The sequence below is a fragment of the Dyella halodurans genome (assembly GCF_026283925.1).
Lineage (GTDB): Bacteria > Pseudomonadota > Gammaproteobacteria > Xanthomonadales > Rhodanobacteraceae > Dyella > Dyella halodurans.
The window spans coordinates 1-56,717 of the sequence record NZ_JAPDPF010000012.1 but is presented as its reverse complement, the minus strand read 5'-3'; the positions used below and the strand labels follow the sequence as shown (position 1 = coordinate 56,717).

The 56,717-nt window shown below is 65.3% G+C and carries 50 protein-coding genes; 18 read left to right on the top strand and 32 right to left on the bottom strand.

The genetic code is table 11. The features are described from left to right. Window position 1: 1 nt before the first annotated feature. The 4 genes from trpD to OUZ49_RS19330 form a co-directional block, all read right to left on the bottom strand. A complete protein-coding gene (trpD, locus tag OUZ49_RS19345) occupies window positions 2–1,078 on the bottom strand; it encodes an anthranilate phosphoribosyltransferase (RefSeq protein WP_266152254.1) in 1,077 nt (358 codons plus the stop codon). Next, a complete protein-coding gene (locus tag OUZ49_RS19340; RefSeq protein ID WP_266152253.1) occupies window positions 1,075–1,671 on the bottom strand; it encodes an anthranilate synthase component II in 597 nt (198 codons plus the stop codon). Before OUZ49_RS19340 ends, trpD begins: the two co-directional genes overlap by 4 nt. Window positions 1,672–1,829: 158 nt before the next feature. Then, a complete protein-coding gene (locus tag OUZ49_RS19335) occupies window positions 1,830–2,624 on the bottom strand; it encodes a L,D-transpeptidase family protein (RefSeq protein ID WP_380005173.1) in 795 nt (264 codons plus the stop codon). A gap of 79 nt (window positions 2,625–2,703) precedes the next feature. Next, window positions 2,704–4,110, bottom strand: a complete 1,407-nt coding sequence (locus tag OUZ49_RS19330) for a C40 family peptidase (RefSeq protein WP_266152252.1) — start codon at window positions 4,108–4,110, stop codon at window positions 2,704–2,706. Between the two features lie 171 nt (window positions 4,111–4,281). Between OUZ49_RS19330 and OUZ49_RS19325 the strand changes: the two genes are divergently transcribed. After that, window positions 4,282–5,013, top strand: coding sequence for a M15 family metallopeptidase (locus OUZ49_RS19325; protein WP_266152251.1), 732 nt, complete (start codon window positions 4,282–4,284; stop codon window positions 5,011–5,013). A 253-nt stretch (window positions 5,014–5,266) separates the two neighbouring features. On the opposite strand, the gene OUZ49_RS19320 is transcribed toward OUZ49_RS19325, so the two are convergent. The 3 genes from OUZ49_RS19320 to trpE form a co-directional block, all read right to left on the bottom strand. Beyond that, the gene (locus OUZ49_RS19320; RefSeq protein ID WP_266152250.1) at window positions 5,267–5,953 is read right to left on the bottom strand and encodes a hypothetical protein; all 687 of its coding nucleotides are present in this window, start codon (window positions 5,951–5,953) and stop codon (window positions 5,267–5,269) included. Between the two features lie 241 nt (window positions 5,954–6,194). Continuing rightward, window positions 6,195–6,896 (bottom strand): hypothetical protein, encoded by a 702-nt coding sequence (locus OUZ49_RS19315; RefSeq protein WP_266152249.1) that lies wholly within the window; start codon window positions 6,894–6,896, stop codon window positions 6,195–6,197. Window positions 6,897–6,898: 2 nt separating this feature from the next. Further along, on the bottom strand, window positions 6,899–8,374 hold the full coding sequence (gene trpE, locus OUZ49_RS19310) for an anthranilate synthase component I (protein ID WP_266152248.1): 1,476 nt from the start codon (window positions 8,372–8,374) through the stop codon (window positions 6,899–6,901). A gap of 147 nt (window positions 8,375–8,521) precedes the next feature. Here trpE and OUZ49_RS19305 point away from each other — a divergent pair, with 147 nt between their 5' ends. Further along, window positions 8,522–9,757: a hypothetical protein gene (locus OUZ49_RS19305; protein ID WP_266152247.1), complete on the top strand. Its 1,236-nt coding sequence runs from the start codon at window positions 8,522–8,524 to the stop codon at window positions 9,755–9,757. Between the two features lie 150 nt (window positions 9,758–9,907). Here the strand turns inward: OUZ49_RS19305 and OUZ49_RS19300 are convergent, their stop codons facing one another. The 6 genes from OUZ49_RS19300 to OUZ49_RS19275 form a co-directional block, all read right to left on the bottom strand. Continuing rightward, the gene (locus OUZ49_RS19300) at window positions 9,908–11,920 is read right to left on the bottom strand and encodes an ATP-binding protein (RefSeq protein ID WP_266152246.1); all 2,013 of its coding nucleotides are present in this window, start codon (window positions 11,918–11,920) and stop codon (window positions 9,908–9,910) included. Window positions 11,921–11,953: 33 nt separating this feature from the next. Continuing rightward, window positions 11,954–12,550: a hypothetical protein gene (locus OUZ49_RS19295; protein WP_266152245.1), complete on the bottom strand. Its 597-nt coding sequence runs from the start codon at window positions 12,548–12,550 to the stop codon at window positions 11,954–11,956. Next, the gene (gene pdsR / locus OUZ49_RS19290; RefSeq protein ID WP_283255943.1) at window positions 12,550–13,239 is read right to left on the bottom strand and encodes a proteobacterial dedicated sortase system response regulator; all 690 of its coding nucleotides are present in this window, start codon (window positions 13,237–13,239) and stop codon (window positions 12,550–12,552) included. The genes OUZ49_RS19295 and pdsR overlap by 1 nt, the downstream gene beginning before the upstream one ends. Before the next feature lie 765 nt (window positions 13,240–14,004). After that, entirely contained in the window at window positions 14,005–14,685 is a 681-nt protein-coding gene (rpe, locus tag OUZ49_RS19285) for a ribulose-phosphate 3-epimerase (protein WP_266152243.1), read from the bottom strand. Between the two features lie 113 nt (window positions 14,686–14,798). After that, the gene (djlA, locus tag OUZ49_RS19280; RefSeq protein WP_266152242.1) at window positions 14,799–15,605 is read right to left on the bottom strand and encodes a co-chaperone DjlA; all 807 of its coding nucleotides are present in this window, start codon (window positions 15,603–15,605) and stop codon (window positions 14,799–14,801) included. After that, a complete protein-coding gene (locus tag OUZ49_RS19275; protein ID WP_266152273.1) occupies window positions 15,602–15,916 on the bottom strand; it encodes a c-type cytochrome in 315 nt (104 codons plus the stop codon). The genes djlA and OUZ49_RS19275 overlap by 4 nt, the downstream gene beginning before the upstream one ends. A 269-nt stretch (window positions 15,917–16,185) precedes the next feature. On the opposite strand from OUZ49_RS19275, the gene OUZ49_RS19270 reads away from it, so the two are divergent. Genes OUZ49_RS19270 through OUZ49_RS19260 form a run of 3 tightly spaced genes read left to right on the top strand, consistent with a single transcriptional unit; the run spans window position 16,186 to window position 18,063 of the window. Continuing rightward, a complete protein-coding gene (locus OUZ49_RS19270; protein WP_266152241.1) occupies window positions 16,186–17,082 on the top strand; it encodes a phosphoribosylaminoimidazolesuccinocarboxamide synthase in 897 nt (298 codons plus the stop codon). A gap of 18 nt (window positions 17,083–17,100) precedes the next feature. Beyond that, the gene (locus OUZ49_RS19265) at window positions 17,101–17,592 is read left to right on the top strand and encodes an Mpo1 family 2-hydroxy fatty acid dioxygenase (protein WP_266152240.1); all 492 of its coding nucleotides are present in this window, start codon (window positions 17,101–17,103) and stop codon (window positions 17,590–17,592) included. Window positions 17,593–17,652: 60 nt separating this feature from the next. Continuing rightward, window positions 17,653–18,063 (top strand): hypothetical protein, encoded by a 411-nt coding sequence (locus OUZ49_RS19260; protein WP_266152239.1) that lies wholly within the window; start codon window positions 17,653–17,655, stop codon window positions 18,061–18,063. Between the two features lie 154 nt (window positions 18,064–18,217). Here the strand turns inward: OUZ49_RS19260 and OUZ49_RS19255 are convergent, their stop codons facing one another. Together OUZ49_RS19255 and OUZ49_RS19250 are read right to left on the bottom strand one after the other, a co-directional pair. Further along, the gene (locus OUZ49_RS19255; RefSeq protein ID WP_266152238.1) at window positions 18,218–20,398 is read right to left on the bottom strand and encodes a beta-agarase; all 2,181 of its coding nucleotides are present in this window, start codon (window positions 20,396–20,398) and stop codon (window positions 18,218–18,220) included. A 70-nt stretch (window positions 20,399–20,468) separates the two neighbouring features. Then, window positions 20,469–21,797: an APC family permease gene (locus tag OUZ49_RS19250; protein WP_266152237.1), complete on the bottom strand. Its 1,329-nt coding sequence runs from the start codon at window positions 21,795–21,797 to the stop codon at window positions 20,469–20,471. A 341-nt stretch (window positions 21,798–22,138) separates the two neighbouring features. Between OUZ49_RS19250 and OUZ49_RS19245 the strand changes: the two genes are divergently transcribed. From OUZ49_RS19245 to OUZ49_RS19220, 6 genes are all read left to right on the top strand, one after another. Beyond that, entirely contained in the window at window positions 22,139–23,464 is a 1,326-nt protein-coding gene (locus OUZ49_RS19245) for a peptidase MATCAP family protein (RefSeq protein ID WP_266152236.1), read from the top strand. A gap of 190 nt (window positions 23,465–23,654) precedes the next feature. Then, on the top strand, window positions 23,655–24,758 hold the full coding sequence (gene dinB, locus OUZ49_RS19240) for a DNA polymerase IV (protein WP_266152235.1): 1,104 nt from the start codon (window positions 23,655–23,657) through the stop codon (window positions 24,756–24,758). Between the two features lie 160 nt (window positions 24,759–24,918). After that, window positions 24,919–27,825: a TonB-dependent receptor plug domain-containing protein gene (locus OUZ49_RS19235; protein WP_266152234.1), complete on the top strand. Its 2,907-nt coding sequence runs from the start codon at window positions 24,919–24,921 to the stop codon at window positions 27,823–27,825. 61 nt (window positions 27,826–27,886) lie between these two features. Then, window positions 27,887–29,761, top strand: coding sequence for a tetratricopeptide repeat-containing sulfotransferase family protein (locus OUZ49_RS19230; protein ID WP_266152233.1), 1,875 nt, complete (start codon window positions 27,887–27,889; stop codon window positions 29,759–29,761). Between the two features lie 571 nt (window positions 29,762–30,332). Beyond that, window positions 30,333–31,382 carry a hypothetical protein gene (locus OUZ49_RS19225; RefSeq protein WP_266152232.1) on the top strand — a complete coding sequence of 350 codons (1,050 nt, stop codon included), beginning with the start codon at window positions 30,333–30,335 and terminating at the stop codon, window positions 31,380–31,382. 232 nt (window positions 31,383–31,614) lie between these two features. Continuing rightward, window positions 31,615–32,283, top strand: a complete 669-nt coding sequence (locus OUZ49_RS19220; protein WP_266152231.1) for a hypothetical protein — start codon at window positions 31,615–31,617, stop codon at window positions 32,281–32,283. Window positions 32,284–32,354: 71 nt separating this feature from the next. Here OUZ49_RS19220 and lpdA read toward each other — a convergent pair whose 3' ends face one another. From lpdA to OUZ49_RS19200, 4 genes are all read right to left on the bottom strand, one after another. Further along, a complete protein-coding gene (gene lpdA / locus OUZ49_RS19215; protein ID WP_266152230.1) occupies window positions 32,355–34,139 on the bottom strand; it encodes a dihydrolipoyl dehydrogenase in 1,785 nt (594 codons plus the stop codon). A 100-nt stretch (window positions 34,140–34,239) separates the two neighbouring features. Further along, entirely contained in the window at window positions 34,240–35,937 is a 1,698-nt protein-coding gene (gene aceF / locus OUZ49_RS19210) for a dihydrolipoyllysine-residue acetyltransferase (RefSeq protein ID WP_266152229.1), read from the bottom strand. A 234-nt stretch (window positions 35,938–36,171) separates the two neighbouring features. Next, window positions 36,172–37,005 carry a mechanosensitive ion channel family protein gene (locus tag OUZ49_RS19205; RefSeq protein ID WP_266152228.1) on the bottom strand — a complete coding sequence of 278 codons (834 nt, stop codon included), beginning with the start codon at window positions 37,003–37,005 and terminating at the stop codon, window positions 36,172–36,174. A gap of 80 nt (window positions 37,006–37,085) precedes the next feature. Beyond that, entirely contained in the window at window positions 37,086–37,904 is an 819-nt protein-coding gene (locus tag OUZ49_RS19200; protein ID WP_266152227.1) for a DUF2884 family protein, read from the bottom strand. Window positions 37,905–38,135: 231 nt separating this feature from the next. Here OUZ49_RS19200 and OUZ49_RS19195 point away from each other — a divergent pair, with 231 nt between their 5' ends. After that, a complete protein-coding gene (locus tag OUZ49_RS19195) occupies window positions 38,136–39,794 on the top strand; it encodes an FAD-binding dehydrogenase (protein ID WP_266152226.1) in 1,659 nt (552 codons plus the stop codon). Then, window positions 39,791–40,810, top strand: a complete 1,020-nt coding sequence (locus tag OUZ49_RS19190) for a 2-dehydropantoate 2-reductase (protein ID WP_266152225.1) — start codon at window positions 39,791–39,793, stop codon at window positions 40,808–40,810. The genes OUZ49_RS19195 and OUZ49_RS19190 overlap by 4 nt, the downstream gene beginning before the upstream one ends. On the opposite strand, the gene OUZ49_RS19185 is transcribed toward OUZ49_RS19190, so the two are convergent. From OUZ49_RS19185 to OUZ49_RS19145, 9 genes are all read right to left on the bottom strand, one after another. Next, a complete protein-coding gene (locus tag OUZ49_RS19185; protein WP_266152224.1) occupies window positions 40,804–42,024 on the bottom strand; it encodes a low temperature requirement protein A in 1,221 nt (406 codons plus the stop codon). The two genes, OUZ49_RS19190 and OUZ49_RS19185, sit on opposite strands and share 7 nt — an antisense overlap. 67 nt (window positions 42,025–42,091) lie before the next feature. Next, window positions 42,092–42,421 (bottom strand): DUF2845 domain-containing protein, encoded by a 330-nt coding sequence (locus OUZ49_RS19180; protein ID WP_266152223.1) that lies wholly within the window; start codon window positions 42,419–42,421, stop codon window positions 42,092–42,094. 269 nt (window positions 42,422–42,690) lie between these two features. Next, window positions 42,691–42,963 (bottom strand): DUF2845 domain-containing protein, encoded by a 273-nt coding sequence (locus OUZ49_RS19175; protein WP_266152222.1) that lies wholly within the window; start codon window positions 42,961–42,963, stop codon window positions 42,691–42,693. A gap of 30 nt (window positions 42,964–42,993) precedes the next feature. Next, window positions 42,994–43,569: a DUF924 family protein gene (locus tag OUZ49_RS19170; RefSeq protein ID WP_266152221.1), complete on the bottom strand. Its 576-nt coding sequence runs from the start codon at window positions 43,567–43,569 to the stop codon at window positions 42,994–42,996. Between the two features lie 26 nt (window positions 43,570–43,595). Beyond that, window positions 43,596–44,036 carry a PA2169 family four-helix-bundle protein gene (locus tag OUZ49_RS19165; RefSeq protein ID WP_266152220.1) on the bottom strand — a complete coding sequence of 147 codons (441 nt, stop codon included), beginning with the start codon at window positions 44,034–44,036 and terminating at the stop codon, window positions 43,596–43,598. Window positions 44,037–44,139: 103 nt separating this feature from the next. Beyond that, window positions 44,140–44,892 carry a DUF2884 family protein gene (locus tag OUZ49_RS19160; RefSeq protein WP_266152219.1) on the bottom strand — a complete coding sequence of 251 codons (753 nt, stop codon included), beginning with the start codon at window positions 44,890–44,892 and terminating at the stop codon, window positions 44,140–44,142. 61 nt (window positions 44,893–44,953) lie between these two features. Further along, window positions 44,954–45,496 (bottom strand): hypothetical protein, encoded by a 543-nt coding sequence (locus OUZ49_RS19155; protein WP_266152218.1) that lies wholly within the window; start codon window positions 45,494–45,496, stop codon window positions 44,954–44,956. 5 nt (window positions 45,497–45,501) lie between these two features. Further along, the gene (locus OUZ49_RS19150; RefSeq protein ID WP_266152217.1) at window positions 45,502–46,038 is read right to left on the bottom strand and encodes a peroxiredoxin; all 537 of its coding nucleotides are present in this window, start codon (window positions 46,036–46,038) and stop codon (window positions 45,502–45,504) included. A 96-nt stretch (window positions 46,039–46,134) separates the two neighbouring features. Further along, the gene (locus OUZ49_RS19145) at window positions 46,135–46,593 is read right to left on the bottom strand and encodes a hypothetical protein (RefSeq protein ID WP_266152216.1); all 459 of its coding nucleotides are present in this window, start codon (window positions 46,591–46,593) and stop codon (window positions 46,135–46,137) included. 315 nt (window positions 46,594–46,908) lie between these two features. Here OUZ49_RS19145 and OUZ49_RS19140 point away from each other — a divergent pair, with 315 nt between their 5' ends. Beyond that, window positions 46,909–47,325 (top strand): universal stress protein, encoded by a 417-nt coding sequence (locus OUZ49_RS19140; protein WP_266152215.1) that lies wholly within the window; start codon window positions 46,909–46,911, stop codon window positions 47,323–47,325. Between the two features lie 149 nt (window positions 47,326–47,474). Then, a complete protein-coding gene (locus OUZ49_RS19135; RefSeq protein ID WP_266152214.1) occupies window positions 47,475–48,296 on the top strand; it encodes a ferritin-like domain-containing protein in 822 nt (273 codons plus the stop codon). Window positions 48,297–48,440: 144 nt separating this feature from the next. Here the strand turns inward: OUZ49_RS19135 and OUZ49_RS19130 are convergent, their stop codons facing one another. The 3 genes from OUZ49_RS19130 to OUZ49_RS19120 all read right to left on the bottom strand — a co-directional run bounded on the left by OUZ49_RS19130 (window position 48,441) and on the right by OUZ49_RS19120 (window position 50,108). After that, a complete protein-coding gene (locus OUZ49_RS19130) occupies window positions 48,441–48,887 on the bottom strand; it encodes a DUF6491 family protein (protein ID WP_266152213.1) in 447 nt (148 codons plus the stop codon). A 60-nt stretch (window positions 48,888–48,947) separates the two neighbouring features. Continuing rightward, entirely contained in the window at window positions 48,948–49,673 is a 726-nt protein-coding gene (locus OUZ49_RS19125) for a hypothetical protein (protein ID WP_266152212.1), read from the bottom strand. Window positions 49,674–49,805: 132 nt separating this feature from the next. After that, window positions 49,806–50,108: a DUF3247 family protein gene (locus OUZ49_RS19120; protein ID WP_266152211.1), complete on the bottom strand. Its 303-nt coding sequence runs from the start codon at window positions 50,106–50,108 to the stop codon at window positions 49,806–49,808. Window positions 50,109–50,258: 150 nt separating this feature from the next. On the opposite strand from OUZ49_RS19120, the gene OUZ49_RS19115 reads away from it, so the two are divergent. From OUZ49_RS19115 to OUZ49_RS19105, 3 genes are all read left to right on the top strand, one after another. Continuing rightward, window positions 50,259–51,527, top strand: a complete 1,269-nt coding sequence (locus OUZ49_RS19115) for an MFS transporter (protein WP_266152210.1) — start codon at window positions 50,259–50,261, stop codon at window positions 51,525–51,527. Between the two features lie 159 nt (window positions 51,528–51,686). Next, on the top strand, window positions 51,687–52,880 hold the full coding sequence (ubiM, locus tag OUZ49_RS19110; protein ID WP_266152209.1) for a 5-demethoxyubiquinol-8 5-hydroxylase UbiM: 1,194 nt from the start codon (window positions 51,687–51,689) through the stop codon (window positions 52,878–52,880). Window positions 52,881–52,985: 105 nt separating this feature from the next. After that, window positions 52,986–53,306: a hypothetical protein gene (locus OUZ49_RS19105; protein ID WP_266152208.1), complete on the top strand. Its 321-nt coding sequence runs from the start codon at window positions 52,986–52,988 to the stop codon at window positions 53,304–53,306. 75 nt (window positions 53,307–53,381) lie between these two features. Here the strand turns inward: OUZ49_RS19105 and aceE are convergent, their stop codons facing one another. Continuing rightward, a complete protein-coding gene (aceE, locus tag OUZ49_RS19100; protein ID WP_266152207.1) occupies window positions 53,382–56,075 on the bottom strand; it encodes a pyruvate dehydrogenase (acetyl-transferring), homodimeric type in 2,694 nt (897 codons plus the stop codon). Between the last annotated feature and the right edge of the window lie 642 nt (window positions 56,076–56,717).

Genomic DNA, 56,717 nt, shown 5'->3' with positions numbered 1-56,717 from the left:
GTCAGTGCTGATCGGCAAGACGCCGTGTCGCAGCCACGAAGGCGTCCATTTTCGCACGAGCTGCGCCGCTGGCGATGGTTGCGCGCGCCAGCTCGATGCCGGCGGCGATCGAATCCACCACATTGGCTGCGTAGAGCGCCGCACCCGCATTGAGACAAACGATGTCGTGTGGCACGCCGCCGCGACCATCCAAAGCCTCCAGCAGCATAGCGCGCGATTCCTGCGCATTCTCCACCCGCAGGTTGCGGCTGGACGCCATGGCCAGGCCGAAATCCTCCGGCTCCACCTCATATTCACGCACTTCGCCGTCGCGCAGCTCGCCCACCAGGGTCGCTGCGCCCAGCGAGATCTCGTCCATGCCGTCGCGTCCCCATACAACCAGTGCATGTTTCGCGCCGAGCGCCTGCAGGACGCGCACCTGGATGCCCACCAGGTCGGGATGGAACACGCCCATGAGAATGTTGGGCGCACCCGCCGGATTGGTCAGCGGCCCAAGGATATTGAACAGCGTGCGCACGCCCATTTCCTTGCGCACCGGCGCCACCACCTTCATCGCGGGATGATGATTGGGTGCGAACATGAAGCCGATGCCGGTTTCATGCATGCATTGCGCCACCTGCGCCGGCGGCAGGTCGATCGCCGCGCCCAGCGCCTCGAGCACATCGGCGCTGCCCGACTTGGACGACACGCTGCGACCGCCATGCTTGGCGATGCGCGCGCCCGCTGCCGCGGCCACGAACATCGACGCGGTGGAAATATTGAAGCTGGACGCACCGTCACCGCCGGTACCGACGATGTCGATGAAATGTTCATGCGGCGGCAGCTCGACCTTGGCGGAAAGCTCACGCATCACGCGCGCCGCGCCGGTGATCTCGCCCACGGTTTCCTTCTTCACGCGCAGGCCGGTGATGATCGCTGCGGTCATCAGCGGGCTCACTTCTCCGCGCATGATCTGCCGCATCAGCTCGATCATCTCGTCATGGAAGATCTCGCGATGCTCGATCGTGCGCTGCAGCGCCTCCTGCGGCGTAATCGTCACGCGGCGGCCGACTGGCGGGATGCCGGACACGTCGTTCATGCAGCCAGCCGCAGCGGCAGGCCGAGGAAATTGCGCAGCAGGTCATGGCCGTGCTGGGTCAGGATCGACTCCGGATGGAACTGCACGCCCTCGACGTTCAAGGTCTTGTGGCGCAGCCCCATGATTTCGTCGATCGATCCATCCGGATTTTCCGTCCACGCGGTGACTTCAAGGCAATCGGGCAGCGAGTCCTGCTCCACCACCAGCGAGTGATAGCGCGTGGCCTCGAACGGATCGGGCAAGCCGGCAAACACGCCCTTGCCGCGATGGCGTACCGGCGAGGTCTTGCCATGCATGATCTGCTTGGCGCGAATCACCTTGCCACCGAAGACCTGGCCAATCGCCTGGTGCCCCAGGCATACGCCGAACACCGGGATTTCCCCGGCCAGTTCACGCAGCACGTCCAACGACACGCCCGAATCGTCCGGCGTACCTGGTCCCGGCGAGATCATGATGTGGGTGGGTCGCAGCGCGCGGATGCCAGCCACGTCCAGCGCGTCGTTGCGCACCACGTTCACCTCCTGTCCCAGCTCGCCCAGGTATTGCACGAGGTTGAAGGTGAAGCTGTCGTAGTTGTCGATCATCAGCAGCATAGAGAGGCCAACTTATTGATTAAAGGCAACAATTGAGCACGAAACGAGGCGCTATTGCCGCCCGATGGAGAACGCCCGGCCGCGGCTACGCGGTGGCAGAAGGTGCATTGTGCTCAAACTGGCGCCGCAGTGCAGCAAATAGCGGCTTCGGCACGCGCTCAGGGCTGCTGCCCCACTTCAGGCAAGTGCCAGGGCAACTGCAAACGGGCGTACTCGGTTTGCGGCAAAAGCACGAAGACCGGGTGATCCTCCGGCTTGAGCCACGCCAGCAGCTGGCGCATCACCGGTTCCGGCATGGCGGTGCAACCGGCGGTGGCGTCCGTGGGCGATTTCCATACATGGGCAAAGATGCAGCTGCCTGCCTTTTCGCGCCCTTGGGCGTTGTGCTCGATGACGAAGCCGACCTTGTAGAGCTGGTCGCCATGGAGATGCAGGTCGCGTCGCATCGGCTCGCTGGAACCGGCCACCGCCTGCTCGCCCACCTGGCGCGTATCGACGATGCGGTTGTAGTAAGGCGAACCGCTCACATCCATGCAGTAGTCGGATACCTGCAGTGCACGATATGGCAGTTGGGTATCCGTCTTCGACGCGTAGCCGAACGCCTCGCCAATGCGATACACGCCAGCGGCGCTGCGGCCATCGCCTTCCTGTTTCTGCGGGCCCTCTGCCTGTGCTGCGTTGAGGCCCAGACCCCAGGCAGCACCCGCGTGCCCGATGGTTACAGCTTGCGCGCCGGCGACCTGATGCCAGGTATCGCCTGTGCGTTGGTACGCGCGCAGCACGCCGTGATCGGTGTTCCAGTCGGGAATCACCACCAGCACCAGCTGGCGCGAATCGCGCCAGCCCGTCGCGCCCTCGCCAGCCAGGGCGATGGCGCTCGCGACGAGGGCCACGAGGGCGATGCCGCAAGCCAGGACTCGGCGGTACCCGGAACGACGATGGATGGGTGGCATGCGAAGTCGCGTCAGCAAGGATCGGAACCGGTGCGCCCAGCCTGCCTCAATGCGTCCGGGATGGGTAGACCCCGGTGGATCAGGGTCGGACACGCACGATGCCGGTCATGCTGTCCACATACGAGTGCTTGCTGTCGAGCATCAAGGGCAGCAGGGGCGTCACCGACACCGCATTGAGCTTGACCTCGCGCAGCGCCCCGCTGTCATCGCGATAGCTGATGCCGGTGGTGTCGTGGATGACGTACGGCTCTCCCCCACGCCGGCCAATCACCATCATCACGTGACCCGGTATGTAGACCAGGTCGCCCACCTGCAAGGCGTCGACTGCCTGCATGCGGGCATCGTGGCGGTCCTTGCTGGTGAACACCTGATGCGCCAACGCCGGACTGACCGCCTGCCTGCTGGTATCGCGCGGCATCTGCACGCCCATGCTGCGATAAACGTCCGCCACGAAACCGCTGCAATCGCGCCCGTCGTAGGCATGCCCCCAACCATAGCGCTCGCCCAGGAACTTGAACGCCTGGCGCAGAATATTCGCTTCGGTGAGCGGCAAGTGATCGGCGGCGGTATCCGCCTGCCGTTGGATCAACGCCGGCGAGAAGCCGAGCGTGCCGGCTGCCGTGCGTATCGGCAGTTCGATCACATGCGAGGTATAAGGCGATTCGCCATTGACGGGCTGGTCGGCGGGATGGTCGGCCAGCATGGGTACGCCAGCGCCCATATCCAGCTGCAGTTGCGACAGATCCGGCTGTTCGGGCGAGTAAACCGTCTCCACCCGCGGACCCGTCACCACGCGCCGCGGCTGCCTTTGCGCATAGCCGAAGACCTGTTCGGCCGAACCCTCGGCGACGTTGTCCTTGCGTGTCCATGCGGCATAACGCGGACTAAGCACGAACAACCATTGGCCATCGCGGCTTGCATGCGCAATCACCACCGGCGTGCCGGGGAACTCAGCCGTCTCCTGAAAGCGATCGATATCGCTGTCGTCCGCCGAGGTGAACACGCGCAAGTCGGTCGGGAAACTGCGCAAGGCGGCGCGACGCAGCACCAGGCCATAGCGGGTGGATTGCTCCATCGGCACGTTGTCGAGCGCGAGCCGATCGGTGATCTGCTGGAGCGTATCCGCGGGTACTCGTTCGCCTTTCGCGTCGTAAAGCGGCTGCTTCGGCAGCACGGAGATGTTCTTGATCCAGGCCAGCACTTGCTCCTGCACCAGCAGCGTCGGCAGGCTCCGAAGATCGCGCATGGACGGATCGAGCTGGAACAGCCGAAGATTCTGCGCCGAGATGGCGTCCGCGCCGAGCAGCACCCGATCAGGCTGGGCCAGCTGTTGAATCCAGAATTCGGGCGTGAGCATGGCTTCGTTGTCCACGCCGATAACGCCAGAAGGTGGCACCTGCCCCTGCCCGCCTCCATGGGACGCGTGCACGGGTACGGCAACCAGGGAGACGGCGAATAGCAGTGCTGCGGCAGGGAACAATCGCATGCTGATCCTTTACGTCGAAGCCAATGCGGGCGTCGCAAAGCGTCGAGCCCCGCGGCGAGGATATCGCCTCACGGCGCCTGATGCTGCTCCATGCCCGCTGCGCGGCGTGCACATGAACCACCTGCGCGCCGAGCCTGTACGATGCCCCACACCACGGCAAGAGGAGACGGCATGAACGTGTTCGGTGTCCCGGTCGGTGTCTTCGCGCTGGCCTTGGCCGGCTTGCTGCTGGCCAACCATGCGGCGGCGGACTCAACGCCGGCGCTGTCGACCGCCACCACCACCGCTCAGGCAGGCCTGGTCGATATTCGGCAACTGGTGCCGGACATCGCCGAGGACATCAAGTACGCCGGCAGCGACAACTTCGTTGGTGCGCCGGTGGATGGCTATCTCGCACCAAAATGCTTCCTGCTGAGACCCGCGGCCGAAGCACTCGCCCGCGTCGAACACGACTTGCGCCCACGCCATCTTCGCCTGCAGTTATTCGACTGCTACCGACCGGCACGCGCGGTAAAGCATTTTGTACGCTGGGCGTCGGACCTAGCCGACCAGCGAACCAAGGCCGCGCATTACCCCGATCTGGACAAGAGCCAACTGCTCGGTGACTACATCGCGCCCGTATCGGGGCATAGCCGTGGCGCTACCGCGGACCTGACCCTGCTCCAATGCGATGCCAGCGATGCACATTGCGCGCCACTGGACATGGGCACGGGCTTTGATTTCTTCGGCCCGTTGGCAAACACCGATTCGCCGCTGGCGACACCCGCCCAACGCACCAACCGCGCCCTGCTCCGCGACGCCATGGAGCGTGAAGGCTTCCGCAACTACCCGATGGAATGGTGGCACTACACGCTCACGCCGGGACCCGCGACGGACACGATTTATGACGTGCCGGTGCAGTGAGCGGTATCGCTCTGGTGCCTGGACACGGTGTATTCGATGGTGGTGACAGCCATGCGGGCTTGCTTTCCCATCGAGCTGAGCCAGCCGGTCAAATGACGAACCCGGAAGATCAGTCATCACCGCCTGATCGGAGTATCGGACCAGTCTGAAAATCCTTCGCCTCTTCACGCGAACAGCGCCCTTTGCTCCGCATCCTTACGGCGAGGGAAGCCAGCAAAAAGCGCGCGGCACTAGAGGCCGCGCGCTGGTTCGATCATGAAGCGGCCGGATGTAGGGCTACACAATGATCACCCTCGCATTCGATCTGCACCAGATCCGCACCCGGGCACTGCGCCTCAAACATGGCACGCGCGCCATCGACCATCAGCACCCGGATCGCGCGATCGCATTGCTTTGTCGAAGCGATGTTCTGGGCCGCATTGAACATGGGGCTGCTGATGCGGCGATCCAGGCTAGCCAGATTACTCGAGCTCGGCGAAGCGTTCGGAGCGCCCTGCGCTGCATACGATGAGCCATTCGCAACCGGCACCGTGGGGATTGACGCGTACGACGAAGGAAGCAGCACGCTCAATTTGTCCGGATAGTGATGTGCCGCACCATTGGAAAAATCGACGACGATACCGATCAAGCCGCCGAACAAAATGTTGCCCCAAACCATGCCGCGCACATTCGATTCATACGACTGTTGAGCAATCTGTTTGCCGTCCTTAGCGCAAGTGACATTGAGGCTCTGCGAAGAGCGGCGGACGACGGCCGTTCCGGGTACAGCCAGATGAACGCTTCCGCTACCGTTGCTCAGCGTGCAGTCGGCCGTGACGCTCTGGTCAGCGGCGCGTGCCTCCACGGAAACGTGTTGATAGCGACCGCCTACGATCGATGCGCAAGCCGTAAGGCTCATGGCACAGGCTATTACAACGACCTTCTTCGATAAATGCTGCATGTCGTTCCCCTGACAAAGAAATCCCGCGCGTTCACCAGTCATCCCTCCAGGAAGCCCGGACGGCGGGATACGAACAGGCGGCGATAGCGCGTATCCGCGACGGCCCGTGGAATGCGGGCGACCTGTCTGGCGACAGGCGGGATGCCTAGGCACGACCAGCCCCCCGGTGATCGTGCCCGTACATTCTTGCAGGAACATGGAAAGAAATACGAGTCCCCGAGGCAAGGAGAGGGCGCCTGCGCTATGGACTGCCGCCTGGGGTTACCGAAGGAAAGGCCAGCACGTTCGAGGTATAGCTCTCGATGACCAGACTGAAAGGGCGGTTTGCCTGGTCGTACAGCACCGCCCGGTGCTGCAGCACGAAGTGCGGGATCACCAGTGCGTCGGCCTGGGATGGCGGCAAGGAGGCACCGTTCTCCCAGCCCGGCGGCAGTGGTGACCACAACAGATCGGCGGTCAGCGTCTGCCGGCGAAAATGCAGTGGCTGCACCACCTTGCCGAACGGCGTATCGGTGGTATCGAGTTCGCGATTCATCGCGTCGGTCAGGCGACCGGGCACGTACCAGTTATCGGCTTCGGAAAGCACATGGCCGCCGCAAGCGAGCTGCACGCGACGGTAGCGCACGAATTCGTCCGCTCCGATGCCAAGCTGTTCGCGCGCGCCTTCCGGCAACGGCTTGTCCACGCCGTGGACGCGCTCGGCCACCACGGTGGCCTCGACTGCCAGATGATGCGAACCGCACCAGCGCTCCAGGGTCAAGGTGGCGCTTGGGTGACTCAAGAGATCGGCGTTGAGCGACTGCAACAGCGCCAGCACTTCCACGCGCGAGGTGAAGTCGCCACGCCAGACCGCGGGTGCGTCGGGCGCCCGTGCAGGCACCGAGGTGACGAGCAAGCTGCCGGTCAAGCCCAGGACACAGGGCAATACCGCGTGCCGACGCATGCTCACAACCCTTGCGCCGCCTGCGCCACGGCGCGGAACAGCGCGCGCCCCTTGTTCATGGTCTCCTCCCACTCGGAAGCAGGGTCGGAGTCATAAACGATGCCGGCACCGGCCTGCACATGCAGGCGGCCACCCTGGATCACGGCGGTGCGGATGGCGATGGCCGTATCCGCATCTCCCCACCAGCCGATCCAGCCGATCGCGCCGGCATAGATGTTGCGCTTGTACGGCTCCAGTTCCTGGATGATTTCCAGCGCGCGGATCTTCGGCGCGCCGCTAAGCGTGCCAGCCGGGAACGTCGCCTTGAGCACATCCATATAGCCGATGCCGGGACGCACGCTGCCTTGCACCTGCGAGACGATGTGCATCACGTGCGAATAGCGCTCGACCGCGAAGGATTCGCTGACTTCCACGCTGCCGGTCTCGCTGATGCGGCCGATATCGTTGCGCCCAAGATCAATCAGCATGACGTGCTCGGCACGCTCCTTCGGATCCGCCAGCAGCTCGGCTTCGAGCGCCTGGTCTTCTTCCTCGGTGGCGCCACGTTTGCGCGTGCCGGCGAGCGGACGCACCACGACCTTGCCGTCCTTCAGGCGCGCCAGGATTTCCGGCGATGAACCCACGATCTGCGTGGCGCCGAGATCGACGAAGTACATATAGGGCGACGGATTCAACGCACGCAGGGCGCGATAGACATCGACGGGCCGCGCATTGAAGCCCACGCTCAGGCGCTGCGACGGCACCACCTGGAAAATATCGCCCGCGCGAATGTATTCCTTCGCGCGCTCCACCATCGCCTCGAACTCCTCCTTGGTGAAGGAGGACTTGAAATCGCCCTCGTCCAGCGCGGTCGACTGGTTGAGCTGGGGATAGGACACGCCACTCTGGCGCAGGCGATAAACCAACGCGTCCAGGCGGCGCTGCGCTTCGGCATAGGCGTGGGGCTGCGACGGGTCGGCGTGCACGATCAGGTACAGGCGTCCCTTGAGGTTGTCGAAAACCGCCACTTCCTCGGCGAGCATCAGCAACACATCAGGCGTATCCAACTCATCGGCGCGGTCCCAGCGCGCCAGGCGCGGTTCGATATAGCCAATCGTCTCGAAACCGAAATAGCCGACCAGGCCGCCACTGAACGCCGGCAGTTGCGGCAGGCGCGGCACGTCGTATTGCTGGCGCAGCTTTTCGATCTCGCCAAGTGGGTCTTCCACCTGGCGACGCTCGGTCACTTCACCGGCATCCTCCACTTCCAGCTCGTGCCCGCGCAGCCGGTAAACGCGCTTCGCCGGCAGGCCGATGATGGAATAGCGTCCCCAGGTGGCGCCGCCCTCGACCGACTCGAACAGGAAGGTATACGGGCCATCGGCCAGTTTCAGATAAACCGACAGCGGCGTGTCGAGGTCGGAGAACACCTCTCGCACCAGCGGAATGCGGGTATGGCCCTGCGTTGCCAGTGCGTCGAATTCTTCTCGGGAGATCACGTGGGGGAGTCCGGATGGCCAAGCTTGAACGGCCATTGTAGGGGCAGCACCGCGCCGAACCGAAGCCTGCACGGTGGCTTGTCGGCCCGACGCCAGGCCCCTACCCTTGCCGGATCGGTGCACGTTGCGGCACTGCAGGGGAAATCGATGGATATGGATCACCGTTGCCTGGTGCTTTCCGGCCGCCTGCTCGACGGGCAGGACCCCGCCATCGTGCACGCGCGCCTGGCCGCCGCCTTCGGCTTGGAGATGAGTGGACTGCGCGAGCGCGTGTTCGAGCGCGCGCCGCTAATCATCCGCCGCGGCCTCGACCCCGCCGCCGCCGATGCCCAAGTGGCCCAGCTACGCGCCCTGGGCGTGGAGGCCGAGTCCCTGCCTGATAGCGAGGCGCTGGTCTGGTTGCGACGCGGGCAACAAGTGCGCGGCCCGATTCCCGAGGCCGCACTGACGCGTTATGCCCAGCCGGGCGACCAGTGGTGCCACGACGGTGGCCAGCAATGGTTTACCTGGCAGCCCGTCGCCATCGAGGCACCGCTGCCGCCTCCGCTGGCCGCAACCGTCACGGCGACGGACCAGTTCACCCAGGCAACGACAACAGAGAGCTCCCGCCAACTGCCTCCTCCTCTACCGGAGCTGGAGCAACAGCAGGATGAGTCATCGCCTCTGCCACCCTCGTCAGCGGATGAACCAGCCGCCGCCAAGGGCCCGCTCTCCCGCTTTGCGGTGGCGGCGGCCTTGCTCGGCCTGCTTGTGATGGTCTGGCGCTCCTTGGCTCCGTTAGCCACCTTGATCGCATTGGGCGCCCTGCTTTTCCTTTACCGCCGCCCCCTGTTGCGCGGGCGGGTGTATGCGGTGGCTGCGTTGATGCTGAGCGCAACGGCGCTATTCCTGTGGCTGGCACAACCCGCGCCGGTGGCCACTGCCGCGGCCCACCACTATGTCGCCAGGCCTTTGAAACCCTTGGCACCAAGTGAGCGCGCGGTGGCGGCGGAAGCACCCGTGCCGTGCAAGGCGCAGGCCGTCGCGCCGAAAAACGACGAGGACCGCTTCCTGCTCACCGGTCAGCGCGTGCTTACCGGGCGAGCGCAGCGCAAGGGCGACACCTATGTTGCCGAAGCCGCCGTCTCGGTGAATGGCCAGTGCCAGCCGGACGCGCTGCAGCTTTACGTATTCCGCAATGGCGTCTTCATCGGCACCGCGCTGGAAGCGGCGGCCAGTCCTGCCACGACCAAGCTTGCGGACTTCGACCTTGTCGACGACCAGCACCTGCGCATCACCCTGGCCCAATGCACGGACAAGCCGGGCGACTGTGCCGTCACCACGATCCGGCAGATTGCCGTGTTGCCTGGTGCAAGTGGGTGGACGCTGGGGGAGCTGAAGTGAAGTAACGCTATCGGAGCGCACGCCGTGCGCGACAAACCAGCAGGAATGCCGGTTTGCACAGCGTAAGCTGCCCGTAGGGCGAGGGCCAAGGATGGCCCGAGTGAAAAGCCTGCGCAGCGGCGATGCCGTCATCGCGCACTGGGTGCGCCCCTACAAGCGCTGCCGTGGCATGCCATGCAAGTGCAGGGTGAACGCTACGCCACTGCCATCGTCCAGATTGCGCGCCATCGCCACGCCACCGTGGCGCTCGGCGACCAGTCGCACGACGTAAAGCCCCAGGCCCAGATGCGGCGCATCGCCCGGCGTGGCCTTGTCGCGCAGGCTGACCAGTGAGTCGAACAGGCGGCCGTGCATCGCTGCCGGCAAGGGCTGCCCCTGGTTCGCCAGCTCGATCTCCGCGCCATCGCCCTGCGCGCGCAGGCTCAGGCGCAACCAGCCGCGCTCTGGCGTGAACGACAACGCGTTGTCGAACAACTTGTCCAAGGCCTGCGCGATCAGCTCCGGCGCGCAGTGGAGAGACAGCGGGCCCTCAGGAAGCACGCACTCGAGTCGCCGCGTACCCGCCAGCGGGCGGTAGGCTTCGCAGCAACCCCGCACGACTTCGACCAGGTCGACGTCCTCCGGCTCGGCGGCGGCAATCGCCCGCTCCATCCGGCTCGCCTCGCTCATGGCCCGCACCAGCGCGCCCAGCCGCGCCACGCCATCACGCGCACGCGCCAGGTAGGGCTGCGCGTCGGGAGGCATCGCCTGCTGCGCCTGCAAGGTGTGCTCGAGATTGTCGAGTGACGACTTCACGATCGCCAGCGGCGTGTTCAACTCATGCGACAGCTTGGACGCCAGCGTGCGCAGGTAGTCCGTATAACCGCCCACCACCTCGAACAAGCGCTCGAAGCTGCGGGCCAGGTCACCGATCTCGTCTTCGGAACCCGTCATCGGGAAGGGGCCTTCCAGACGTCCATCATTCAATTGCGCGCGCTCGGCCGCATCGCGCAGGCGACCCAGCCGAAGGCTCAGGCGGGTGGCGAAGACCAACAGAATCGCACCTGCCACCAGCAGCACGCCGAAGCTGGTCAACAGCAGGCCCAGCAGCGCACGGTTGGCCAGCAGCGGCACCGCGCGGCTGGATTGCTCCAGCAGCAGCACGCCGCGCACCTGGTCGTCACGCACGATCGGCACCGCCGCCGCCAGGACGACGCTGCCGCGCGCCTCGCCCTGTCGCCATACCGTGGCGGGCGTACCCTTGCTGGCTTTCTGCACCTCGGAAGCATCGAGTCGCGGCACGTCCTGCGTCCACGGCTCGGCGTCGCCCACCTGGTCAGCCAACAGCGAGCGATACACCAGGGCGGCGAACCAGCCCGGCTGATCGCCCGGCGCCGCAATCGGCGTGGTGAGATGCCCGGTCTGCGCCAGCAGCCAACCTTGCGGCGCCAGCACGCGCGCCTGCACGCCATCGAGCGCGAGCTGCGCAAGCTCCTTGGAGAGCGCCGGCGCATAAGCCACCAACGGCCGGCTCTGCACTGCCTGCGGATCGCCACCCGTGGCCGCGTCGTAAACGGACAGTCCCAGCTGGTCAAGCGCAAGGCTGCGCGGCAGGCGCAACTCCACGCGGTAACCGCTGCCGTCTTCCTGCCACTGCGCTGTGATCAGCTCCGGCAGGCCGGCCACAGCGGGATCGAGCGGCCGCGCCGTCAACTGCCCCGGCGCCGCGCTCGCCAGCAGGTAGCGGCGCGACTGCTCGCCCTTGCCGAGGCTCAACACCAGGTGATCGGCCGTCAGGGCATTGGGATCGCCCGCGTCGGCGCGCGTGCGGTGCGTACTACGCACGTCGGCGTACAGATAGAGCCAGTCCGCGTCTTCGGCCAGCAGCACCTTGCCGCGCTTGTCGAGCGGCTGGCTCCATGGCGTCAGCGGGGCCCAATCATCGCCATAGCCATCCACGGTGATCGGATTGACCGCCTGTTGCACGTACCAGCCGGGTTCGGCGGGCGGTAACGGGGCATCGGTAACGACCAGACTGCGCGCCATCGCGCGCGCCGACGCGGTAAGCGCCTGTGCCTGGCCTTCGCGCAACAACGTTTCCATCTGCCGCACGTACAACCAGCCTGCCACCGGCAGGGCCAGCGTGCACAGGGCGACAAGCAGCAGTTTGCGGCGCAGGGTCATGGCGCGACGATACCGAAAGCGGAGCGCACCGGCTTAATGCCGTGCAGCCTTGTCTTTGGTATCCAGCGCCGGCGGATAAGCTGTGTAGTGCGACTGTTCCACCACGCGCTTGAACAACGCGAGCAGGTCCTGCCGACTCGCATCGTCGTGCGCCAAGGTCATCGACCAGCTCAGCCGGACGCCGCTGGCCTTGCCCGGATCGCAGAACACCACGGCGTCGTCCTTGTGATCGTTGCCCTGGTAGAGCACGCCCTGGCAGGGCATGCCGACATTGGCCAGGGGAAACGCGCTGACCTTGCCGGCCGGATCAAGCTGCAGGTAATGCTTGCGGTCCTCCTGCACTTCGGCATCGAGCGTGGCCAGTTTGGCCGGCCATACGTTCAGCACCACCACGCGATCCGGCTCGCCCGTCCAGTCGCCCTTGTACAACACCAGGTTCACGCCGATGGCTTTCGCATACACGCAGCAATCCTGCGTCCAGCCGTCAGGCAGCTCGGTATGGATGGACCAACCCGGCGCCACGCCATCCAACTGGCCATGCACCAACACCGACTTCTCGCTGGCGGCACCGGCGGCATGCGCGGCCCCTGCCCACAGCAACACACTCATCAAACCCAACAAATACTTCATTACGGCTTCCATCGGTAACCCACGCCATGCACGGTCTCGATCGCGTCGAACTCCGGCGCCACGGCGATGAACTTCTTGCGGATGCGCTTGATATGCGAGGTGATGGTGGCGTCGTCCACCACCAGTTCGGCTTCGCGCATCAGCTGGTCGCGATTCTTCACGTGGCCGGGGAAGCGTACCAGCGTATGCACCATCCAGAACTCGGTGACGGTGAGTGGAATCTCCTCGCCGTTCCAGGTGATGCGCATGCGCTCCGATTCCAGCTTGAGCGGGCCGTGTTCGATCACCGTCTCGCTGGAGGTCGGCACCTTCAGCGACTCGATGCGACGGAACAGCGCTGCGATGCGGGCCGCCAGCTGGTGCAGGCTGGTGTCCTTGCTGAGGTAGTCGTCGGCACCCAGGCGCAGGCCGGAGATCACGTCGAAGTCCGAATCACGCGCGGTGAGGAAGATGATCGGCAGCGTCGACGATTTCGCGCGCAGCTCGCGGCACAGGTCGAAGCCGCCCTCCGGCTCGTCGCCCAGTCCGATGTCGATGATGACCAGCTCGGGCAGGCGCATCCCGAACGCACTGGAGGCCTCCTGCCGCGAACCGTAGCCACGCGTCTCGTAGCCAAAGCGATTCAAGGCTTCGACGTAGTTCGCGCGGATCAACGGCTCGTCTTCGACGATGGCGATGCTGCGGCCCATGGCTTGCTCCCACATGACGATGGCGCGCAGCGTGAAGGCTGCGAGGCGGGCACGCAAGCCGGCAACGCCATCTGCCAGCAATTCGCCATCTGTGGTCGGCGCACGGCCATGTTGCAGCCGAGGCGCCAGGCACAGCCCAAGCCGCCGTCAGGTCACGGCCCGATCTTGCCCGCATCCTGCCACTTCAGGGCCTCCCGGCCTGCTCGGGCCGGTAGCCGAATGGAGCCATCTACGCAGGAGTCCTGACACATGCGCCCTACCGGCCAGCCACCCGTCGATCCCAACGCCGAATTACAGGGTTTCGAGCCGCTGCGCGTGGTGCTGGCGCTGGGCGCGCTCCTGCTCGGCCTGGTCATGAGCCTGCATTGAGCAGGGCAGGCATGCAGGCTGACGACCTGAACGATTGATCCGATCCGTAGCCGTGGAAGGCATGCAGGCGGCTGGTGCGCAGGGAAGCGCCCGCCGCCGGGGGCCGATGCAGCGGATCCTGGCTTACAGCGTCAAGTGTTTCGTCCAACCCCTGGGCTACGTTCCTCCCCCGCCCTGGCGGGGGCTTTTTTAAAGGCCAGTCCAGCGAAATTGCCGGCAAGGGGAACCAAATCGGACAAACCCGGTCAGACCTTGCGGTGGTCACGAATTCTTGCCGTGGATTCGCGTCCCATCGTGTGGTCTCCTCAAACGTCGTTCCGACGATACTTATCCCGGCGCGGTCTGCGCCGGGATTTTTCTTGTCTCGAAGAACCCGGGCTGGCCAGGCGCGGCCCGTTACGGGCGAACGGCTGCCAGTTGCTGGCGCATCGTCTCGATCACGCTGCGATAGTCAGGCGCATTGAAGATGGCCGAACCGGCCACGAAGGTATCCGCGCCAGCCGCCGCAATCTCGCCAATATTCGCTGCCGTCACGCCGCCGTCGATTTCCAGCCGGATGGGGCGACCACTCTCGTCGATGCGGCGACGCACCTCACGCAGCTTGTCCAGCGCCGTGGGAATGAATTTCTGCCCACCAAAGCCGGGATTGACCGACATCAGCAGGATCAGGTCGAGCTTGTCCATCACATAGTCCAGCCAAGCCAGCGGCGTGGCCGGGTTGAATACCAGGCCCGCCTGGCAACCGGAATCCTTGATCAGGCCGAGGGTGCGATCGATATGCTCGCTCGCCTCCGGATGAAAGCTGATCAGGCTGGCGCCAGCCTTGGCGAAGTCCGGCACGATGCGGTCCACCGGCTTCACCATCAGGTGCACGTCGATCGGCGCCGTGATGCCGTAGTCGCGCAGCGCCTTGAGCACCATCGGGCCCATGGTGAGGTTGGGCACGTAATGGTTATCCATCACGTCGAAATGGACCCAGTCCGCCCCGGCGGCCAGCGCCTTGGCGGTGTCCTCGCCGAGCCGGGCGAAATCGGCGGAAAGGATGGAAGGGGCGATGACGTTCGCTTGCTTGCTCATGGCGGTTATTCCTGTAGGAGCGCACCCTGTGCGCGACCCCGGGGTTACGTGATGGCTGCGGTCGCGCACAGGGTGCGCTCCTACACGTCATCGCTGAGTTTATTGGAACCGGCCTATTTGAACCCGCGCTCAGCCTTGATCCGCTCATAGGCTGCGTTGATTTCACTGGCGCGCGACTCGGCGCGCTTGCGCATTTCTTCGGGCAGGTCGCCGAGACGATCCGGGTGATGCTCGGAGATCAGCTTGCGGTAGGCGCGCTTGACCCCGCGATCATCCACGCTGCGCGCGATGCCCAGCACGGTATAGGGATCGGGGCCCTGGGTCGTGCGCTGGGGCGGCACATAGCCACCGCCACCGTGGTTTCCGTAGCCACGTGAACCGCCGGTGGCATTCCAGGCAAAACCCTTCATCGCCATCAGCGCCATCAGCTCCATGTCGCTGATGCGCAGCGCGAACGCCAACTGGCGCAGGATCGCCATCTGCTCGGGCGGCGGGTTGCCTTCGGCCAGCACGGTTTCGATCACCACATCCAGCACCGGGAAGGCGTGGTCGCGACGCAAGCCGACCCAGCGCCGCAGCTCCTCGATGGCCGGCGTGACATCAAACTCCGGCTGTTTGCCGGCGTTGAAGGCGGTAATCGCGACCTTCCGCTGCTCCTGCTCCAGGCCCATGCGCTGCATCAGGCGCTCGGCCACGGCGATTTCCGCCTCGGAGACCCGGCCATCGGACTTCGCCACCGCGCCCAGCAAGGCAAACAGCGGGCTGACGTAGCCACCGGCCTGGGGTGTCACCCGGCGCCGCTGTCCCTGGCGCAGGCTGTCGATGATGAAGCCGGTAATGGCGCCGACCACGGCGCCGGGCATGCCGTGGCCGAAGATCAGGCCGAACAGGGCCAACCACAGGGTCCAGGTGAAAGTCATGGGGTGCCTTGTTGTTGCGGTGCCTGCGCGCTGTACCAGCGCGCCAGTTCATCGAGATCCGCGTCGCTGATCGGGCCGATCGCCGCACGCATCAGCGGCGCGTTGCGGCGGCCATCGCGGTATTGCTTGAGCGCTTCGCGCAGGTAGTCGAGCTTCTGTCCAGCCAGGTTTGGCGCGCCTGGAATCTGCGCCATGCCGGTTTCGCCGTGGCAGGCCGCGCAAAGCCCCAGGCGCGCGGGCTTGGCCGAGGCGGCGGCAGAGACAGGCCCGGCCGCGGCCAGGGCGACCATCGTCGCCAGCGCCATGCGCATCCACGCACAACCCGCCCGCACCTGCCGGTGGCAAGAGCGTGGTGCGACGGCAATGCGTGGCGGCTGGAACATGCGGGGCGGGCTCGGGACCAAAGCGCGCGATTCTAGCAGCCAGCGGGCCCGCGTCCGGGCGACAGCTCGCCGCGCCTACACCTCTGGCACAGACGCCTCCGGCTACAATACTGGGCTTGATCACCGGCCCATGACCCAAAGCCGGTACTTCGTTTCCGGTCCTGGTGCCCAGGCCGGCCATCCAGGAGCAATAGAACGTGCCCACCACCTTGCTGCAATCGAACCTGCCGGGCCTTGAGCTGATCCATCGCGGCAAGGTGCGCGATGTGTACGCGCTCACTGAAAACCGGTTGCTGATCGTGGCCAGCGACCGCCTGTCGGCATTTGACGTGGTGCTGCCCGATCCGATCCCCGGCAAGGGCGAGATGCTGACCCAGATCTCCAACTTCTGGTTCGGCAAGACCGAGCACCTGGTGCCCAACCACTTGCTGCATACGCCGCTGAGCGAAGTGCTGCCGGCCGGCACCGACCTGAAGCTGTACGAAAAGCGCGCCGTGGTCACCCGGCGCCTGAAGCCGGTGCCGGTGGAGGCGATCGCCCGCGGCTATATCATCGGTTCCGGCTGGAAGGACTATCAGGCCACCGGCTCGCTCTGCGGCATCCAGTTGCCCACCGGGCTGCAACAGGCACAACAGCTGCCCGAACCGATCTTCACCCCGTCGACCAAGGCCGCCGTCGGTGACCACGACGAGAACGTGAGTTTCGATGCCGTCGTCGCAGCCGTAGGCGCCGACCTCGCCGAACAGGTGCGCGAGGCGACGCTGGCCATCTACAAGTGGGCCGCCGCCTATGCGGCGGAACGCGGCATCATCATCGCCGACACCAAGTTCGAGTTCGGCACCGACGAGCACGGCAAGCTTTATGTGATGGACGAGATGCTGACGCCGGATTCCTCGCGCTTCTGGCCGGCCGACCAGTACCGCGTAGGCATCAGCCCGCCGAGCTACGACAAGCAGTTCGTGCGCGATTACCTGGAAACGCTGGACTGGAACAAGAAGGCCCCGGGCCCGAGCGTTCCCGCCAAGGTCATCGCCGGCACCTCCGCCAAGTACGCCGAGGCGCTGCAGCGTCTCGCCGGCATTACGCTCGACTGAGCGGCGGCATAGCGACCCATGACCCCCATCGACGATAGCGCGCCCGTGCCGGCGCGCGACATGCGGCACTGGCTGGACAGCTACAGCGCCGATCACCAGCACCCGACCAACCGACTGCTGCACTGGATTTGCGTGCCGCTGATCCTGTGGTGCGCGATCGCGCTGATGTGGACCATTCCGGTGCCGTCGTGGATCGGTCGCCAGGGCTTCTGGGCCGTGGCTGCGCTGGTGCTGGCGTTTACCTGGTACTGGAAGCAATCGCGCCGTCTGGGCACCGCCTTGCTGATGGCCCTGACGGCATTCGCCTTGCTCACCGAGCTGGCTTATCGCGAACTGGGGCCGTCCTCGCTACGCCTGCTGGCACTAGTGGTGTTCGTGGCGGCGTGGATCGGCCAGTTCGTGGGCCATCTCATCGAAGGCCGGCGCCCGAGCTTTCTCACCGACCTGGCGTACTTGCTGGTGGGGCCGGCGTGGTTGATGGACAAACTGCTGCGCCGGTTCGGCGTGTAAGTTGCCACACGCCCTCGCGTCGCTCCGGCGCAGATACCCGTCGTTAGATTTAGGACTCGCATGACCACCCTGCTTACCCTGATCAGCACCCTGCTCTGGTGGGTGCTCTACAGCAGCATCGGCGCGCTGTTCTTCGCCCTCATTGCGTGGACGGTGCTGCGCTGGATCGAGCGCTGCCCGGTCGTCTTCAACCGGACCTACCTCGCCTGCCTGGTGTGGAACCTGATCGGCCTGTTGATCGTGAGCGCCGTGGCGATGCACGAGGGACTGACCAAGCCGCCCTATGCGCTGCTGCTCAACTCCACCCTGCTGCGCGGCGCGCTGGTGGTCGACATGGTGATCGGCGTGCTGGTGCTGTGGCGACTGATTCCGCGCATCGACGCGCACCGCATCCGCCCCGCCAGCGCCTGCATGGCCGTGGCGGTGATCATGGCGATCAGTTTTGGGGCGGCGACCAGTCTGGCGAGCTGATGCTTGTCTTCCTCTCCCCTCCGGGGAGAGGACTGAGGTGAGGGGTCAATCTTGCGACATCCAAGATTCGAAGCCTGCTTCTCTTAGCTTTCCCGCGAGCACCCGCCCCTCACCCCAACCCTCTCCCCAGCGGGGAGAGGGAGAAGAGCAACGATCAATACCCCGTCTTGCGATTCGCCTCGCGCACCGCCTCGACAAAGCCGTGGAACGGCTTGTCGGTAATCGCCACCAGGCCGATATGCGCGTTCTCGCCGTCGAGCAGGCGCCCGGTCACCGGCTGGTCCACGTACTGGAACCAGTGCGCGCCGACGATGGCCGGATTGGCCACAGCCGCCGCGATATAGCGTGCATAGGCTTCGCCGCGCTGCTGCTCGTTCCATACCGGCACCACGCCCTTGCCGAACGAGCCACGGTCATCGGAACCAAAGTGGAACTCGGTGATCAGCGCGGGCTTGTTGAGCTTGGCGAAGGCCTCCGCATCGAAGGCATGTTCCGGCACATCGGCGTAGGCGTTGAAGCTGACCACGTCGCAATACTCGGCGCAGGATGCCACCGCTTCCGGCGTATGCACGGCAAAGCGCCCGCCGAGGAACAGGTGATGCGGGTCGTGCTTGTGGATCGCCTGCGCCACGGTGCGGAAATACTGGTCCGCATACTGGCGCAGCCATGCGCTGTAGTCGTCGGCAATCGCCGGATGTGCCTCGTCCGGATTGGGCGCGGCGAAATTGGTGGCATCGAGCGCATCCCAGGATGCCAGGGTGATGCCCCATGCGGCGGCGAGTTTCGACGGGTCGCCGTATTTCTTCTTCAAGGCAGCGATAAAAGCCTGCTTGGCCGGGCTGCGGGCCTCACCACGCAAGGTACCCTGCGCCAGTCCCCAGCGACCTTGCGGTCCCTGGCCGGCCCAGGCCAGCTCGTTGTCGGCGAAATAGCCGAGCAGCCAAGGATCGTCGTGAACCTCCTTGGCCGCCTGCACCACGGCCGCCTCGGTCGCCTGCGCGAAGCGCGGATCGAACGGGTCAGGCATGCGGCTCCAGTAGTCGTAGCCGCTGGAGACGTTGCCGAACACACCGGAGATATTGATCGAGCGCGTATAGGCCAGGTGGTGCGTCTGGGTCAGCGCTTCGTCGCTCCAGTTGCCCAAGGTATTGAAGCCCCAGCTCTCCAGGCGATCGAGCGTGCGCACGCGCCATGCTTGCCGCCAATGCCGCCCATCGGCCAGGAACAGGTTGGCGGAATAGAAATCGAACCAGCGTCCGTGGTTGAAACCGATCCCTGCCGACGCGCCCTGTTCGCCCTGGCGGTGGTCGCCGGTGCCGTAGAACGGCGCCCAGCGTCCACTGTTCGGTGGCAGTTCCTTGAACATGAACTCACGGCCTTCGATATAGGTGCGGCCGCCGTCATCGTCGACGAAGTTCACACCCAAGGAGAAGAACGCGTGGCCCTCGGGCGTGACCAATTGCCAGCGGCCATCGCGCCGCTCTGCACGGAACCAGCCGCTGGCCTTGAATGCCGGCAGGTCGGTGCGGCCGCCGTAACGGTCGAAGCCCTTGCGCAGCGCCGGCGTGGCCACGGGCGCTTGGGCTGCCTTTCCATGTCGACCACGTAGCGCATCGTCGGAATCGACCTTGCCCGGCCATTGCCCGCGCGAGTACTGGCCCCAGGCATCGACGATGCCGGTATAGGCATCGCGCAGCTCATGCTCGCCCCGGGACGTGTCGAGCTTACCGAACAGCAGGGTCTGCGGTGCCGTTGGCGACGGCGTACCCAGCCGCACCGCCTTGACGTGCGCCAGGTCGATGGAACCTTCCACCGTGGTCGCCAGCAGGATGCGCTGGCTGCCCGCCGTGTAAGGCATCGGTGGCCCCGCCTGCATGCCCATCACCCGGGGCGAAGTCGCATGCAACGGTACCACCAGGGTTTGCGGAGGACCGGCCGGCACGGCGACGGTGGCATGCAGATGCTGACCCGCATTGACGCCGTCGATATCCACGGTGAGCGTCACCGCCCACTGCATCGCATTCTGCATGTCCACACGCAGCGCGCCTTCCTTCGACCAGTCCCAGTCACCCTGGGTCAGCGACACCACCAGTTGTGGTTGTGGCGACGGTTCGAAGGTGTACTTCTGCAGCGACATGCCGCCCACGGTCACGGGCGCTCCCTCGCGCTGCACCTGGTCGAGCGTGGTCTGCGTCGTCGGCTTGGTGCTTGCCACCGGTGAGGCCGGCGCCGGCGTCGGGGTGCTGCGGCTGAGGTCGGCCCGGTCGGTATCCGAACCCGAATGACAGGCTGCCAGTGCGAACAGGCAAGACGTGGCGATGGCAATCCGTTTCATCGGCGACCCGAGCACAAGGAAATAGCGGCAGTATGCCTGCGCCAACTGAAGGCTGCCTTGCCGCGAGAAATCACGCCGCCCTCTTTTGCCAGGCCCGCCACGCGTAATACACCGGCACGCCAAGCAGGATCAGCGCCAGGCTCATGCCGGCATCGCCGGGAGAGTGGATCGTGGTTGCCACGATCACGCCCAGCACGGTGCAGACGAACAACAGCGGCAACAGCGGATAAAACGGCACGCGGTAGGGTGATGGCTCATTCCTGAAGCGATGCCGATACCAGAACAGCGTGGCGATGCCGAAGGCATGCGACAGCCACTCGCCTACCGTCGTGTAGTCGAGCAACTGACCGAAACTGCCGGACAGCACCAGCACGATGGCCCACGCGCCAAGCACGGCCAGCGCCATCTGCGGCGCGCGCGAGCGTGCATCAATCCGTCCCACCGCGCGGAAGAACATGCCGTCGGCGCCCATCGTCTGCAGCACGCGTGCGCCACCGGCAATCGCAATGCTGCAGTAACCAAAGGTCGAGCAGGCAATGCCTACGGCGATCAGGCGCGCGCCGTGCTCGCCGAACAGTTTGCGCATCAGGTCGGCCGCCGGCGCCTGGCTGGCGGCCAGGCCGGCATGACCCAAGCCTGCCAGATAGGCGAAGTTGACCAGCACGTAGCAAACCACGACGGCGCCCAGGCCCAGACCCAGCGCTCGCGGCAAGGTGCGCTGCGGTTCGCGCACCTCACCGGCCAGATCGTTGAGGTAATGGAAGCCACCATAGGTGAACAACACCGGCAGCAAGGCACCGAGGAAGGCCCCGGGCGGCACGGCATGGGTGGTATCCGGTGCCAGCACCAGGCCCAGCTGTCCTCGCGCCAGCACCAGGCCGACCACCACCAGCAAGGCGATGGCGGTGAGCTTGAGCAGGGTGAACAGGTTCTGCATGCGCGCGCCGGCCTTCACGCCAAAAAAGTTCACGCCGACGATGAAGGTGATGGCACCTGCCGCTATCGGCTTCACCCACAGCAGTGGCAAGCCGATCGCGGCGCAGAAGTAATCCGCAAACGTGGTGGCCACCGCCGCCACGCTGCCGGGATAGTTGATCAGCGCCATGGTCCAGCCGAACAGGAACGCCGGCAGCTGCCCGAATGCCTCGCGCAGATAGATATAGACACCGCCCGCCTGCGGCCGCCGCGCGCCCAGCTCGGCGTAGCACAGCACGCCCGCCAGCGTCAGCAGGCCGCCCACCGCCCACAGGGTGAGCAACTGCGCGCCGGACGAGGTGCGCTCGGCCACGGTGGAGGCGCTGCGAAAGATGCCGGCACCGATGACGCCACCGATTACGATGGCGGCAGCGTCCCAGGTACCCAGGCGGCGCAGATAGGCGGGAGAGGTCTCGGCAGTCATGGGGCGGAACGGCTTCCTTCACATCCGATACGAAGGACGGACGATAGCCGAGTGCGACACGCACTTCGACACGAGGCTGTAACGTCTTGATCACGGAGGAGACTCCGGTGCACCGAACGGCCACCAGGCGCCGCCTGCCACGCCGTCGCCGCGGGCCGTCCTTGCGGCCCCGCTGCTGCACCCCGGCGGCAAACGCCCGGCGGCCGTCGTCTCATCGGCCGATTTCCCGCGCTTCAGTAATTCTTCGGACGCGCGTGCAACGGCACGGGCGCATAGTTCCGTTCTCCCCGCCACGTTCACGTCGGCCAGCGGCATCGACCGGCGATCTTCCTGGAGGCGTCATGAGTACCGTCCCCCATGCTGTTCGGCCCGAAGACGACAAAGTGCTCGGCAAGTTCCTGGAATGTGACCGCGAACTGATCGCCGCGGCCCGCAAGATCAGGGTGCTGAAGGCCATCGATTGGCCAGTCTCGTTGGAGGAGACCTTTCTGCAAGGCTACCAGCGCGGCAATCCGGTGCTGCCGCAACCGCCGCTGCGGCATCCTGATCTCAGCGGTGAAATGGCCGCCCTCCGGGCGATCATGGCGAAGCTGGATCGCGGCCACCCGATCGGCGACTGGCTGTTCAAGACCGCGTGGAGTTACCTCATGGCAGCCCAGATGCTGATGGGCATCGGCACGGAGGAGTTCACTCGCTGCTCCACCATCCTGTACGGGCGTCCGGACATGATTCACCCCGGCCAGACCGCCAGCTCGGTCGACGCCGCTCAGGACGTCCTGGACATCACCGACGACCTGATCGGCCGCGAAGGCGTGCCGCCGGTGCCGGCGGATATCCCTGCCGATGTGTTTGCCGAACGACTGCGCGAACGCCTGGGCCAGTTCTTCGACAAGGACAAGGTCGACGTGGTGCTGAACCCCGAGCTGCCGTCCAAGGCCACGGCCGGCAGCAAGAGCATCAATCTGCGCTCGACCGCACTATTTTCCGAACTCGACCTGGAACAACTGACCGAGCACGAGGCCTTCGTGCACACCGCCACCGCGCTCAACGGCAAGCACCAGCCGTACCTGAAGTCGCTGGGCCTGGGCGCCCCGCGCACGACGCGTGCGCAGGAAGGGCTGGCGACCTTTTCCGAGATCATCACCGGCTCGATCGACCTGGCTCGCCTGCGTCGCGTGGCGCTGCGCGTGATCATGGTGAAACGGGCGCTGGATGGCGCGGACTTCATCGACGTGTTTCGCGGCTTCCTCGACGCCGGCCAGACGCCGGTGGAAAGCTACCGCAGTGCCTCGCGCATCTTCCGCGGCGGCGATGTGCGCGGTCGCATCTGCTTCACCAAGGACAGCGCCTATCTGCAAGGCGTCATGATCATCTACATCTTCATCCGCAAGGTGCTGCAGGAAGGCCGCGCCGAAATGCTGCCCCTGTTGTTCGCCGGGCGGGTGACCACCACCGACGTGATCAACCTGGCGCCTTTCCTGCAAAGCGGCCTGATCGCTCGCGCGGTGTATGTGCCACCGTGGGCGCGCAATCCGCAGCGGATCCTTTCCCTGATGGCATTCTTCACGGCCGCCAACCGCTTCCGCCTGGACACGCTCGACCTCGACAGCTTCGTCGCCTACGAGAACGAGCTGGTGGGCGAATCGCTGCTGACAGACCGGCACTAGGACCCAAGCCAGCGCCTGGTGCTGGCGCCCACCAGGAGCTTGCTGCGGCAGGAAGCGAACCCCTCACCTCTCCTGCCGGCAGGAGAGGCAGGGAGGGGGTGAAGCTGTTCGCCGGAACCCCCAATGCCAGGACTGCAAGACGCCGGGTTTCGTGTTTGACTGTGCAGACCCGCCCACCCTCGCGCCCGCCGTGCCCAGCACTCCCCGAAAGATCATCCATGTCGACATGGACGCGTTCTATGCGTCGGTGGAGCAGCGCGACGATCCCTCGTTGCGCGGCAAGCCGGTGGTCGTTGCGTGGCGCGGCGCACGCTCGGTGGTCTGTGCGGCCAGCTATGAAGCGCGCCGTTTCGGCGTGCGTTCGGCGATGCCGGCCGTCCGGGCGGAACGGCTATGCCCCCAGGCGATCTTCGTGCCGCCGGATTTCACGCGCTACAAGGCCGTGTCCCGGCAGGTTCGCGAGATTTTCGGCAGGCATACGGACCTGATCGAGCCGCTGTCGCTCGACGAGGCCTACCTGGACGTCACCACCATCCACACCGGCCTGCCTTCGGCCACGGCCACGGCCGAGGCGATTCGCGCGGCGATCCGCGAGGAAACCCAGCTCACCGCCTCGGCGGGTGTGGCGCCCAACAAGTTTCTGGCCAAGATCGCCTCGGACTGGCGCAAGCCCGATGGGCAGTTCGTGATCCGGCCGCATCAGATCGAGGCGTTCCTCGCCCCGCTGGCCGTGGGCCGCCTGCCCGGGGTAGGCAAGGTCATGGAGGCCAGGCTCGCCGCCCTGGGCATCACCACGGTCGGGGACCTGCGGCTACGACCTGAAGCGGAACTCGAACAGCGCTTCGGTCGCTGGGGCCAGCGGTTGCGGCAGTTGTCGCTCGGTATTGACGACCATCCGGTCCAGCCGGACCGGCCAACCTTGCAGGTCTCCGCCGAAGACACCTTTGAGCATGACCTCACCTTGCAGGATCTCGCGCCACACATCCGTCGGCTGGCCGAGAAGACCTGGGCCGCGCACGAACGCGAAGCGCAGGGCGAGCACGGCCGGCTGGCGCGCACGGTCGTGCTGAAACTGAAGACGTCGGATTTTCATACGCTGACGCGCAGCCTCACGCCCAGCACCCGCCCTACCTCGGCCGCCGAACTTGCCGATATCGCCTGTGCCCTGCGTGATCGCGTGGAGCGGCCTGCGCACAGCCGCTATCGGCTGGTAGGCGTTGGGCTGGCGGGCTTTGTGGACGCCGACAGTTTCGCCGCCCAGAGCGATTTGTTCGCCGACCTGCTGCCCGGCTGACGGCTTTTGCGCAAATCCGCAAGAAGAATTGTTAAGAACCCCTTTACTCGCCCTCAATTTCCTGAAACAGTTGGGACGGGGACACAACGGCAACACACGCCACCTATGGACGCTCAGGCGCCCATACGGGCTTGTTTTGCCAACCATTTGGGGAGTGACAATGCAGTCCAACTACAATCGTCTATCAATAGCGGTGCGCTTGGCTCTTACCGTCGGCATGGCTTCAGCGGCAGCGATGGCCCAAGCCCAGGACGCAAACAGTAAGGATGCTTCGACGACCCAGGGCCCGGCGGCGCAGGGCCAGACCGGCCAGGCGGCTACCGAGCAGCCCAAGCAGAGCAATGCCAAAACGCTGACCGCGGTTTCGGTCACCGGCTCGCTGATCCGCCGCGTCGACGCGGAGACGGCCAGCCCGGTGGTGACGCTGGATCGCAGCGCGATCAGCAACAACGGCAGTCCGACCCTGGGCAACGTGCTGCAGGCACTGCCCAGCATTTCGGGCAATGCCACCAACACCCAGAACAACAGCAACGGCGGTGGCGGCGCGAGCCCCACGCTGGAAGGCGGCGATGGTGCCGCTCGCGTGTCGCTGCGCGGCCTGGGCGTCTACCGTACCCTGGTGCTGGTGGACGGTCAGCGTCTCGCCAATGCCGACGTCAACATGATTCCGCAGAACATGATCGAGCGCATCGACGTGTTGGCTGAAGGTGCGTCCACGGTCTACGGCTCGGACGCCATCGGCGGCGTGGTGAACTTCATCCTGCGCAAGGACTACCAGGGCGCCGAGCTCAGCGTGAACGACGGCATCTCCGACCATGGCGATGGCCAGCGGCATGGTGCGCAGTTCACTGCGGGCGCCAATAGCGAGAACGGCAATATCGTTCTCGGCATCGACTACAACCATCAGAGTCCGGTTCTGGCGACCCGCCGCGATTTCTCGGCTCACCAGCTGTATCTGTCCAGTGGCGTCGTCACGCCGGCCGGTTCGGGCACCATCCCGACGGGCCGTCTGCTGGTGCCGGCTGCCCAGTCACCCGGCTGCGCACCCAGGGCTGGCACCACCAACACCTACGTCACCCTGGCCGGCGGCTCGGGCAACAGCCTGAGCGACTATCGCTGCTATGGCGGCGCAGGCGACACGTTCAACTACAACGCCTACAACTACATCCAGACCGAGCAGACGCGTAACAACATCTTCCTGCTCACCAACTACAAGCTCGCGGACCACCTGACGTTCTTCCTCGATGCGTTCTACAACCACACCAGTTCGAGCGGCCAGGACGCCCCGGCGCCCACCAGCACCGCCGACGGCTGGGTGGTGCCTTCGACCAATCCGAACAATCCGTTCGGCGTGACCTTCAGCGCGAACTCCATTCCTGGCGATCCGAACAGCGGCTATCCGTTCAGCACGCGCCTCACCGGCCTGGGCACGCGTCTGCACACGTTCGTTACGGACAACCAGCAGGTCAACACCGGCCTGCGCGGCGCGTTCGGCAACAGCACCTGGATCTGGGATGCCAGCGTCGATTACGGCTATTCCAAGCGCGTCCAGCGCAACTACAACGAAGTCAACGTGCCGGACTTCCAGGCGGCCATCGACGCCGGCGCGAACATCTTCAACCAGGCCGATCCGGCGGTTACCGCGCTCTTGAGGAAGGGTGTCGACACGCCGGTCTACACCATGTCCAACACCATGAAGCAGGGCCAGTTCAATACCTCGGGTGAACTGTGGGATCTGCCGGCCGGTGCGATGCAGCTCTCTGCCGGCGCGCTCTATCGCGATACCAGCATGAGCTACAACGTCACGCCGGATGCGATCCTGAATCCGGCCACCGGCACCTGTATCGTGCTTTCCGAAGCCTGCGGCTCGCCGGGCGGCGGCAGCGTCAACGTGAGTGAGCTTTACGCCGAAACCCTGGTCCCGCTGCTGTCCGATAAGCCGTGGGCCTACGCATTGAACGTGGACATTGGTGTTCGCTCTTCGCACTACAACACCACCGGCACGACCACCAATTCAAAGATCGCCATCGAGTACCGCCCGGTCGCCGACCTGCTGATTCGCGGCACGGCATCCCAGGTGTTCCGTGCACCGAACCTGGACGAACTGTACGACGGCCGCACGGTCGCTGGCCCCACGGTCACCGATCCCTGCGTCGGCCTCACCAGTGCCCAGCTGGCACAGCATACGGCGGCCTGCCAGTACGTGCCGCCGCAGTGGGCCGGCAACCCGCTGGGCCAGGTCACGGCCTACTACTCGGGTGCGGTGCCGGCAGGCAGTACGTTGAAGCCCGAGCATGGCAATTCGATCAGCTACGGCTTCGTGTATTCGCCGAGCTGGGCGAATGGCCTGTCCACCAGCGTTGACGTGTGGCGCATCAACCTGCATGACCTGCTCACGCCGATTGCGGCGCAGACCGTGCTCAACTCGTGCTTCACCGACAACGCCAATCCGTATTGCTCGTTCATCAACCGCTACAACAGCAGCAGCCAGCTGGCTGGTGCGGTGAACTACATCAATACGCCGGTCGTGAACCTGGGCAACCTCAGCACCAGTGGCGTCGACTTCACCTTGAACTATGTCATTCCGCATTTCGATATTGGCGGCGTGAATCCGGGTAACTTCAAGGCGGGGCTCAACACCACCTATACGTCCACCTACAACAACAACGCTACCCCCGGCCAGCCGGGCCCTGGCACGGTCAACTATGCCGGCACCTACACCCAGCAGTTCGGCAACATCGCTCGCTGGCGTGGCACGCTGACCTTGAACTGGGCCTTGGGCAACTGGAGTGCGCAGTGGCAGGGGCGCTACATCCACCGCCTGACCAACCTCAATGCGGACTACACCACCGGCGCGAATGCACCGATGGCTTCGGTGCTCTACCAGTCGATCACGGCCGGCTACGAGATCCCGCAGATCCACACCCGCTTCGACATCGGCGTGGACAACCTGAGCGACAAGACGCCGCCGCTGATCTACCAGAACGGTCAGAACTTCAACACCGATACGTCAACGTATGACACGCTCGGCCGCTACTACTGGGCCCGCGCCACGGTGAAGTTCTAATCACCCGGTAAGGATGGCCGCGGCAGCCATGCCGCGGCCATCCCGCTGGTAGCATGAAGGGATGACGGGACGTCCATTGCCATCCTCCACCGATCTCGCTGCATCCATGCTCGCCGCCTACAACGGTGGCGACATGGCCAAGGTGCTCGCCCTCGGCGAAGCTGCGGCAACTGCTGAACCCGCGCATGAAACCGTGTTGTTGCTGCTCGGCCTCGCGCAGCAGGCGACCCAGCGCATCGATGCGTCCGTGGCGACATTTCGCCGGCTCACCCAGCTCAAGCCGCAAACCTTCGAATACTGGAACAACCTCGCCATCGTGGCCCGCCAGGCGGGTGACATGGATACGGCCGAACGAGCCTCGCTGCACGCGACCGGCCTGGCGCAGCAGAATGCGGACGTTCATTACAACCTCGGCCTGCTCTATGCACAGCAGCAACGCTGGGTACCCGCGCGCCGGGCCCTGCTCGACGCCGTGCGCCTGGAGCCGGGTTTTATCGAAGCACGGCTGCAGGCCGCGCACGCCTGTCACGTCTGCGGCGACAACAGTGGCGAAGCGTCCATGCTGGTCGGCGCGGCAGACTGGCCTCCACAGCCTGCCGAGCAGGCGATGATCCTGGCGACCATGCTGGCCACCCAGGGCGATCAGCAGGCGGCCTTTCAGGTACTGGACCGAGCGGTTACGCCCGACGGTGCGACTGGGCAAATCATCCAATGGCGGATGGTGGCGCTGCGCGCTGCGCTGTACGAGCGCAGCAACCAGGCCGAGCGCGCCCAGGCGGAGCTGTCACAACTGCCGCTGGCATCGCTCGACGCATTGGCGCCCGAACACCATCGCCTGCGTTGCGAAGCCTGGCACGCGCACGCCGCCGTGGCCTCGCGCCAAGGCGACATGACCCAGGCCGCCGAACTTTATCGACGCGTACTCGCGCTCACTGAAGAAGCGGACATGCGCGCGAACGCGGGCTTCGGCCTTGCTTCGGCACTCAACAAGCAGGGGCACCACGCGCAAGCGTGGCAGGCCGCCGAGGCCGCCCACGCGACCCAGCTGGAGATCGCCCGAGATATCGTGCCGGAGTTGCTTGCAGCAGGCAGCCAGCCACTCGCCATGGCGAACGACCAGATCAGCCATCGGGAACACGATTGCTGGGCACCCTTGTCCGCTCCGCGCAGCCGGGAAAGCCCGGTATTCGTCGTTGGCTTTCCGCGCTCGGGCACGACCTTGCTGGAGCAGATGCTCGATGCGCATCCGAACTTCCGCTCGATGGATGAGCGCGCGTTTGTCTACGAGCTGGTCGAACGCATGCAGCTCGCGGGTCAACGCTATCCCGCCGATCTTGCCGGCCTGACGCAAGCAAACGTCGATCAGCTGCGCTCCATCTACGCCAGCAACGTGGCTGGTGTCGTACCCGACCTGGGCCATCGTCGCCTGGTCGACAAGAATCCGCTCAACATGCTTTGCCTGCCGATGATTGCGCGCCTGTTCCCGGACGCGCGCATCATCATGTGCCTGCGCCATCCCTGCGATGTGCTGCTGAGCTGCTATATGCAACCGTTCCGCTCGCCCGCCTTCATGGTGCTGTGCTCGTCGCTGGAGCGCCTCGCCCATGGCTATGTGCAGGCCTTCGAACACTGGTATCGGCATGTCGAGGTCTTTGCGCCGCGCGTGCTGGAGTGGCGCTACGAATCGGTGGTCAGCCGCTTCGACGAGCATGTGGCCCGGCTCGGCCATTTCCTGGCGATCGACGATGCCGCGCCGATGGCGCGCTTCGCCGACCACGCGCGCAGCAAGGGCTACATCAGCACGCCGAGCTACGCCCAGGTGACCCAGGGCATTCACGCGAAGGCCGTCAATCGCTGGCATGCCTACCGGGACAGGTTCGAACCGGTGCTGCCGATCTTGCGCCCGATGATGGAGCGGCTGGGCTACGACGACTGAAACCGTCATCGCGGCGGCGCATGCTTTCGGTTGATCGTCACGGGAGCCGATTCAGCATCCCTGCAAGCGATACGTGTTTGCGCCCCTACCCTAAGCCGTCATCCCAGCGAACGCTGGGATGACGGTGAGGAAATGGACGTCCTGACTCGGGGCCCACGCGTTGCGAAGCGATCGTTTCTTTTTGCGGAGACGTGGCGGGCAAGGTCGCGATGGAAACGGCCCGAATCAATGGCACGACTCGGTCCTGAGTGCATCACGCGAATTGCCGCGGCCCGCATTTTCTTACTTGCTTCTTCACACGCAGCTGCGGTTTTTTTCGATTCGCAAATGCTTGCCGGATGCGCGTAAGAGACCACGGCGGCACCTACACCAAAGCGTGACCGGGTGCTCAGTAACGCGCGAATCATCGTTTCATCGTCGCCGCCTTAGGGGATGCACTGAAGCAAGCGCGAGAGATTCGCCGGCAACGCCAGCCGTTGCCGGTGCGTGGGTGAGTTGTTGTTGGAGATCACCGGTCCGTGAATCGTCATGGCCCGGAACCGATAGCTATTCGCGTACCAGGGAGAACTCAATGCGATCCAAATTGACGCTGGCGCTTGTCGCCGGCCTGATCGGCGCCGCTGCGCTACCTGCTGTCTGCGCCGCCCAAACCAATGGCATTTCCCTCCAGCCGCCGAGCGAGATCGTCGGCCCGCTGGAAGCACAGGCGCGGGAGAGCTGGCGCCAGGACATCGCGCAAGTCGCGACACCGGCGGAAGGGTGCTTCCAGGCCACCTATCCGAGCGTCATCTGGCACCAGGTGGCGTGCCGGGAAATCACCGCACACGCCCATCCCGTGCCGCACTTCCATCTGCCAGGTGCAGCGCAAACGGCAGGCAACGGCAACGACTACACCTTGCAGACCGGGTCGCTGATCACGCAGACCGTAGGCACCTTCCCGACCGTGACGGGCGTGACCTCCGAGAAGGGCGTGGGCGTGGCCGCTTACGGTGGTGGCGGCATCCTGGGGACCAACGAGTACTCGCTGCAGATCAACTCCAGCTTCTCGTCCACCACGTCCGCGTGCAAGGGCCACTCCGGCTGCACCGTCTGGCAGCAGTTCGTCTATGCACCGGACTACGAGGTGCAGGGCTCGGCGGCCGTGTTCATGCAGTACTGGCTGATCGGCTACGGCGGCACCCGCTGCCCCAGCGGCTGGGGTAGCGATGGCGCCGGCGACTGCTACAAGAACAGCGCGGCGGCCACCGCGCCCGACGTGCCCGCCACCCAGCTCGCCAATGTGAAGCTGAGCGGCACGGTCGCCGCCGGCGGCAAGGACACGGTGGTGTTCACCAATGGCACCACGGCCTATAGCTCCAGCGGAAACGACAGCGTGCTGTACCTGGCCACGGTGTGGAAGGAGTCGGAGTTCAACGTGGTCGGCAATGCCGGCGGCTCCGAAGCCGAGTTCAACAGCGGCTCTTCGATCACGGTGAAGGTCGCCGTGAGCGACGGCTCCAGCAGCGCTCCTTCGTGCGTGGCTGACTCGGGCACCACTGGCGAGAGCAACAACCTCAACCTGGGCAGCTGCACCGCCTCCAGTGGCTCGACGCCCTCGATCCAGTTCACCGAATCGAACTGACGGCTGGCGCTGTCCCGAGCAAACGCAAATGCCGGGGTCACTCCCCGGCATTTGTCTTGAGGGCACCGGGCGCGGCGAGAGGCCGGTCATGCGGCTCGCTCGACCAGACTGGCCGGCACCCCGGTGACGGCATGACTGCGCCACGACCACTGACCCTGGTACGGCCACACGCCAACCCGACACGAATCGAGTACGCTCCGCGGCTACCGCTTCGCTTCGGACAGGAGTCGCCGTGCATTTCGAAGTACCGAAACTCAGGAAGCATTCGCTCAAGGAATTTTCCCAGCACTACTTGATGATCGTGCTGAGCATTCTCACCGCACTCGGTCTCGAGCAGTGGATCGAACGGGCGCACCATCGGCATGCGGCTGAGTACGCCAGCACCCAGGTCGAAGCGGAGCTGCGTTCGAACCTCAACGATATTCACACGTCCAAGCAGGTCAACGCGCAGAACCTGGGGCCGCTCACTGAGCTCAACGACGCCATCATCGCGGATGTGCGCAAGGGCGTGCCGGACAAGCTGATCAACCAGCATATCCAGTCGTTGCAGGGCAAGTTCGTGTTGAGCGTCAATTGGCCCACGTTCGCCACCCAGGCCTGGGATGTCGCCGTGGCGAACCAGTCGGCGGCATGGATCGATACCGCGACCCTGCGCAGGTTTTCCGCCGCCTATGCGGCCCAGCGTGAAGCGGCCACCTGGGTCACCCACGACAGCATGCTGGCACTCGATGCGCCGCGCATGGTGCTGTTGCGCACGCGCATCCAGCTGGGCGTGGATATCGACCCGATCGAATTTCTCGGCGTGGTGCGACAGATGATCAACACCACCACGCAAACGCAATTGCACCTGGAGCAGACTGAAAAGCAGGTCGTCGCGGCCCTGCCCGTCAACGACCGCTAAGCGCGCCGCCACCGAAATGCAAAAGCCCGGGTCAGGCCCGGGCTTTTGCGTTCACGCGATGCGCTGGCGCATCACTTCTTCTTGGGCAGGTACAGGTCGGTGATGGTGCCTTCGTAGACTTCGGCCGCCATGCCCACCGATTCGCTCAAGGTCGGATGCGGGTGGATGGTCAGGCCGATGTCGGCCGCTTCGCTGCCCATCTCGATCGCATGGGTGATCTCCGCGATCAGGTCGCCTGCATGCGGACCGACGATGCCGCCGCCCACTACGCGATGGGTTTCCTCGTCGAACAGCAGCTTGGTGAAGCCTTCAGTGCGGTCGATGCCGATGGCGCGGCCGCTGGCCACCCACGGGAACTTGCCCACGCCGATCTTGAGGCCCTTCTCCTTCGCCTCGCGCTCGGTCACGCCGACCCATGCCACTTCCGGATCGGTGAAGGCGACGGACGGGATCACCCGCGCATCGAAGTAGCTCTTCATGCCGGCGACGACTTCGGCCGCCACGCGGGCTTCATGCGTGGCCTTGTGCGCGAGCATCGGCTGGCCGACCAGGTCGCCGATGGCGAAGATGTGCGGCACGTTGGTGCGCATCTGCTTGTCGACGTTGATGAAGCCACGCTCGGTGACGGCCACGCCCGCCTTGTCGGCGCCGATCTTGCCACCGTTCGGTGCACGGCCCACGGAGACCAACACGCGGTCGAACAGCGAAGTCGCGGGAATGCTTTCGCCTTCGTAGCTGACCTCGATGCCCTTCTTGGTGGCCTTGGCCTCGACCACCTTGGTCTTGAGGTGCACGCCTTTGAGCTTACCGCCCAGGCGCTTGGCCAGCGGCTTGATCAGGTCGGCATCGGCGCCGGGGATGAGCTGGTCCATGAACTCGACCACGGTCACTTCGCTGCCGAGCGCCGCATACACCGTGGCCATCTCGAGACCGATGATGCCGCCGCCAACGACCAGCAGCTTGGCCGGCACGTCCTTCAGCTCGAGCGCGCCGGTGGAATCCACGATGCGCTCGTCGTCCCACGGAAACGCGGGCAATTTCACCGACTGCGAGCCGGCCGCGATGATGGCGTTCTCGAAACGGATCAGCTGCTTGCCTTCGGCCGTCTGCACTTCCAGCTCGTGTGGCGACACGAAGGTGCCGACACCTTGCACGGTGCGCACCTTGCGCTGCTTGGCCATGCTGCCCAGGCCGCCGGTGAGCTGGGCCACGACCTTGTTCTTGAAGCCGCGCAGCTTGTCGAGGTCGAGCTTGGGCTTGCCGAAACTGACGCCGTGCGCGGCCATGGCCTCGGCCTCGTCGATCACGGCAGCGGCGTGCAGCAGCGCCTTGGACGGAATGCAGCCCACGTTGAGGCAGACGCCGCCAAGCGTGGCATAGCGCTCGACCAGCACGGTGTCGACGCCCAGGTCAGCGGCGCGGAAAGCCGCCGTATAGCCGCCCGGGCCGGAGCCCAGCACGACCAGCTTGCAATCGATATCGGCCGTGCGACCGGAAGCGTTCGCGGCCTGTGGTGCCGGCGCGGCAGGCTTGGGCGGCTCAGCCTTCACTGGGGCAGGAGCGGCCGCAGCGGGCGCTGCCGCCTTTGGCGCTTCGGGCTTGGCCGCGGCGGCGTCCGCCGCTTCCAGCACGGCAATCACCGCGCCTTCGGACAATTCGTCGCCCACCTTGACGCGCAATTCATTCACCACGCCGGCGGCGCTGGAGGGAATCTCCATGGTCGCCTTGTCCGATTCGAGCGTGATCAGGCTCTGTTCCTTGGCGACCGTGTCGCCGACCTTCACCAGCACCTCGATCACCGGCACGTTGTCGTGACCGCCGATGTCGGGAACCTTGATTTCGATGGTGCTTGCCATGGGGAATCCTTTGTTCTTGTTCGCTTACCGGCCAGGTTTTCGCAAGCCCGGCCCCTCACCCCGACCCTCTCCCCGGAGGGGAGAGGGAGTTAAATCGAGGTCAGAGCAGCAGGCGGCGGATGTCGCCGAGCTGGGTAGCAAGGAAGGCGGCGAAGCGCGCGGCGAGCGCGCCGTCGATCACGCGGTGGTCGTAGCTGAGCGACAGCGGCAGCACCAGGCGCGGCGCGAATTCCTTGCCGTTCCATACCGGCTTGGTCTGCGCCTTGGAGACGCCGAGGATGGCCACTTCCGGCGCGTTGACGATCGGCGTGAACGCGGTGCCGCCGATGCCACCGAGCGAGGAGATGGAGAAGCAGCCGCCGGACATTTCGGCCGGACCGAGCTTCTTGTCGCGCGCCTTCTTGGAGATCTCGCCAAGTTCCGCCGCCAGTTCGAGCAGGCTCTTCTTGTCGCAGTCGCGGATCACCGGTACCACCAGGCCATCGGGCGTGTCCACCGCGATGCCGATGTGGAAGTACTTCTTGAGGATCAGCTTCTCGCCACTTTCGTCGAGCGAGGCGTTGAACTGCGGGAATTTCTTCAGCGCCGAGACCACCGCCTTGATCTGGAACACCAGCGGCGTGATCTTGAGGTCCTTGTTCTCTTCGCCCAGCTTCTTGCGGAACGCTTCCAGCTCGGTGATGTCGGCGTCTTCGTGCTGGGTGACGTGCGGAATCATCGCCCAGTTGCGCGCCAGGTTGGCGCCGGAAATCTTCTGGATGCGCGACAGCGGCTTCTCTTCGACCTCGCCGAACTTGGCGAAGTCGATCTTCGGCCACGGCAGCAGGTTGAGACCACCGCCGGCCGCCACCGGTGCGCTGGTCGGACGCGCGCCCGAGGCCAGCGCGTGCTTCACATAGGCGCTGATGTCCTCACGCTGGATGCGGCCGCCGCGGCCGCTGCCCTTGACTTGCTGCACATCCACGCCCAGCTCGCGGGCAAAAGCGCGGATGGCGGGACTGGCATAGGGGGCGTCGCCGGGCATGATGATGCCCGAATCGAACGGCGGGCGTACCGAGGGCGGCACGTCGCCTTCCGGGGGGTTGCCCGGCAGTACGGCGCGACCACCGACCGGGGCGGGCTTCTCTTCGACCTGGGGCGCAGCCACCTTGGCAGGAGCTGCCGCCTGCGGCGCCGGCGCGGCGGCAGGCGCACCACCAGCGGCTTCGACCAGGGCGATCAGGCTGCCTTCGGAGAGTTCGTCGCCGAGCTTGACCTTGATTTCCTTGACCACGCCGGCGAACGGCGCGGGCACTTCCATGGTCGCCTTGTCCGATTCCAGCGTGATCAGGCCCTGGTCCTTGGCGATGGTGTCGCCGACCTTCACCAGGATTTCAATCACCGGCACCTCGGTGCTGCCGATATCGGGTACCAGCACCTCGCGCACACCGCCGCTGGCGGCAGGTGCGGCGGCAGGTGCCGGAGCCGGAGCGGGAGCGGGCGCGGGCGCGGGAGCAGCCTTGGCGGGCGCTTCGGCCTTGGCCGGCGCGGCGGTCGGCGCGGGCGCAGCGGCGCCTTCGGCTTCCACTTCGATGATGGCGATCAAGGTGCCTTCGGACGCTTCGTCGCCGACCTTGAGCTTCATTTCCTTGACGATGCCAGCGAACGGCGCCGGGACTTCCATGGTCGCCTTGTCCGACTCCAGGGTGACCAGACCCTGCTCCTTGGCGACCCTGTCACCGGGCTTCACCAGCACTTCGATCACCGGCACATTCTCGCTACCGATATCGGGAACGCGTGCTTCTTTAAGGTCGGCCATGGTTTCTCCTACGGATGGCGATGGCGTGCCGTGCGGGGATGACGGCCGCGTAAGGCTTTAATCATAGCGAACGAGACCCCTTTTCGGTCGCTTTTGGATCGTTTGAATCCACCATTCGCATACGTATGCATCGCCTGCGGCCACGATCCGCTGCTGATGACCAAGGCCGGTCGACCTGGATGGGAACCAGGGGGCGCAAATCGCGCCCCCCTGGAAACCTCCGGCCTCACCTGCTCAGCCGGCCTGCCCGGCCATGGGCCCGCGCACCACGGTCAGCACGCGCTGGGGCGACGGGATGCTGATGCCCTCGGCTTCGAAGCGTTCCTTCAGCGCCCGCAGCAAATCGGTCTGCGCCGCCCAGATGTCGCCGCTGCGGGTGAACGCGCGCAGCACCAGCACCACGGCGTTCTCACCCAGGCTTTCGGTCCAGATGCCCGGCGCAGGGTCCTGCAGGATGCGCGCGTCGGCGGCAAACAGCTGGCGCACCACGTCCATCGCCTTGCCGATATCGTCCTTGTAGCCGATGCCCACCTTCAGCTCGAAGCGCCGCGTGCCGCGCCGGTTGAAGTTGATGATCGCGTCCGAGCCGATCTTGGCATTGGGCACCACCGCTTCGCGGTTGTCCGGCATCACCAGCAGCGTGTGCATGAGGCTGACGCTCTCGACGGTGCCATCGATCCCGCCCGCATGGATGAAGTCGCCCACGCGGAATGGACGAAAAATAATCAACAACACGCCCCACGCGAGATTGCTCAGCGAACCCTGCAGCGCGAGGCCAATGGCCAGTCCGCCCGCGCCCAGGGCAGCAAGCAGCGGTGCGGGCGGCACGCCGATTTCCTGCAAAGCCATCACGATCAACAGGGCGATCAGCACGCCATTGATCAGGTTGCGCAGAAATCCGCTGAGGGTCTCGTCCACCCTGGCGCGGCGCATCGCGCGCCGGGCGAAGTTCGCCACGCGTGCTGCCAGCCACAGGCCGACGAGCAGCAACAGCAAGGCGGTGGCCAGATGAATGAGAGTATCGATCGCGCCGGCGGAAAGGGGCAGGCGTGCGAGGAATTCGTGCATGGACTAGGACTCGTGCGTGATGAACCCACGAAGCCTAGCAGTCCTGCGCTCAGCCTTTCGTCGCAAGCCTGTCGGCAAGCTTAATCCGCGTTGGCATGATCATCGGTGGTGGCCAGCTTCTTGGAGTTGTCACGCTCGCGACTCAGCAAGCGCAGACGCGAACCATCCTGCAGACGGAACTGGAATTGCTGTTGCAGGCTGTCGAGCGCATGCAGGCGCGGGCATAGCGCGTCGGCGCGTTTCCCCAGCTGGTCAGCGCGTGCATTTACTTCCTTGTCGATGGTGTGATCCAGCGAATCCGCGCGCGCCTCGAGCGCCGCCACCTTGTTCTGATCGCCACTGAGCGCCGCCTTGACGGCGGCGCCGGTGACCTTGCCAACAAGATCGGATACCGACTGCTGGATGCTGCCCTCGATCAGCTCGTCCAGGTCGTGCGGCTTCCACACGCCCTTGCCCAGGCCTTCGTCGATGCGCGCCAATACCTGCCGATGATTGGCCTCGAGCCGGCCCACCATGTCGTGGCGTTCATCGTCGTTCTCGGCAAACGTGAGCAGCACCGCGCGCATCGCGGCGTAGCCGATATTCACGCCCTCGCGCGCGATCTCCGCCACATCGGGCAGCAGGCTACGCACCTGCGACTCGTAATTGCGCAGGCGCGCGGCGTCATCCGCGGAAACCACCACGTCGCGCCCATCGACACTCAGGTGACCGTCATGCATGACGATCTTGGCCGGATGACCCGCATCGCGCCGGAAGTCGATGCTGTCCTGGGTGACGCGCACATCGAAGTCGGTCGAGTAGCCGCACTGCCCGTCGTGAATCTGGATATCGTGCGCCTGCGCTGCGCCGCACAAGGCGAGGCTCGCCGCCCATACCAAAGCCCTGCATTTGATGCGCATGCGTATCGCCTCCCCGAAGCTGCCTGCGGTGCGCGCCACTGCGCGACCTGGAGGCCACCATGCGCCTCCCACCACGCCGGATCATGGGCCAGGTGTCATGCCCTGCCATCGGTCATGGCAGCGGACTGGCGCCCTTCGGGGGCGCGCTTGCGCCAATGACGCAGCGCACATAGCAAGGCCCGCCGTCACCCGCTAAGTTCGTCTGTAGTAATCACCATGTGGGGACGTGGGATGCGGGAGGGGTGTGACGTCATCGTCGTGGGCGCCGGCCTGGCTGGATTGGCCGCCGCCACCGAGCTGACCGATGCAGGCAAGCGCGTACTGGTGCTGGAGCAGGAGCCGGAACAAAGCCTGGGGGGACAGGCGTTCTGGTCGTTCGGCGGATTGTTCTTCGTGGATTCGCCGGAACAACGGCGCATGGGCGTGCGCGATTCGCACGCGCTGGCGCTGGCCGACTGGATGGGCACGGCCGCGTTCGATCGCCCGGAAGACCATTGGCCACGACGCTGGGCCGAGGCCTACGTCGATTTCGCCGCCGGTGAAAAGCGCCGCTGGCTGCACGCCATGGGCATGCGCTGGTTTCCCGTGGTGGGCTGGGCCGAGCGCGGCGGGCATGGTGCCATCGGCCATGGCAATTCGGTGCCCCGCTTTCATGTCACCTGGGGCACCGGCCCGGGCGTGCTCGAACCGTTCGTGCGGCGTGCGCGCGCGGCCCAGGCCAGGGGCCTGCTGCACTTCGGCTTTCGCCACCGCGTGGACGAATTGCTGGTTGCACAAGGCGTGGTGGTCGGCGTTCGCGGCAGCGTGCTTGCGCCCGACTCCATGGAGCGCGGCAAGCCCAGCTCGCGCGACGTCACGCAGGCTTTCGAGCTGCGCGCGCAAGCCGTGATAGTCGCCTCGGGTGGTATCGGCGGCAATCATGAGCTGGTGCGACGCAACTGGCCCGAACGCATGGGCGCGCCGCCTGGCCACATGCTGTGCGGCGTGCCTGCGCATGTGGATGGCCGCATGCTTGGCATCAGCGAAACGGCAGGCGCCCGGCTGATCAACCGCGATCGCATGTGGCACTACGTCGAAGGCATCGAGAACTGGAACCCGATCTGGCCGATGCACGCGATCCGCATCCTGCCCGGACCGTCCTCGCTATGGTTTGATGCCACGGGCAAGCGCCTGCCCGGCCCGCTATGGCCTGGTTTCGACACGCTGGGCACGCTCGAGCACCTGCGCCGCACCGGTCATGACTACAGCTGGTTCGTGCTCGACCAGCAGATTATCCGGCGCGAGTTCGCGCTGTCCGGCTCGGAGCAGAATCCCGACCTTACCGGCAGGAGTTGGCGCCAGGTGGCCAAGCGTGCCGTCGGCAAGGGGGCGCCTGCGCCGGTGGAGGCATTCAAGCAGCACGGCCGCGACTTCATCGTACGCAACACGCTGGAAGAGCTCGTCGACGGCATGAATGCGCTGGCGGGCAATCAATGGCTGGACATTACAAAACTTCGCAGCGAGATCGAGGCACGGGACCTGCAGTTCGACAATCCGTACGCCAAGGACAGCCAGGTGATGGCCATCCATAACGCGCGCCGCTATCGCGGCGACAAGCTGGTGCGCGTGGCCAAGCCGCATCGCCTGCTCGATCCGGCCAACGGCCCGCTGATCGCCGTGCGCCTGAACATCCTCACCCGCAAGACACTCGGCGGTCTCGAAACCGATCTCGATGCGCGTGTGCTGGGCCATGACGGCCAGCCCTTGCCCGGTCTTTACGCCGTCGGCGAGGCGGCGGGTTTCGGCGGTGGCGGCCTGCATGGCTACCGTGCGCTTGAAGGCAGTTTCCTGGGCGGCTGCCTGTTTTCAGGCCGCGTCGCCGGCCGCGCAGCGGCAGCGGCGGTCGCATGAGCGAACATGTGCGCCCGCGCATCGCCATCTATGGCGCCGGCAGTGTCGGCGGCTACATCGGCGGACGCCTCAACGAACAGGCCCGCGTGACCTATATCGGTCGCCGGCGCGTCATCGACGCCATGCGCTTGAATGGGCTGACCTGGAGCGACTTGAAGGGTCATCGTTGCCGTATTGCCCCCAAGACGCTGGATCTCAACCTCGATCCGTTCGCCGCCGCCAAAGCGCACCTGGTGCTGGTGACGGTGAAGTCTTCCGCTACTGAATCAGTGGCACGCGAACTCGCCGGCGTGATCGCCCCCGGCGTACCGGTGATCAGTTTCCAGAACGGCCTGCATAACGTGGAAGCGTTACGTGCGGCCCTGCCCAAGCACGTGGTGCTCGCGGGCATGGTGCCGTTCAATGTGCTGCAACGCGGTCCTGGCGCATTCCATCAGGGCTCCGATGGCGAGCTCATGGTAGAGGCACATCCGTCGCTGGCGCCGTTCCTCCCCTTGTTCGAAGCCGCCGGCCTGCCCTTGCAGCCACGACAGGACATGCCTGCCGTGCAGGCCGCGAAATTGCTGCTCAATCTCAACAACGCAGTGAATGCGCTGTCCGACTTGCCGCTGAAGCAGGAACTGTCGCAACGCTGCTGGCGCCGCTGCCTGGCGCTGGCGCAACGCGAAGCATTGAGCGTGTTCGCCACCGCCGGCATCCGGCCGGCCAGGCTCACGCCCCTGCCGACCGGCTGGCTCCCGCGCCTGCTCGAAATGCCGGATGCCTGCTTCAAGCGCATCGCCTCGCGCCTGCTGGCCATCGATCCACTGGCGCGATCGTCCATGTGGGAGGACCTCGAAGCGGGGCGGCCGACCGAAGTCGATGCCATCAACGGTGAAGTCGTCCGGCTGGCCGCCAGTCACGCGATGAAAGCACCGGTGAACGCGCGACTGGCCTCGCTGATGCACGACGCCGAACATGCGCGCCGCCCATGGAATGGCGCACAACTGCTGGACGAACTGCGCTCGGCTCAGTGATCCGTTGACTCGTAGAGCTCTCGCCGCAAATTGCGCAACGAGAGCGTTTCCCAGCTCGCCGCGAGCACCAGCACCGCGGTGGTCAATGCGGCAAGCGACAACACGCTCAGCGTGGCTGCGGCCACCAGAATGGCCAGCAGCAGCGCCAACCCCACCAGATGCGACAGCGGGAAGTTGGTGTGGATGACCGCCATCTTGAACAAGGCGTTGCCCAGCAGATACAGCGCCGGGCCACCAAGCAGCACGGCGATTTGTGGTGCGGTCGCCAGGGCGTGCGCCTGAGTCAGACTCAGCTCGTCTCCCACGGCGCTGACCACGATGCCTGCCACGATGAGCAAATGAAGATAGGTGTAACCCAATCGCGCCGTGCGCCCCGGGTCAGCCGACTGGCTGATCGAACGACTGCCCCGCTCCACCGCAAGATCGAAATAGATCCACCACATGGCGACGCAGCCGATGAAGGCGGTCACAAAGGCCAGCCAGGCATCCAGGGTCCGCTCACTCTCCGCGAAGCTGCTGCCGGTGACGACCACCGACTCGCCCAGCGCGATGATCACGAACAGGCTGCATCGCTCGGCCATATGGCCACCTTCGACATCCCACTCGGCCGTGCTTGAGCGTCCCAGGCCGGGTACATAAAAGAACATGGCGGGGCCGAGGTATTCGATGGCAAGCGCGATCGTCCAGCACAGCAGCCGCGCCTGACCCTGCTGCAAACCGCCGGCGATCCACAGCACCGCGGTCGTCGCCAGCCACAGCGTGATGCGGTAAAAATTGCGGCGCGCCGGCAGCGGCGAACGGCGCAGAGCCCATAGCATGAAGCACGAGCGACCTACCTGCATGAAAGCGTAGGCGCCCGCGAAAAGCAGCCCGTGCCCATCGAACGCCTGTGGCAACGCCGTCGACAACAGCAGGCCGGCGAACATCAAGACTAGCATCAGCAACCTGACGGCCAGGCGTTCCGGATCCAGCCAGTTGGTGATCCAGCCGGTGAAGATCCACACCCACCAGACCGCAAGGAACAGCAGCAGCACGTGCAGCGCGCCGAGCAGGCTCAGGTCGCGCAACAGCGTGTGGGAGAGTTGCGTCACCGCATAGACGAAGACCAGGTCGAAGAACAGCTCGATATTGGTGACCTTGCCGTGCATGCCGGCCTGGCGCGGACGCAACAGGCTGGGCGCGGCAGGCCCGCCCTCGGGTGGAACGTGAGACATGGCGCGATCTCCCTCGAATCGCGCCTGTTATCGCATGACCGCGGGCACGATCGCCACGTCCGCCTGCTCAGCTTCCCGAGTCTTCGAAGCCAATCACCTTGCCGTCCGCCAACAGGACGGTGGTGACACGATTGCCGCGTCGATACTGCCACTGCTCACTACCGGCCTCGCGGGAAGAAGGTGTCTTGCGACGGCCACCGCGCCTTCCGCCGCGCGCGTTCCCGCTGCGTGCCCCGGTTTTCTTGTGCGACTTGTACGAAGGCTTGCCGAGCAGCTCGACCACCCGCGACGCGCTGTCACCGACCGTGAGTACCTGATTGCCCACCCGCAACGTGCTGCTGCCGGCATGCGCGGCGAACGCCAGCAACAACAGCGCGAAAAGTCCATGACGACGCATGGCCACCTCCCTGTCGACGAACCATGTGCGTACGGAACGTCCTGCCCACGCCACCCGAACGCGCCCATGCGCGGCGAACATGAAGATAGCCCGCAACCCACCAGCGGCGCATGCTTCCGTAGCCGCGGGGTGGTGTAGGTGGCGGCCCTGCGTCGAGGCCCGCGAGGCGTGGGCGGGATGCAGGCGTCGTGGCGTTGCGTGCCGCTACGGCCAATGACCGAACGAAACCTCCACCACGCCGCAGGCGGCACGCTCATTGGCACAGCCGCTCAGCGTGTTCGGTCTTCGATATTGCTGACCGTTCCGTTGCTGATCGTCACCGTCACGACGTGCCCGTCATCGCGCTGGTACTGCCAGCGCTCCCCTTGGTGAGCACCGAATTGGTTCTCCACCGGTTCCTTGAAATCGGGCTTGCCGAGCAATTGCATTGCGCGCGTGGCGCTGTCGCCCACGGTCAGGACCTCGCTGCCGATCCGCAAGGTGCTGCCAGCGTGTGCGGCCAGGCTCAGTAACAACAACAGGACGACGAGATAACGACGCATGGTGAACTCCTTGTCGATGGATGGTGGCGCTCAGAAGCCCGAGCCGGGCCCGCTGAGATAGGCGCTTTCCTCGGGCGTGCTGGTGCGGCCAAGCGCGGCATTGCGGTGCGGAAAGCGCCCAAAGCGATCGATCACGTCGCGATGTCGCCGCGCGTAATCCAGATAATCCTCGTAGCGAACCCGCTCCGTCGCCGGCGACTGCGCCAGCAGTTGCTCGAACAGCTCGACGCTGCGGCGCTGCAATGCCGAATCCTCCGCATGCTCCAGCGGCAGATAGGCAAACAGGCGCTGCAAGGGCGATAGCCGCAAATCATCGCCGGTGGCGATGCCGGCCAGTGCGATGGCCTGCGCCTTCGGGTCGGCCGCCCAGGCACGGGCATCGCGACGATGGATATTGCGACTGAACTGGTCGAGCACGATCAACAGCGCGAGCCACCCGCCGGGCGTGGCGGCCCAGTCATCGAGCTCCCCGCGGGCAGCCGCTTCGAGCACGACGCCGAAACGATGCCGAATCCGCGCGTCGAACGCCGGGTCGTTGTCGAACCAGAGCGCTTGCGCAATCGCGTCGAACCAGAAATCCAGCACATCCATGGGCGTGGTTGGCATGCCTTTATCCTTGGCCAGGGGTGTCTTCAGCCGTGCGTGGTACCGGCAAGGCAGTGCATATCGTTGTGAATGCCGTGCAGGCGTGACAGTTGCACACCAAGCACCCGGGCGGACTCATCCGAGGCATGTGCCATCTGCTGCTCGAAGCTATGCAACAACGCGCATTCATTGCGCGCCAGGCAATGGATCCAGGCGACATCGCGATTGGCGGAAAAACCGGTGGTCATCTCGGCGACGGCACTGCGCACCGCGCCAGCGAGCGTGCCGTGGCGCGCCGGGGCGTGGCCACTGGCGTGGACCTGCGCCTGCAGGTCACCGATCAGGGCATCGAGCGTATGCAAGTTCTCGGTCAGCAGGGCTTGCAGGCCCGGCTCGCGCACCTGGGTCAACGCCCGCCGGTACAGCTCGCGGTCGTCGATGCCACGCCGGATCAGGGCGTTGTAGCGCGGTACTCTCACGTGCGACACGAGGTCGCCTCCTCACACGGCTAACAGCGGCAACATCCTCGTCCTTTGCCGCTTAGCAGAAGGTTAATCAGCTGCCGCGACCCAGCTCGCGCTGGCACGCGCCCTATTGCCCGACCTGGATCAGGTTCAATGACTGGCCACCCGCTCCGCGGATGCCTTGCTGCAGCTCGGCCAGATGCTGGATGGAAGGGCACAAGGCCTGGATCTCGGGCGCCAGCACCTGCATGCGCCGCTCCAGGCGCGGTCGCAACTGGGTGCTTAGATCCGCGGCACTGTCGCGCAGGTTCGCCGCCGCCTGCAGGTCACCGCTCAAGGCGGCGTTGATGGCCTGCTGGCCAAGGTCGTTGGCGAGCAGGGGCAGCAGATCGGACGCCAGCTGGTTGGCGTACTGGTCGGCCAGGTTACCTTGCCAGTCGTGCGTGCTGTTGCTGGCTGCGATGCGCTGCTTGAGCTCGACCGCCCGCATGGCAAGGCGCCGATCCATCTCGGCACGGGTCTCGGGGCTCAGCGAAAGGCGCGCGCCCTCGTCGTGCATCGCCGCCGCCAGGATATCCACGCCATGCGCCGCCACGGTCTTGGCACGCGGCATGAGCGCGCGCAGCTCGCGTTCGAAGACGGCGAGACGATCCTGGTCCTCGGGTCGAAGGCGCACCGGCGTACTGTCGGTGCGCAAAGCGCCATCCTGCAACTCGACCCGCTGCGGCGCCGGCTGCGGGCGATCGAACAGCAATCCGCCTGGCGTCACCGACAGGTCGTAGCTGCTGCTTGCATGGCAGGTGGTCGCCAGGTCTTGTGCATGCAGCCCCAGGCTGGCCAGGGAAAGCACCGAGAGAAGCGACAGGCGGCGCACGCGCATGGCAAATCCATGTGAACAAGGAGCCGCAGCGATAACCCGCGCTGCAGCAACCGTCGCTGAACTAGCGCCCGCGAGAGCGGAATTGCTCGCGCACCGCCGGCCGCGACAGCCGCCATGCCAGCCACAGCAGCACCGGCACCGCGAGCGCCTTGAGTCCCACGGCCATGGCAAAGTTGCGGCGCAACCGGCCCAGGGTCTGCTGGGCGGCCTCGTCCGCGCCCGACTGCAGCAAGGCTGCGGCGTTGTCGACGTTGTGCCATTGCGCAAACAGGGTGATCCCGCTCACCAGGGCCCAGATAGCCAGCAGCACCGCCGCGATTTGCAAGGCCACCCGGGACCACGCCTGGCGCAGGATCGCGCCAGCGCAGACCACGATGATCGCAAAGGCTCCAGCGAGATAAGCCAGGTCCCAGGCCAGTACACCGCGCAGGTGAGCTGTGGCTTCCGCGCTGCCCGATGTCTGCAGTGCGCCCCATACCTGCTGGGCGTGCAGCGCGTACTGCAGGCAGCCAAAGGCCGCCAGCAACAGCATCAGCCAGACCACGATCCTCCACACCGCAAACCCACTGGGGCGGGTGGCATCGCGCTGTGTCGTCAACGGCATCGGGATCACCTCTTCAACGTGTTGAGATCAGCCAGCAGCTGGGCGGAGTTCTGCTCCGGGTCCACGTCCTGGTAGACCTTGGCGATCTTGCCCCGCGGGTCGATCAGGAACGTCGTGCGGCGCGCGTATTTGAAACCGAGCTTGGAAGTCAGCACACCATAGGCCTGGGCCGTCGTGCTGTCGGCATCGGACAGCAGCGGGAACGGGACGTGGTATTTGGCGGCGAAATCGGCGTGCGACTTCACGTCATCCAGGCTCACCCCCAGCACCTCGGCGCCGGCCTGGCGCAGCTTGGCGATATCGTCACGGAAGCTGCAGACCTCGGTCGTGCATCCCGGGGTGAAGTCTTTCGGATAGAAATACAGCACCAGCCAACGACCCTGGTGATCGCCAGGGGTCTGCCACTTGCCGTTCTGGTCCTGCAGGCGGAAAGCGGGGGCGGCTTGCCCCACTTGCGGTACCCGCGCGGGCTCGTCCGCAAAGGCGGGAGCGGACAAGCCAAGCAGTAGTGTCACCATCAAGAACAACGAAAGGCGGCGCATGACGGCGGTCCAGACAAGGGCAATCGGGGTGCAGTGTACGCGCTGCAAAAGCAAAGGGCGCCACCAGGCGCCCTTTGCGGTGTCGACGCAGCGGGATCACATCCTGGTAATGGTGAACTGCCCCACCGATACGCCCAGATCGATGCCTTCGCCACTGCCATGCAGGGCCAGCGAGGTGGTGCCCTTGGTCAGCACCTGGGCCTGGCCGCTCTTGACCACACCCGCCTCCGCACCGGCCTGCGCATAGTCGCCGAAGACGTCGTCGATGCTGCGTACGTGGGTGATCTCACCCTTGCCGTTGTCGATGCGGAACTTGCCCGCGGTGAGGCCGCCACCGACCGTGGAGATCTTTACGTTGGCCCGCTGGCCGTTGCTGCAGGAAACCGTGCCCGAGCCTTCCGCATGCTTGTAGATCGCCGACCATCCGGCGAGGCTGAAGCTCAGGTGACACTCGACGTCAGCTTCCGCTGCCTGCACCCTGGCCACCGGGGCGGTGGTCAACGCACCAGCAAACACGAGCGTCAGGGCAGCCATTCCGAACGTACGCTTGATCATTTCAGTCTCCTGCGTGAGTGGAATCAGACGGCACCGACCATTGTTAATAACGATCCTGAACGCATGCGGACATGGCCCGGCCTTCGTTCATCCTTGACGCCGGGTATGTGAAGACAGCGTGGAGGCCGCTCGCGTTGATGACTTACGGGCCAAGCTGCCAGGCGCACCTGCATGCATCGTGGCAGGCGTGCGCGGACGGCTGTACGCTGGCGCAAAGATCCAGCAAAACCTGCAGGCCAAGCTCACCGAGGTCGGGCGCCGCTAGCGCCAGCTCACCGACTGAAGCGCGGCCTGGGTCATACCCAGAGGAACTTCATGCTCAAGTACTCGCTGGTTGGTTATGACGGCTCCGCTTCCTCCAAGCAGGCGTTTCGTTTTGCCCTTGAATGGGCGCGCGCCAGCGGTGGTCGGGTGCGTGTGGTATCGGTGGTGCAGGTGACCGAAGGCAGCGCCGATACCTGTGCGCTGATGATCACCGACTCCGGCGCCAAGCGTTGCACCGCCCTGCTGGACGAACTGCGGGAGATGGCGCCGGGAGCGGAAGCGCTGATCGATGCCGAGGTCGTCCGTGGCAGCCCCGGTGACGCCTTGCTGGACCAGGTACGTCGCCACGGCATCGACCATATCGTGATTGGTCATACCGAACGGGGCGCACTCGCGCGCTGGCTACTGGGCTCGGTGTCCGGCGAGGTGCTTCAGCGCGCCCACGTCCCCGTTACCGTCGTTCGTTGATGCGCTGGCGCCTGGGGCGCATCCGCTACCCCAGGTCGGCGGGCGTTAATCCGCCGCGACGATCTCGTCGTATGCTCTTGTCACCTTATTGTCATGCCAGGCCAGCGCCGCGCCGCGCGCGCCAGCCCCGCCCGCACAGGAATGCCCGCGTGAGCTATGCCACATCGTTGCCCTGGACCCTGGAAAGCCTGGATCTCGGTCGAATCGACGTCCAGCGCGTTCGCCAGAACGAGGATCTGTTTTTCCTGCTGTGCAGCTCGTCCTTCGTCGAGAGTGGCTCGGATCTGTATACGCACAACCTGGTCGACCATTTCGCGGGCGACCAGGAACTGCAGACCTGGCTCAGCCAGCATTGGGAACACGAGGAACTGCAGCACGGCCGCGCGCTGTCCGCCTACGTCAAGACCGTGTGGCCGGAGTTCGACTGGGATCGCGGCTTCGCTGCGTTCTGGCAGGAATACGGTGCAGTGTGCACATCGGAGCAACTGGAATCGAGCCGCGGCCTGGAGCTGGCGGCACGCTGCGTGGTGGAAACCGGCACGGCCAGCCTTTACCGCGCGCTCAACGACATCACCGACGAACCCGTGCTGAAGCAGCTCACCGGCCATATCAAGAGCGATGAAGTGCGCCACTACAAGCATTTCTACCACCACTTCCGGATTTACCGCGAACGCGAAGGCTTCAGCCGCTACAAGGTATTCCGCGTGATCCTGCGCCGCGTCAACGAGATCAAGAGCGAAGACAGCGACATCGCGCTGCGCCACGTGTTCAACCAGTGCTATCCGCAGCACAAGGAAAACGAGGCGGAGTTCCGCCGCGTCACCGGCCGCGCCCAGGGCCTGCTGCGCCGGAACATTCCGGCGGAGATGACGGTCAAGATGCTGCTGCGGCCGCTCGATCTCCCGCCGCTGGTGCAAAACATGGTCGAAAAGCCGCTGGCGAAGATCGCCGAGAAGTTGTTCCTGCACTGAGGCCGGGTGCTTAGGGACGAGTGGCGAGGGCGCCAGCACCACCCGCTGGGCCAGCGCCTGACAGGTCGACGCAGTTGGCACAGCTCCAAGTCACGCCTTACCGCTCGAGCTCGCGCCCTCGCGACTAGCCCCTCGCCCCTTCCATCACTTCGCTGGACGCTGCGCTTCCTCGATTTCGCGCGGCTTGCCCTGCTGCGGCGATTGCAGCTTCGCCACGTCAACCGGACGGATCTGCTTGATGAAACAGGGCGTATCGTGCGGGCCGGTAAGCACCCGGTCGAACTTCACCAGGACCTCGCTTGCCTGCGAGGTCAGGGCAATATTGTTGGTGAACGGCAGATTCGAGCAGTAGCCGTCGAGATCCAACAGCCACGCCTCGCTGGAGCGCGTGTAGATCGCCAGCTGCCGGTCACCGAGCGGCTCCCACGACCACAGGCTGAAATAGTGGAAGCGGTCCACCGGTCCGCCAGCGGCTGCCGCGTAGGCCTGTTGCCGTGCCTCGACTCGGGCGGTGTAGTCCTTGCCGACGCGCGCGCAGGCGGCAAGCAGCACGACCGTCGCGCCGACCATCAATATGTGTTTAAGAGCCATGGCACGATCTCCAAAAGTACCTGTTTTCCATAACGCGCAACCCGCCCGGGCGTGGACGGCTTACTTCTTCGCGGACTTGCTCACCGGCTGCCATTTGGCGGGATCAAAGCCTCCGACCTCGTAGACCAGGGTCACCTTCTTTTCGCCATCCTGCATGGTCACGTCCATGGTGATCTTCTTGGCCTTCTGCAATTGAGCAATGAAGGTCTTGTCGTCGCTGAACAGCAGCGCGGGTTCACCGGTCGTGGGGGCGAACGCCTTGATGCTGCCCGGCTTGTCGTCGAACGTGGCCTTGATGGTGCAGGTGGCCTTGCACACGAATCCATGCGGACCGCTGCTGAACAGGAACGCATTCTGTCCCCACGCCGTGTGCCGGCGCAGCACCAGCCGCACGCGGCTCTCGCCTGAGGGTTGGCTGCTGTAGATGGTGGCGGTGGACTGCGTGCCGCCTTCCATCGGCGATACCTGGTAAAGCCACAAGCCCTGCAGCCGGTTGCGCTCGCTCGTCTCGGTGTAGCGCTTCTCGATTTCCGGCAGGCTCTGCTGCACCTCCTTGGCGGCCGCGCTGTCGGGATAGCGGCTGACGATGTCCTTGCCCATGGTGACGGCCATTTCGTCGTTGTGGATGCGCACCAGCTGGCGGTAGGTATCGAGCTTCTGTGCCGAATCATCGGCGGGCACCTGGGTTGCCTGCGGCGCTGCGGCCTGGTCGCTCGATGACGAACAGCCGGCGATAACCAGCACGGTGCCCAGGGCGGTAGCGAGGCGAAGGCGCAAAAGATTCATGGGCAGCGTCCAGGCGATAGAAGGTGTCTAGAGTGGAACGGATAGCGGGCCCCATGCAACTGACTTGCCATCCTCATCCTCAGTAGCCGTCACCCCTGCGTGGCGCGCCGCGGCTGGTCCCGGCGTGGCAGCTCAGGTCTCGCTGCCCAGGGTCGAGTCCAGATGCTCGACGCGGTGGATATCACCGAGCCACACATAACAACGCCAGTCCGGCACGTCGGGGCGTTCCAGGCGCACCACCCCATTGACCCCCTCGTTTTCATCACGGTCGCGGAACATCTGCACGCTCGGACGTGCGCAAACGATGCCGTCGTAGCTGCTGCCGTCGTTGAGCAACAACACCACATGGCCATTGGCCGGCAGCTCGCCGACCAGGGTCTCCAGATGATGGATCTGCGCGGGCTCGGTATACACATGCGTGGCCAGCCTGCCCATGGTGCACCTCGATGGCTCGATAGGTAACGCCACGCTAGCCCGCGCTTCGACAAGCCCAGGTCAAGCTGGCGGAACATGGACGTGAATGGGCGACGCTTTGCCACAGGCCTTCAGCCACCGATAATGCCGGCATCCACGCAAGGACTCCCCATGCCCCCCTCCACCGCCCCTGCCCCGGCGGACTCGCTGCGCTCGCATCCGGCCTTCGTGCAGTTCTGGTTTGCACGCATTGCTTCCGGCTTTGGCTTCCAGATGCTGTCGGTGGCAGTGGGCTGGCAGATTTATGCGATCACCGGTCGCGCGCTGGACCTGGGCCTGATCGGCCTGGTGCAGTTCTTTCCATCGGTGCTGCTGGCGCTGCCGGCCGGCCATATGGCCGACCAGTTCGAGCGCCGCCGCATCGTGCAACTGGGCCTGCTGGTCGAATGGCTGGCGATCGTCGCGCTCGCTGCGATCAGTCTGCTGCATCTCGCGCATGAGGCCGGCATTCTCGTGCTGGTCTTCATGGTCAGCACGGCCAAGGCCTTCGAATTTCCTGCCCTGCAATCGATGGTGCCGGCCCTGGTGCCAACGCCGGTCTTGCCACGCGCCATGGCGGCCAGCGCCTCGGCCGGCCAGGCGGCGATGATCATGGGGCCGGCCGTCGGCGGCTTGCTGTATGTCGCCGGTCCGGGCACCGTGTATTCGGTCTGTGCCTTGCTGTATCTGGTGGCGGCCGTGCTGATGGGACGTCTGCGTTATGAGCAGGCACCGCCGCGGCGCGAACCGGCCACCTTGAAAACCCTGTTTGCAGGCGTGCATTTCATACGCCAGCGTCCCGACGTGCTGGGCGTGATTTCGCTGGATCTGTTTGCCGTGTTGCTGGGTGGTGCCACGGCGCTGTTGCCGATCTTCGCCAAGGACATCCTGCACACCGGCCCCTGGGGCCTGGGCCTGCTGCGCGCGGCACCGGCGGTGGGCGCGCTGCTGATGTCGCTATGGCTGACGCGGCACAATATGGAGCGCCGCGTGGGTCCGATCATGTTCGCCTGCGTGGCAGGCTTCGGCGTCGCCACCCTGGTGTTTGCCGTGTCCACGGCGCTGTGGCTGTCGCTGGCAGCGCTGTTCGCGCTGGGTGCGTTCGACATGGTGAGCATGGTGATACGCGGGGCGCTGGTGCAGCTGGACACGCCCGATGCGATGCGCGGCCGGGTCAGCGCGGTCAATGCGATCTTCATCAACACCTCCAATCAGCTCGGCGAGTTCGAATCCGGACTGGTCGCCGCCTGGGTCGGCGCAGTCAATGCCACCTTGATCGGCGGTATCGGCACGCTGGTGGTGGTTGGGCTGTGGATGGCCATGTTCCCATCGCTGCGGCGGCGTCAACGACTGCACGCCGAGCCTGCCCAGGCCGACGCGACCGCCATCGAGACACTCTGATCGAGTTGTCCCCCACGCCGGGGGACCGGCGCGAATCGACGTCGGCGCAGCCCATTCCCGGCTTCGCCGCACGCGTTTGATGCGTGTCAAAGCGATGGCTGCGGCGTTCGCTAGCATGGCAGGTCACTCTCGTGGCCTCTGGCCAGGCGGATCCATCGCATGAACGTCGATATCGTCATCGTCGGAGCAGGCCCTGCCGGCCTCTGCTTTGCCAAGTCCCTGGCCGACACCGGACTCAAGATTCTCATCGTCGAACGACAGACGACCGAGGCCCTGCGCGACCCCGCGTTCGATGGACGCGAGATCGCGCTCACGCAACGCTCGGTGCGCATCCTGCGTGAACTCGGCCTGTGGGCGCGGCTTGATCCCGCGGATATCACGCCGCTGCACAGTGCCCGCGTGCTCAATGGCCACTCGCGGCATGGCCTGAACGTCGTGCCGCCCGGCAAGGGCGACAAGGAGCTCGGCTTTCTGGTGCCCAACGACCGCATTCGACGCGCTGCCTACGCCGTCGTCGCGCAGGAGCCTGGCATTACGCTGATCAGCGACACGGCCGTGGGCTCCATCGCGCTTGGCGAAAGCCAACCCCGCTTGCAGCTTGCCGACGGCCGCGTGGTCAACGCCCGCCTGATCGTCGCCGCCGACAGTCGCTTTTCGCAATTACGGCGGGACGCCGGCATTGCCGCCGACATGCACGACTTCGGCAAGAGCATGCTCGTATGTCGTATGGCGCTGGAGCAAGCTCACCAGCACCAGGCACTGGAATGGTTCGATCACGGCCAGACGCTTGCCCTGCTGCCGTTGCGGGACAACCAGGCCTCGGTCGTGCTCACCCTGCCCGGCCAGGCCATGAAAGCCTTGATGGCGATGGACGAGCATGCGTTCAACGACGAGATTCGCCGTCGCTTCGACGGTCGCTTCGGGTCCATGCAGCTGACCAGCACCCGGCACACCTACCCGCTGGTTGCCGTGTATGCGCGTCGCTTCGTCGCGCCGCATTTCGCCCTGGTCGGCGATGCCGCGGTGGGCATGCATCCGGTCACCGCTCACGGCTTCAATCTGGGGCTGCTGAGCGTGGAGACGCTGTCCTCGCAGATCCGGCAGGCGCTCAGCTTGGGCCAGGACATCGCGTCGACGCGCGTGCTGCGGCGCTATCAGCACGCCCATCGCCTGGCTACCCGACCGCTCTACCTGGCCACCCTGGCCATCGTGAAGCTGTTCACCGACGACCGGCCACCGCTCAGGCTGGCGCGCTCGGCACTGCTGCGGGCCAGCCAGGCACTGCCTCCGTTCCGGCTCGGCCTGGCACGCATGCTGGCCGCCGGGGGCCGCGGACGCTGCCCGGTGCCTTGAGTCCGTGCGGCCAACCTCGTGCCGCATGAACGAAAGCAGTGGGCTGTTTACACATCGATCACACCAGCGCTGGCAACTTGCTGATTCCGACTGCAGGAGGACGCCATGGCCCGCTCCCACGATCTTGAAAACAGCGTCAACGGCGTCCGCGAACGGGTGCGTCACTACGCGGACGGTGTCTCCGATCGGGCTGATGACCTGCTCGAACGCGGGCGCGAGGCGCGCCGCCAGTTCGGACGCCACCGCAATACCTATGCACGCCGGATCGGCCATGCGGCCGAGGACTTCGCCGACGAGGCGAACTACCAATATCGCCGGCTGCGCCGCCAGGTGTCGCGCCACCCGGTCGCCACCACGGCGATCGTGGCCGGCACGCTAGGCGCGTTCCTGCTATTGCGTCATCTGTTCCGCGACAGCGACGACTAGCCGGCGCCATCGGCAACAGCGCCCAAAGAAAAACCCGCCTCTCGGCGGGTTTTTCATGACTGCTCAGGCTAGCGATCAGACCGTCTGCGGATTCGGCTTGTCCGGATCGAGCTTATAGGTCTTGATGGCGCGGCTGACGTCCTTGGCGTTGACCTTGCCATCCTTCGCCAGTGCGGCCAGCGCCGCGTGGGCGATCCAGTAACGGTCAACCTCGAAGAAGCCACGCAGGTTCGCACGCGTGTCCGAACGACCGAAGCCATCGGTGCCGAGCACGGTGTAGTGCATGCCATCCGGCATGAAGGCACGGATCTGGTCCGAGTATTCACGCACGTAGTCGGTGGCGGCGATGGCCGGACCCTGGCGGCCCTGCAGCAGGCTCGTCACGTACGGCACGCGCTGCTCCGATTCGGGATGCAGGCGGTTCCAGCGCTCGGCATCGAAACCATCGCGACGCAGTTCGCTGTAGCTGGGGCAGGACCAGATGTCGGCAGTGACGCCGAAGTCCTTTTCCAGCAGCTCGGCAGCGGCAATCACCTCACGCAGGATGGTGCCCGAACCCAGCAGCTGCACGCGCGGCTCGCCCTTCTTCGGCTTGCCGGCGTCCTTGAACAGGTACATGCCCTTGATGATGCCTTCCTCGGCGCCCTTCGGCAGATCCGGGTGGCTGTAGTTCTCGTTCATCACGGTGAGGTAGTAGTACACATCCTCCTGCTCTTGCAGCATGCGGCGCACGCCATCCTGCAGCACCACCGCGACTTCGTAGGAGAACGTCGGGTCGTACGACTTGCAGTTCGGGATCGCGCCGGCCAGCAGGTGCGAATGGCCGTCCTCATGCTGCAGGCCTTCACCGTTGATGGTGGTGCGGCCGGCGGTGCCGCCGATCAGGAAGCCACGCGCGCGCATGTCGCCCGCTGCCCAGGCCAGGTCGCCGATGCGCTGGAAGCCGAACATGGAGTAGTAGACGAAGAACGGCAGCATCGGCTGGTTGCTGATGCTGTAGCTGGTCGCCGCGGCCATCCAGGCGGCCATGCCACCGGCCTCGGAGATGCCTTCCTGCAGCACCTGGCCCTTCTGGTCTTCGCGGTAGTACAGCAGCTGGTCGGCGTCCTGCGGACGATACTTCTGGCCGAACGGCGCGTAGATGCCGATCTGGCGGAACATGCCTTCCATGCCGAAGGTGCGGGCCTCGTCGGCCACGATCGGCACCACGCGCTCGCCGATCTGCTTGTCGCGCAGCAGCAGGTTCATGCCGCGCACCAGCGCCATGGTGGTGCTGATTTCGCGTTCGCCGCTGCCCTTGGTGATCTGCTCGAACGCCGACAGGTCCGGCGCCTTGATCTTCAGGTCGGTGTGGCGACGACGCTGCGGCAGCGCACCGCCGAGCGCGCGACGGCGCTCCAGCATGTACTGCACTTCCGGCGAATCCTTGCCTGGGTGGTAGTACGGCACGTCCTTGAGCTGGTCGTCCGGCACCGGGATATTGAAGCGGTCGCGGAAGTGGCGCACGGACTCCTCGTCCAGCTTCTTCTGCTGGTGCGTCGGATTCTGCGACTCGCCGGCCGCGCCCATGCCGTAGCCCTTCACCGTCTTGGCCAGGATCACCGTGGGCATGCCCTTGGTGTTCACCGCCTGGTGGTAGGCCGCATAGACCTTGTGCGGATCATGGCCGCCACGGTTGAGGCGCCAAATGTCGTCGTCCGACAGGTTGGCGACCATCTCGCGCGTCTCCGGATACTTGCCGAAGAAATGCTCACGCGTATAGGCGCCACCGAAGGCCTTGCAGGCCTGGTACTCGCCATCGACGGTTTCCATCATCAGCTTGCGCAGCACACCCTTGGTGTCGCGCGCGAGGAGCGGATCCCAGTAGCTGCCCCAGACCACCTTGATGGCGTTCCAGCCGGCACCACGGAACACGCCTTCCAGTTCCTGGATGATCTTGCCGTTGCCGCGCACCGGACCGTCCAGGCGCTGCAGGTTCGCGTTGATCACGAACACGAGGTTGTCCAGGCCTTCGCGGCCGGCCAGCGAGATGGCGCCGAGCGACTCGGGCTCGTCGGTTTCGCCGTCGCCCATGAAGCACCAGATCTTGCGGTCGGTCTTCGGCATCAGGCCGCGATGTTCCAGGTACTTCCAGAACTGCGCCTGGTAGATCGCCTGGATCGGGCCCAGGCCCATCGACACCGTCGGCACCTGCCAGTAATCGGGCATCAGCCAGGGATGCGGGTACGACGACAGGCCGCGGCCATGACCGGCCACTTCCATGCGGAACAGGTCGAGCTGCTCCTCGCTGATGCGGCCTTCGAGGAACGAACGGGCATAGATGCCCGGGCTGGAATGCCCCTGGTGGAACACCAGGTCACCCGGATGATCGGCGCTCGGTGCGCGCCAGAAATGGTTGAAGCCCACGTCATAAAGCGTGGCCGAGGAGGCGAAGCTGGCGATATGGCCGCCCAGTTCACCGGGCTTGCGGTTGGCACGCACGACCATGGCCATGGCGTTCCAGCGGATCAGCGTACGGATACGCCATTCCATCGCGGCATCGCCTTCCATCTTGGCTTCGTTCGGCGGGGCAATGGTGTTGACGTATTCGGTGGTCGGGTTGAACGGCAGGTAGCCGCCAGCGCGACGCGTTGAATCGACCATCTTCTCCAGCAGGTAGTGCGCGCGCTCGGTGCCGTCATGGTTGATGACTGCATCTAGCGATTCGAGCCACTCTTTGGTTTCGGTGGGGTCGAGGTCCTGGTGGAGGATATCGTCGAGCTGATCCATGGGGAGCTTCTCTCCGCGGCGCCGGGGGGGTTGGCGCGGCTATAGGTGGATCGCCTCTCTATGCGAGAGACGGGGAACCCTTCGAGTGTAGCTCCGGCGCGGTTTTTCGCCAATTGGATCGAGACAATACGGAGGCGAATGGGGTGGGCTTGTGGGCCCGATGGGCGGCCCTGGCAATGTCAGGCGCACCGTCACTCCACCTCGCGCCCTCGTCGAATGACTTTCAAGGTGTTGAATATGTTGGACGTGGCGATTTCCTTCGATCACCCCCTCAGGCGCCACCCTTACTCCTTCTCCCCTCCGGGGAGAAGGTTGGGATGAGGGGCGGGTGCTCGCGATAACGCTACAACCGGGCTATGTCCCCAGCTCAGTCTTGGGTTAACGGCAACCCGGTGCCTTAAGCCCTCTCCGCCACGGCGCGTTGCGGAGTAGCCGCTGTGTCTCGGCCATGGGCCGCCACCTGTCTGGCTGGCGACACCCGTCAGGCTCGTATCCCGCGCAATGCTACGAGCTCCTCAGGCCATTTTCTTTGGGTTAGGCGGTGTCAATCTAGAAGTGCATCATCGATGGCTTGGGCGAGGTCATCACGCCCCAGCGCACGCATGATCATCTCCGCAGGGCAGTGGTAGTCGAGCGTGGCTC

What these genes read in the sequence shown, in the direction of transcription:
- trpD (WP_266152254.1), bottom strand. Translation starts at nt 1,078, where the DNA reads ATGAACGACGTGTCCGGCATCCCGCCAGTCGGCCGCCGCGTGACGATT.
- OUZ49_RS19340 (WP_266152253.1), bottom strand. Translation starts at nt 1,671, where the DNA reads ATGCTGCTGATGATCGACAACTACGACAGCTTCACCTTCAACCTCGTG.
- OUZ49_RS19335 (WP_380005173.1), bottom strand. Translation starts at nt 2,624, where the DNA reads ATGCCACCCATCCATCGTCGTTCCGGGTACCGCCGAGTCCTGGCTTGC.
- OUZ49_RS19330 (WP_266152252.1), bottom strand. Translation starts at nt 4,110, where the DNA reads ATGCGATTGTTCCCTGCCGCAGCACTGCTATTCGCCGTCTCCCTGGTT.
- OUZ49_RS19325 (WP_266152251.1), top strand. Translation starts at nt 4,282, where the DNA reads ATGAACGTGTTCGGTGTCCCGGTCGGTGTCTTCGCGCTGGCCTTGGCC.
- OUZ49_RS19320 (WP_266152250.1), bottom strand. Translation starts at nt 5,953, where the DNA reads ATGCAGCATTTATCGAAGAAGGTCGTTGTAATAGCCTGTGCCATGAGC.
- OUZ49_RS19315 (WP_266152249.1), bottom strand. Translation starts at nt 6,896, where the DNA reads ATGCGTCGGCACGCGGTATTGCCCTGTGTCCTGGGCTTGACCGGCAGC.
- OUZ49_RS19305 (WP_266152247.1), top strand. Translation starts at nt 8,522, where the DNA reads ATGGATATGGATCACCGTTGCCTGGTGCTTTCCGGCCGCCTGCTCGAC.
- OUZ49_RS19300 (WP_266152246.1), bottom strand. Translation starts at nt 11,920, where the DNA reads ATGACCCTGCGCCGCAAACTGCTGCTTGTCGCCCTGTGCACGCTGGCC.
- OUZ49_RS19295 (WP_266152245.1), bottom strand. Translation starts at nt 12,550, where the DNA reads ATGAAGTATTTGTTGGGTTTGATGAGTGTGTTGCTGTGGGCAGGGGCC.
- pdsR (WP_283255943.1), bottom strand. Translation starts at nt 13,239, where the DNA reads ATGGGCCGCAGCATCGCCATCGTCGAAGACGAGCCGTTGATCCGCGCG.
- rpe (WP_266152243.1), bottom strand. Translation starts at nt 14,685, where the DNA reads ATGAGCAAGCAAGCGAACGTCATCGCCCCTTCCATCCTTTCCGCCGAT.
- djlA (WP_266152242.1), bottom strand. Translation starts at nt 15,605, where the DNA reads ATGACTTTCACCTGGACCCTGTGGTTGGCCCTGTTCGGCCTGATCTTC.
- OUZ49_RS19275 (WP_266152273.1), bottom strand. Translation starts at nt 15,916, where the DNA reads ATGCGCATGGCGCTGGCGACGATGGTCGCCCTGGCCGCGGCCGGGCCT.
- OUZ49_RS19265 (WP_266152240.1), top strand. Translation starts at nt 17,101, where the DNA reads ATGACCCCCATCGACGATAGCGCGCCCGTGCCGGCGCGCGACATGCGG.
- OUZ49_RS19260 (WP_266152239.1), top strand. Translation starts at nt 17,653, where the DNA reads ATGACCACCCTGCTTACCCTGATCAGCACCCTGCTCTGGTGGGTGCTC.
- OUZ49_RS19255 (WP_266152238.1), bottom strand. Translation starts at nt 20,398, where the DNA reads ATGAAACGGATTGCCATCGCCACGTCTTGCCTGTTCGCACTGGCAGCC.
- OUZ49_RS19250 (WP_266152237.1), bottom strand. Translation starts at nt 21,797, where the DNA reads ATGACTGCCGAGACCTCTCCCGCCTATCTGCGCCGCCTGGGTACCTGG.
- OUZ49_RS19245 (WP_266152236.1), top strand. Translation starts at nt 22,139, where the DNA reads ATGAGTACCGTCCCCCATGCTGTTCGGCCCGAAGACGACAAAGTGCTC.
- OUZ49_RS19235 (WP_266152234.1), top strand. Translation starts at nt 24,919, where the DNA reads ATGCAGTCCAACTACAATCGTCTATCAATAGCGGTGCGCTTGGCTCTT.
- OUZ49_RS19230 (WP_266152233.1), top strand. Translation starts at nt 27,887, where the DNA reads ATGACGGGACGTCCATTGCCATCCTCCACCGATCTCGCTGCATCCATG.
- OUZ49_RS19225 (WP_266152232.1), top strand. Translation starts at nt 30,333, where the DNA reads ATGCGATCCAAATTGACGCTGGCGCTTGTCGCCGGCCTGATCGGCGCC.
- lpdA (WP_266152230.1), bottom strand. Translation starts at nt 34,139, where the DNA reads ATGGCAAGCACCATCGAAATCAAGGTTCCCGACATCGGCGGTCACGAC.
- aceF (WP_266152229.1), bottom strand. Translation starts at nt 35,937, where the DNA reads ATGGCCGACCTTAAAGAAGCACGCGTTCCCGATATCGGTAGCGAGAAT.
- OUZ49_RS19205 (WP_266152228.1), bottom strand. Translation starts at nt 37,005, where the DNA reads ATGCACGAATTCCTCGCACGCCTGCCCCTTTCCGCCGGCGCGATCGAT.
- OUZ49_RS19200 (WP_266152227.1), bottom strand. Translation starts at nt 37,904, where the DNA reads ATGCGCATCAAATGCAGGGCTTTGGTATGGGCGGCGAGCCTCGCCTTG.
- OUZ49_RS19195 (WP_266152226.1), top strand. Translation starts at nt 38,136, where the DNA reads ATGCGGGAGGGGTGTGACGTCATCGTCGTGGGCGCCGGCCTGGCTGGA.
- OUZ49_RS19190 (WP_266152225.1), top strand. Translation starts at nt 39,791, where the DNA reads ATGAGCGAACATGTGCGCCCGCGCATCGCCATCTATGGCGCCGGCAGT.
- OUZ49_RS19185 (WP_266152224.1), bottom strand. Translation starts at nt 42,024, where the DNA reads ATGTCTCACGTTCCACCCGAGGGCGGGCCTGCCGCGCCCAGCCTGTTG.
- OUZ49_RS19180 (WP_266152223.1), bottom strand. Translation starts at nt 42,421, where the DNA reads ATGCGTCGTCATGGACTTTTCGCGCTGTTGTTGCTGGCGTTCGCCGCG.
- OUZ49_RS19175 (WP_266152222.1), bottom strand. Translation starts at nt 42,963, where the DNA reads ATGCGTCGTTATCTCGTCGTCCTGTTGTTGTTACTGAGCCTGGCCGCA.
- OUZ49_RS19170 (WP_266152221.1), bottom strand. Translation starts at nt 43,569, where the DNA reads ATGCCAACCACGCCCATGGATGTGCTGGATTTCTGGTTCGACGCGATT.
- OUZ49_RS19160 (WP_266152219.1), bottom strand. Translation starts at nt 44,892, where the DNA reads ATGCGCGTGCGCCGCCTGTCGCTTCTCTCGGTGCTTTCCCTGGCCAGC.
- OUZ49_RS19155 (WP_266152218.1), bottom strand. Translation starts at nt 45,496, where the DNA reads ATGCCGTTGACGACACAGCGCGATGCCACCCGCCCCAGTGGGTTTGCG.
- OUZ49_RS19150 (WP_266152217.1), bottom strand. Translation starts at nt 46,038, where the DNA reads ATGCGCCGCCTTTCGTTGTTCTTGATGGTGACACTACTGCTTGGCTTG.
- OUZ49_RS19145 (WP_266152216.1), bottom strand. Translation starts at nt 46,593, where the DNA reads ATGATCAAGCGTACGTTCGGAATGGCTGCCCTGACGCTCGTGTTTGCT.
- OUZ49_RS19140 (WP_266152215.1), top strand. Translation starts at nt 46,909, where the DNA reads ATGCTCAAGTACTCGCTGGTTGGTTATGACGGCTCCGCTTCCTCCAAG.
- OUZ49_RS19130 (WP_266152213.1), bottom strand. Translation starts at nt 48,887, where the DNA reads ATGGCTCTTAAACACATATTGATGGTCGGCGCGACGGTCGTGCTGCTT.
- OUZ49_RS19125 (WP_266152212.1), bottom strand. Translation starts at nt 49,673, where the DNA reads ATGAATCTTTTGCGCCTTCGCCTCGCTACCGCCCTGGGCACCGTGCTG.
- OUZ49_RS19120 (WP_266152211.1), bottom strand. Translation starts at nt 50,108, where the DNA reads ATGGGCAGGCTGGCCACGCATGTGTATACCGAGCCCGCGCAGATCCAT.
- OUZ49_RS19115 (WP_266152210.1), top strand. Translation starts at nt 50,259, where the DNA reads ATGCCCCCCTCCACCGCCCCTGCCCCGGCGGACTCGCTGCGCTCGCAT.
- ubiM (WP_266152209.1), top strand. Translation starts at nt 51,687, where the DNA reads ATGAACGTCGATATCGTCATCGTCGGAGCAGGCCCTGCCGGCCTCTGC.
- OUZ49_RS19105 (WP_266152208.1), top strand. Translation starts at nt 52,986, where the DNA reads ATGGCCCGCTCCCACGATCTTGAAAACAGCGTCAACGGCGTCCGCGAA.
- aceE (WP_266152207.1), bottom strand. Translation starts at nt 56,075, where the DNA reads ATGGATCAGCTCGACGATATCCTCCACCAGGACCTCGACCCCACCGAA.